Raw genomic sequence first — 56,892 nt, forward strand, 5'->3', positions numbered from 1 at the left:
TGATGCCGGTGGCGCTCGTGCTGTACCTGCTGAGCGCGGGCGGCAAGTCCGCGCTGCGGCGGCTCGGCCTCACGGGGCCCGGCCGCGCGTGGTTCAAGGACCTCGGGGCGGGGTTGCTTCTCGCCGCGTGCATCGGCATCCCTGGGTTGGTGCTGTATGCCGTGGGCCGAGCGATCGGGCAGACGGTTCGCGTCGACACCTCCGGCCTGCCGGACCTGTGGTGGACGGCCACGATCCTGCTGTTCTCCGCCGCCGTCGCGGGCGTGCTCGAGGAGACCATCGCCGTCGGATACCTCATGACGCGGCTGAAGGATCTGCGGTGGGCGCCCTGGGCGGCGATCGCCGCATCGGCCCTGCTGCGCGGCTGCTACCACCTCTATCAGGGGTGGCCGATGGCGCTCGGCAACGTCGTCATGGGCGTGGTCTTCGCATGGTGGTACCACCGCAGCGGTCGGCTCGGGCCGCTGATCCTCGCGCACTGGACGCTCGACGCCGTCGCCTTCATCGGTCCCGAGGTCGTCGGACAGGAGACGCTCGAGTCGTGGGGGATCTCGTGACCGCCTCGCAGGGCCGATGCGCGGGCTGGGTCGCGCTCCCGGCGTCTGTGAGCACTTCCTCCTAGACTCGCCTCATGGCCGGCGACCGCTCCGTGAATGACGCGCGCGCGGACGAGCCTGTCGAGGCCGAGGTCGTGGAGGCGGAGGTCGTCGAGGCAGACGAGCCGGACGAGGAGCCCGTCGAGGCCGAGTCCATCTGGACAGTGCGGGACGAAGCCGAGCCCCTCGAGGCCGAGCCCGTCGATGCGGACGAGCCGGAACCCGATCCGCTGCGCGGCGTGACCGTGATCGATCAGCCATCATCGCGCGTCCACCGCGTCACCGACCTGCTGGCAGCGGCCGGCACGCTCATCGGCATCGTGCTCGTCATCCTGCTGGGCGCGTACGGCCACGGCACCACACAGGGCTTCGCGGAGGACGTCGAGGGCATCGCGCGCCTGCTGCAGCGGCTGCTGGTGTTCCCCGTGAACATCTTCTCCGGCATCGTGACGCTGGTCGTGCCGTCCGCCGTGATCATCGACCTCGCCGCACGACGGGAGCCGCGCAGGATCCTCGAGGTGCTGGGGGCGGCCGTGCTCGCCTTCATCGTCACCGTGATCGCCGCGTTCACCACGCTCGAGTGGGGCTCGGACGAGCTCATCGCGAGCCTGTCGGTCCGTGGCTCCGAGGGCGCCATGGTCGTGCAGCTCCCCGCCTACCTCGCCGCCGTCGCGGCCATGCTGACCGCCGCCGGTCTGCGCACCACGCGCCGGGTGCTGTCCGTCTCGTGGACGCTGCTGTGGATCGCCGCGGCGGTCGCGTTCGTGTCGGGCATCGTGACCCTGCCGGCGGTCATCACGGTCGTGCTGATCGGCCGCACGTCAGGGCTGGTGCTGCGATGGATGCTGGGATCGACCGCCGACCGGGCCTACGGCGCGGCGCTCGTGGACGGGATCCGTCGCGCGGGCTTCGAGCCGCGTCGCGTGGTCCGGGCGGACACCCACGACGGCTACGATCCGGGCGACATCGATGCCGTCTCCGCCGCGCTGGGGCGCACCCGATCGGGCAGGGTCTACGACGTCACGACCGTCGAAGGCCATCGGCTCATCACCATCGCGCTCGACGGCGATCGTCACGCTGCAGGATTCCTGACCAAGTGGTGGAGCACCATCCGCTTCCGGGGCATCGACGCCCGTGCCGAGGTCAGCCTGCGCCATTCCGCCGAGTCGACCGCGCTCGCCTCCCACGCCTCACGCACCGCTGGCGTGCGCACCGCGCGGGTGCTCGGCATGAGCCAGTCGCGCGACACCATGATCACCGTCTACCAGCGGCCGCTCGCGACGCGCGCGCTCAGCGACATCCCCGCTGACGAGGTCTCCGACGAGCTGCTCGACGCCGTCTGGACGGAGGTCGCTCGCGCGGGCGAGGCTGGCATCGCTCACCGGACGCTGAGCGCTGACACGGTGCTGGTGGGAGAGGACGACGCGACGGGCCAGCCCGTGGTGTGGCTGACGACGTGGGAGATGGGCGAGGTCGCATCGTCGACGCTCTCGCGGCGCCTGGACGCCGTGCAGGTGATGGCCGCGACCGCCGCGATCGTGGGATCCGACCGCGCCGTCGACGCGGCGTTCCGCGCGCTCGGCGAGGACGTGGTCGAGCAGATCGCGCCGCTGCTGCAGGCCATCGTCCTTCCCCGGACGACGCGTCAAGCCGTCAAGAAGGGCAAGCTCCTCCCGCAGATGCGCGCCCGCATCGTCCAGCGCCTGCCCGACGCGGAGATCGAGCAGCAGAACATCGTGCGGTTCGGCTGGCGCACGGTGATGTTCATCGCCGTCGGCATCGTCGCGGCCTCGATCGTCATCGGCTTCTTCAATGCGCAGGACGTGCTGACCGCTCTGCAGGAGGCCAACCTGTGGTGGCTGCTCGCCGCCGCCGTCTGGTCGTCGTTCACGTTCGTGGGCGCCGCGCTCGCGATGATCGCCTTCTCGCCCATCCGGCTCCCGTGGATGCGGGTGCTGCTCGTGCAGGTCGCTGCGGCGTACATCGCTCTCGCCGTGCCGGCGGGCATCGGGCCGGCGGCGCTGAACCTGCGGCTGCTCACCAGGCGCCGGGTGCCCAGCCCGCTCGCGGTGGCGACCGTCGCCCTCGTCCAGGTCAGCGCCATCGTCGTCACCGTGGGCGGCCTGCTGATCCTCGGGCTCGTCGGAGGCTCCGAGGGCACGCTCGCCGCACTGCCGTCAGGCACGGTGCTGCTGGGCGTCGGAATCGTGGTCGCCGTGGTGGTCGCGGCGATGCTGGTCCCCAGGATCCGCCGTTGGGCCCTCGCGAAGATCATGCCGCCGCTGCGCCAGACCTGGCCGCGACTCGCGCAGGTGCTGGGACAGCCGCTGCGCCTGCTGCTGGGGCTCACCGGCAACTTCGTGCAGACCATCGCCTACGTAGGCGCCTTCTACTGCACGCTCGAGGCCTTCGGACAGCAGCTCGCGATCATCGATGTCGCGGTGCTGTTCTTCCTATCGAACGCGGTGGGCGCCGTGGTGCCGACCCCTGGCGGCATGGGCGCGGTCGAGGTAGCGCTCATCACCGGCCTCACGACCTCCGCCGGGCTCTCCCTCCCCCTCGCGACCTCCGTCGTGATCCTCTACCGCTTCATCACCTACTGGGCGCGCATCCCGCTGGGCTACATCGCCATGCAGTACCTGCAGCGCAAGGGCGAGATCTAGGTGTAGTGCCCAGGGACGTTGTTTGATTTCTGGGCGATGGGGAGAACCTCCGGGCAGAGTGGAGTTGCTACCACTTCACGCTGACCCCGGAGGTTCTCGTGCTCCACGCTAATGCTGCTTTGACGCCTGTCCAACGTGCTCGTATCGGTCGTCTCGTCGTCGACGAGGGCTGGACCATTGCCGACGCCGCCCGGTTCCACCACGTGTCGTGGCCCACAGCTGCGAAATGGGCCAGGCGCTATGCGCTGATGGGTCGAGCCGGGATGACCGATCGGACCTCGAGGCCGGTGTCGTCACCTACGAGGACACCCCGGCGCCTCGAGTCGAAGATCGTCCACGCTCGTATCAAACGCCGGGTTGGTCCGGTGGAGATCTCCTCGATCGTGGGAGTGCCACCCTCGACCGTGCACGCCGTGCTGAAGCGTCGGGGACTGAACCGGCTGTCCCACGTCGACGTGGTGACCGGTGAACCAGCCAGGCGCTATGAGCGTCCCTATCCGGGTTCGATGATCCACGTCGACGTCAAGAAACTGGGGAACATCCCCGACGGTGAGGGCTGGCGCTATGTGGGTCGAGCTCAGGGGCGCAAGAATCGCTTCGCCACTGCTACCGCAGCCACCAACGCCTACCGCAATCCCAAACTCGGTCACGCGTTCGTGCACACCGTCATCGACGACCACTCCCGTGTCGCCTATGCAGAGATCCACGACGACGAGAAGGCCGTCACCGCCATCGGGGTCCTGACCCGCGCGGTCGCCTGGTTCGCCCAGCGTGGTGTTCGTGTCGAGTCGGTGCTGTCCGACAACGGCGCCTGCTATCGCTCGAACGCCTGGCGCGACACCTGCCGGACTCTAGGTATCAAGCATCGCCGCACCCGGCCGTATCGGCCCCAGACCAACGGCAAGATCGAACGCTACCACCGCACCCTCGCGGGCGGCTGGGCCTACTCCCGCCACTACAACACCGAGAAAGCCCGCCGAGCCGAACTAGAGTCATGGATGCACTACTACAACCACCACCGCAACCACTCAGCCATCGGCAAGGTTCCACCCATCACGAGGTTGAACAACCTCCCTGGGCACTACATCTAGGTCTCGATCCGCGACCGGCGATCGCGCGTCACTGCCGCGCGACGCACTCGATGAGGTGCCATCGCTTGAGGCCCATGTACGACTCTCCTTCAAAGGTGGAGGCAGACCAGTGCAGGATCTCGAGGCCATCGAACAGCGCGCGAGCCTCGGTCTCGGTCAGGCAGGTGAGTTCGGGGCGCGACGCCCACTCGTCTCGATTGCCGAAGATGTTGACGGCGACGACGCCGCCCTCCCGAAGGCTGAGTCGCATGGCACGCCAGACCGTTCCGAACGCGCTGGGCGCTAACCACGACAGCGTGTACCCCGAGTAGACGAGGTCCGCGTCGGGCAGGGCGGGTGCGGACTCCAGATCCGCTGCCACGGTGGTGAGGCGCGACGACCTCGCGCCGCCGAGGCGATCGCGCAGCCCAGCCAGAGCAGTCTCATCGGCGTCGTAGGCGTAGACGCTCCACCCTGCATCGAGCAACGCGGCCGTCTCGATTCCGGCTCCCGCACCCAGGTCGAGCGCCACGCGTCCGGCCCCTGGCCCTGCATGCTCGAGAGCCGTCGCGAGCAGGGGCCGCACGCCCGAGCGCGAAGCCTGTGACCGGTTGTACTCCGCCCACAGGTCGGCGTCGAAGGTCATGCGCGACACGGTACTCGGCGCGGGACCTGGGTGGAGGTGCTCGGCTCACGAGGCGGCGACGAGCCGGCAGGCGAAGAGGCCCGGCCCCGCGACTGGCGATCCGCGGAACCGGGCCTCTCCTGAGAGAAGGAGGCGAACGTCAGCCGGTGACGCCCACGACCTCGTTGAACTCGACTCCCGCGTCGGCGGTCTCGAAGACCTCGCCTCCCACGTAGTCGACGCTCGTGATGGTGCCGGTGTTGGGGTCCGTCACGTACGCCATGCCCTCGACCACGGCGAGAGCCGGGTGAGCGGTCTGCCACTCCTCGGGGACCTCCCACGGGTCGATGACCGGGATGGTGGTGGTGACGTCGCCCGTCGCGGGGTCGATCACGCGCAGCGCGCCGTCCGTACCGAGCACCAGCACCTCGCCGTCGTCGCCGCGGCGCAGGCCGCGCCACGTGTACGTCGCGTCGTCGCCCGCGAACGGGTCGACTACGGTGATGGTCTCGCCCTCGGGGTCGATCAGCGAGATCTCGGACAGGCCCAGGCCGCCCTCGGGGTCGGACTTGTAGTCGCCCGCGACGATGTCGTTGCCGTCGGTCGCGAAGAGGTTGCCGATGCGCCCGAACGCGGTGGGCGAGCTCAGCTTGTGGACGTGGTCGCCGTGGAAGACTGCGACCCCGTCCTCGCACCCGAAGGCCACGATTTCCTCGTCCTCCGACGTGTGGAAAGCGGTCTCGCCGTGAACGCCGGGGCACTCGTCGGTCGATGCGACGACCTCGCCGTCCAGCAGCGCCTGCGCGCCAGACCGGGACTCCTCGGTGCCGACGGTGGTGTACAGCACGCCGGCCTCGTCGACCACGGCGACGCCGTGGTGCGGCGCCTCGGCCGTCCACTCGTCGATCGCGTCCACGTGGCCCTCCTCGACCATGTGCGACCACTCGCTCACCTCGACGACGGTGACGTTGCCCGTCCCGTCGTCCCACAGCGCCGCGAGCTCTCCGTGGGGCACGACGTGCCCGGGTACCTCGGCGTCGACGAGGACGTCCGTGAGCGTAGGCTCGGCGGTGTAGTAGTGGAAGTGGTCACCGTGCGGCTGCGACCAGGTGCCGGCGTCGAGCACGGCCCAGCCGCCGGTGGTGGAGACGGCGACGTGGCGGCCATCGCCAGCGTCGCTCAGCCGGTTGAAGCCGTCGAGCGGGATGTCAGCCACCTGCTCGAGCGAGAGGGCGTCGAACACGACGATGCCGCCGTCGTAGGTCGCGACGATGCGCGGGGTCTTCGACTCGTTCTCGGTGGCATCGGTCGCGGCCTCGTCGTGACCCTCCTCGCCGTGGTCGTGGTCCTCGTGGTCGTCGTGGCCTTCCTCGGCTCCGGCCGTCGAGTCCTCGACGGGCTCGTCCGCGGCGGCGCAAGCGGTCAGTCCCAGCGCGAGCGCCGCGGCTGCGGCGATCGACGCCGTGCGGGCAGGTCGGGCGGTGAGAGACATGGTCTACCTAGCCCCGGGGCGGGGCGTCCTTTCCTTTGGGGGTCGTCGGTTCACTCCGACATGCGCCACGCTACACGATACTGGGAACGGTTATCACTCGCGTTTCGCGCTCAGGCGCGGTGCCGCCCATCCACACGCGCCTCAGCCCCGAATGCCCATCGGCTGGGCGACGCGTGGCTGCGCCTAGACTCGGGCCAGGAGAGGACTTCCGTGATCGATCCGACCGCCGCCGCCTACGCGTTGCTGCTCGGCGCCGTCGCCGCCTTCAACCCATGCGGCTTCGCGCTGCTGCCGGCCTACATCACGGTTCTCGTCACCGGCAGCGCCGAGCGCCATGTCACCCGCGCTGCGGCGCTCCGCCGCGCCGTGGGCTTCGGCCTCGCGATGACGCTGGGCTTCATGGCGGTGTTCACCGCGTTCGGGCTCCTGTTCGGAGCGGTCAACGCGGGCCTGCAGGGGTCGATCCTGCCGTATCTGTCGTACGTGACCGTGGCGATCGGCGTAGTGCTGGTGTGGCTGGGCATAGTGCTCCTGCGAGGCGGCGAGCTGCGCGGCCCAGGTCTGCGCATGCGCGGCGCGGCGCCCGGCAGAGCGTTCTGGTCCCAGGTCATCTACGGCGCGACGTACGCGATCGCGTCCATGAGCTGCACCATCGGGTTGTTCTTGACGGTGGTCGCCCAGGCGCTCGCCGCGACGGGACCCGTGGGGGCCATCTCGCCGTTCCTCGTGTACGCCGCAGGCATGGGGGCGTCGATTCTCGCGGTCTCGATCCTCGCCGCCGTCGCGGGGTCGTCCGCGGCCGCGGCCCTGCGCGCCAGGACGCCGCTGCTGATGCGCATCGGCGGCGCCCTCATGATTCTCGCGGGGCTCTACGTGTTCGTGTTCGGACTCGCCGAGGTGCTGCCGCGCCACGGCATCGACACGCTCAACCCCGTGCTCACCACGACCGCCGCGTGGCAGGGCTCGGTGGCGCTGTGGATCGACTCGTGGGGCACGGTCGCGCTCGTCGTCTTCGTCGCCGTCATCGCGGCGCTCACCGTGTGGATCCTGATGGCGGCCCGCCGCGAGCGGTCGACCCAGGTCCAGGCGCCTCACCCTGGCGGGGACGACGCCACGAGCACGTCCGACGGCGAGCCGCCTCGTGCCTCGAGGATCCGCATCGCCCCTGCGGCGACGCTCGACGCCGTCCGGGACGCGGCCCGGTCGGACTAGCTCGACGCGAGCCGCTCCGCCTGGGCGAGGATGTCCTCGGCCGTGAGGCCGGAGCCACCCTTCTCGAAGGTGCCGTCGTCGTTCACGAAGTAGAACGCGGGCTGGAGGGCGACGCCGAACGATTCCCAGATCGCACCGTCGCTGTCGAGCACGTGAGTGGCGTCACCGGTCCCGGTGAACTCGAGGAACTGCGCCACCTCAGTGTCGTCGGTGATGCGACCGGCGACCCCCACGAGCTCCACCCCCTCAGGCAGTTGCGCCATCGCGGCGGACACATGGTCCTTGCCCTCGACCAGGCAGGTGGGGCACCACGGCGCCCAGAACCACAGGATGACGTCGCGGTGCTTGAGCGACTCCCCGGCCAGGGTGTCTCCCGCCACCGTCTGAGCCGTGAAGTCGAATGGTCCGGGGCGCGCGGCCGGCGCGGTCGACGTCGCGCTCTCCTCAACCTGACCGACCGGGTCTGCTGACGCGCAGCCCGACAGCGCGAGCGCGCCCACCACCGACGCCGCGAGCGCGGCGGTCAAGCGTCCTGGCATCACCTTCTCCTTGCTGCGCCGCTCGCCCGTGCGCGAGTCGAGGCCCGTTCGGATCGTCGCATGGGCACGCGAGCCACGGTCGAGCGTCACGACTGGGCCAGCTGCTCTGCAGCGTCGAGGATGCCCTCCTCGTTGAGCGAGCCGGGAATGGTGTCGATGGTGCCGTCGTCGTTGATCAGCACGAAGGCCGGCTGGTACGAGACGCCGAAGGTGGCCCAGATCGACGCCTGCTCGTCGAAGATGTGCTCGAAGCCCTCGAGTCCGTAGGTGGCGACGAACGCCTCAGCCGCCTCCGGATCCGACCGGCCCGCGAGGCCGTACAACGCCACGCCTTCCGGGAGCTGGGTGAACGCCGCCGCGACCTCGGGAGCCTCCGCCTGACACACCGGGCACCAGGATGCCCACACCCACAGGATCGCGTCCGTCCCGGCGAGGTCCTTGCCGGCGATCTCGCCGCCCGAGACGGTGGCTGCGGCCCACTCCAGCTCTGCTGGGACCGGCGCCTCCAGCATCGACTCTTCGCCGCCGGACGCGGTCGGCTCGGCCGTGGCGTCCGCCGTGTGCTGCTGATCCGTCGGCGCGGCGGTCTCCAAGGTGGGAGGCGGCTCGACGGCTGCCTCGTCGCTGGTCTCGCTGGCGCAGGCCGCCAGCAGCAGGGCCGATGCGCCCGCGAGGGCCGCGGTTCTCAGGACAGGGAAGCGGGTCATGGCGGTCTCCAGAAGGTGCGGAACGGCGATGCGCGCGGCGAATGCCAGACAACGAGGGTACGCCGCACTCGCGAGGCGTTCGGAGCCGCCGTCACGCCGGTTGGGTCGATCTAGAGGTCCGGCGCCATGTCGGCGAAGTGCGCATAGTCCTTCTTGAAGGCCACGGCGATGGTGTCGGTGGGTCCGGCGCGGTGCTTGGCGACGATGAAGTCCGCCTCGCCCGGCCGGTTGTCCCGGTCGTACGCGTCATCGCGGTGCAGCAGGATCACGATGTCCGCGTCCTGCTCGATCGCGCCGGACTCGCGCATGTCGGACAGCATGGGCTTCTTCTCGGTGCGCTGCTCAGGACCGCGATTCAGCTGCGAGATCGCGATCACGGGGACCTCGATCTCCTTGGCGAGGAGCTTGAGGGCACGGGAGAACTCCGAGACCTCCTGCTGACGGGACTCGACCTTGCGACCCGAGCTCATGAGCTGGAGGTAGTCGACCACGACGAGCTTGAGGTCGTGCTGCTGCTTGAGGCGGCGGCACTTGGCGCGGATCTCCATGAGCGACATGTTGGGGGAGTCATCGATGAACAGCGGTGCGGCCGAGACGCGTGCGGCGGTCTGGGCGAGGCGCTCCCAGTCGTTCGGCCCCATGGGCCCCTTGGTGAGGCGGGACAGCTTGACGTTGCCCTCAGCGGCGAGCATGCGCTTGGTGATCTCCTCACGGCCCATCTCGAGCGAGAAGATGACCGACGCGTGGCCGTGCTTGATCGACGCCGCACGCGCGATGTCGAGACCGAGCGTGGACTTGCCGATCGCGGGGCGGGCGGCGATGACGACCATCTGACCGCCCTGGAGCCCACCGGTGAGGTCGTCGAGCTCGCGGAACCCGGTGGGGATGCCGAGCATCTGGCCGTCGCGACTCGAGGACGCCTCGACCTGCTCGAGCGTCTTCTCCATGACGTCGCCGATGGACAGGTAGTCCGCGGAGTTGCGCCGTTCCGTCACGGCGAAGATCTCGGCCTGGGCGCCGTCGACCACCATGTCGACCTCGCGTCCGTCCGAGTCGTAGCCCATCCCAGCGATCCGGGTGCCCGCCTCGACCAGGCGGCGCAGGATGGACTGCTCCCGCACCAGTCGCGCGTAGTATCCCGCCGACGCGGCCGACGGCACGATCGCGATGAGCGTGTGCAGGTACTCGGCGCCGCCGATGCGACCCAGCTGGTTGGTGCGCTGAAGTTCGGCGCTGACAGTCAGCGCGTCGACGGGGTCGCCCGCGTTGTACAGCTTCACCGCCACGTCGAAGATGGTCTCGTGGGCCGGCTTGTAGAAGTCGTCCGCGCGCACGGACTCGATGACGTCCGCCATCGCGTCCTTGCTCAGCAGCATCGAACCGAGCACCGACTGCTCAGCCTCAAGGTTCTGGGGAGGGAGGCGGTCATAGGTGCTCGACTCGGGTCCGTACGAGTCAGGGCCGTATGAGGCCTCGAGCTCCTCCACTGACATGCGCGTTCCCTCTCCTCATCGCGTCGACGACGTCCGCAACGGTCGACCCCGGCTGACGCCAGTGTCTCTCCGGGGACTGACACGCCAACGTAGGGCCGCGGGCGCGTCCGCACAAGTCGGGTGTCCGACCGTCCGTGGACAACCCGTGGAGAACTGCCCTGTCCACAGTGGACGACCTGTGAACAACCCTCTCCCTATCATGTGGACAGAAGTGTGGATGACGTGCACCTCTTGTCAGCGGTTGCCTGTTTACCTGGTGTTACGCCGAAACTACACCTGTGGAAGAAGCGCGGGAAAAATCTCTCGGCGTGTCGCGCGTAGGCGTGTCGCAACGATCCGAGCCGACCGGCGCATCAGCCCCTCGCAAGACCCCTGGCATCGGACGCTCGACGACGTGCGAGCGCCCGCGCCGTACCGCTCAGCACACACCTGGGACGCACGGGGCGAGAGGGACGCGTGTGCTCGCACATCAGCACCAGAGGTCCCACCCGCATCAGCCGTGTGTTGGGCGGTCCACATCCCACAGCGAGCACGGCAAAGGCCCCGGCTCGCGGCCCCCCTCAGGCGAGGAAGCCGCGGGCCGGGGCCCCGGTGCGCGCTACTTCGCGGCGACGACCTGGACGGTCACCGTGGCGGCGACGTCGTCGTGCAGGGTCACCGACACGTCGTACGTGCCGAGCGCCTTGATGGGCTGCGCGATGTGGATGCGACGCTTGTCGACCTTGGCGCGGTTGCCAATCGCGTCCGCGATCTCCGCCGGGGTGACGGCGCCGAACAGGCGACCGGAGTCGCCCGCCTTCGCCTCCACCTTGACGGGGTTCGCCTGCAGCGAGTCGCGGGCCGCCTGGGCGTCCTCGACGCTGGCGATCTCCTTGTCGCGGCGCGCCTTGCGCATCGACTCGATCTGCTTCTCCGCGCCTGCCGACCACGGGGTCGCCAGCTTGCGGGGAACCAGGTAGTTGCGCGCGTAGCCGTTCTTGACGTCGACCACGTCGCCTGCGACGCCGAGGCCTGCGACCTCGTGGGTCAGGATGAGCTTGGCCATCTTCGTACCCCCGGGATCAGCGGCCGGAGCCGGCGTAGGGGAGAAGGGCCATCTCGCGGGCGACCTTGATCGCGCGCGCGATCTCGCGCTGCTCCTGGACGGACACGCCCGTGACGCGACGCGAGCGGATCTTGCCGCGGTCCGAGATGAACTTGCGCAGAAGAGCGGTGTCCTTGTAGTCGACCGTGGTGACCTTGGCCGCCTTGAGCGGGTTCACCTTCTTCCGCGGCTTGCGGATGTCGTGCTTAGCCATTGATTGAACTCCTGTGTGGAAAAGTGCTTAGAACGGGGGCTCGTCCGACGCCGGGGCGGATGCCCACGGGTCGTTCGAGGAGCCGCCTGCCGGCGCGGAGGAACCGCCGCCACCGAAACCGCCCTGGCCACCGGAGCCGCCCTGACGCTGCGTGCGGTTCACCTTGGCGGTGGCGTAGCGCAGCGACGGGCCGACCTCGTCGACCTGGATCTCGTTGACGGAGCGCTTCTCTCCGTTCGCCTCCCACGAGCGCGACACGAGGCGACCGGTCACGATGACCCGCATGCCCTTGGTGAGGGACTCGGCCACGTTCTCAGCGGCCTCGCGCCACAGGGAGCAGCGCAGGAAGAGGGTCTCGCCATCCTTGAACTCGTTCGTCTGACGATCGAACGTGCGCGGCGTCGAGGCAACGGTGAAGTTGACCACGGCCGCTCCGGACTGGATGAATCGCAGCTCCGGGTCGCCGGTCAGGTTGCCGACGATGGTGATGGGAGTCTCGCCTGCCATGTGTGTTCCCCTTGGTTTCGTGTCGTGTGTGGGTTGCAGTCGGGAGCGATCGGCTACTTGGCGTCGGGACGCAGCAGCTTGGTGCGAAGAATCGACTCGTTGAGACCCAGCTGACGCTCGAGCTCCTTGGCCGTGGCGGACTCCGAGGTGAAGTTGATCACCGCGTAGATGCCGTCGTTCTTCTTCTTGATCGGGTAGGCCAGGCGGCGACGGCCCCAGATGTCGACGTTGTCGACGGTGCCCTTGTCGCTGGTGACCACGTTCAGGTACTTGTCGAGCGACGGCTGAACCGTGCGCTCGTCCACCTCAGGGTCGAGGATGACCATCATTTCGTACTGACGCATCGAATACCCACCTCCTCTGGACTCATGCGGCCACGGACGTTCCGTGGCAGGAGGGTTGATGCTGGCCTGTGCGCCATGGGGCGACAGGCCATCGACAAGGATACCTTGCGGGGCGCGCGTGCGTCATCCCTGTCCACAGGTAGCCTCGGACACGTGAGCGACAGACGGCCGCTGCGCGTGCAGCAGATCTCGGACGACCGGTTCCTCGCGCTGGCACGCACGTCCGGCCAGCCGGTGCCCATCGAGCAGTCGCCCGCGTGGGATGCGTACGACGGGGCGGTCGACGCGCGCGACTTCTGGCGGCGCCTCGTGATCCTCGACCACGACGAGCCGGTCGCCGTGATCGCCCTCACCGCGTACGCCGGACGCGGGTTCCGCTACCTGTGGGCCAAGCACGGGCCGCTGTGGCTCGCTGAGCAGACACCCGAGGCCGAACACGCGGCCAGGGACGCGCTCCGCTCCTACGTGCGCGCCGAGGCCCCCCACATCCCCTTCATCCGCATGCACGCCAGGCACGCGGCGCCCGATCTGCACGAGCTGCTGCAGACCGTGACCTATGACCGCACCGTCGTCATCGACCTCACCCCCGAGGAGGACGACATCTTCGCGTCCTTCGGCAAGCGTCGCCGCTCGGGCATCCGCAAGGCCCTGCGCGACGAGTCCTGGGATCTCACGGACGAGTCGGGGCTCACGCGCGAGGAGTTCGACGAGCTGTACCGGATCTACGAGGAGACGGCCGAGCGCGACGAGTTCGGCATCTACGAGGCGGACACGTACTACGCGATGATCGCCGCGCTGGGCGAGCACGCCAGGGTGTTCGTCGCGCGTCGCACGGACAGCGGAACGGCCGATGCGCCCGCTGAGCCCGGTCGCGCCGTCGCCTGGGTGATCGTCACCGTGTACGACGGCAAGGCGATGAGCTACTACGCGGGCGCCAACCACGAGGCGCGCGGCACCAACGCCGTGATGCTGCTGCGCTGGCACGTGATGCGGGTGCTCAAGGCGGAGGGCGTCTCCCAGTACGACCTCATGGGCGTCGATTCGGCGCGCGCGCCGCAGCTCAAGGGCGTGGGCGACTTCAAGCGCCAGTTCGCCGGGGAGACCGAGGTCGACGGCGCGTGGGACGTGGCCGTCAGGCCACTGCGGTACCGGATGCTCGTGCTCGCCCTCAGGCTCAAGCGCGCGGTGCGGCGGATCCGGTAGTCCCGCAGCCGGCCGCGCAGCGTGCCTCGCTCTCGCTGGTGGGGGCCGTCGGGCCTGCTAGGGCAGGGTGACCGTGATGGTCGGCGCCGGGGTCGGCGTCGGCTGCGGCGGGTCGGGCGGCTCGGTCGTCTCGCTCGGCTCGGGCTCGGGCTCGGGCTCCGGCGGGTCCGTGGTCTCGGTGGGCTCGGGCTCGGGCTCGGGCTCGGTCGTCGTCTCCTCGGGCGTGGGAGAGGGCGTGGGGCTCGGCGGAGCCGACGGCTCGATCGAGGTCGCCGAGCCCACGTTCGCGCGCGGCGGGAAGTCGACGACCTCCATGTCGGCGAGGATCGGCTCCATCATCCACGTCCACACTCGGGTGGGGATGGTCGAGCCGGTGATCTGGTCGAAGCCGCCGAAGGGCGTGATCTGCTCCGCGGAGCCGTCCTCGCCCACCTGGTACAGCGACACGGCGCCCACGATCTGGGGCGAGAAGCCCACGAACCACGCCGAGCGGTTCTCGTTGGAGGTTCCGGTCTTGCCCGCGAGCGGACGGTCGATGCTCTCGCCGGCGTACGAGCCGGATCCAAAGCGCACCACCTGCTGCATCGCGTAGGTGGTGTCAGCCATGACGTCCTCGGCGAACACTCGCTCCGAGGTGTCCTCGTGCTCGAACACCACCTCGCCCTGCGCATCGGTGACGGAAGCCACCATGTAGGGATCGGTCCTGATGCCGCCCGCCGCGAGGGTCGCGTAGGCGGAGGCCATGTCGATGGCGTGGGGCGAGGCTGAGCCCAGCACGTTCGACGGGTTGGAGTCCAGGCCGAGGGTGTCCTCGGGGACTCCCGCCGCGATCGCCGTCTCCATGGTGGCCTGCGGCGTGACGTCCTCGTTGAGGCCCACGTACGCGGTGTTGACGGAGCTCTGGGTCGCCTTCACCAGGTCGATGACGCCGTAGCTCACGCCGCCGAAGTTGCGCACTGGGCGGTCGAAGCCCTCGAACTCCATGTCGTTGTTGCCCAGGTACTGCGACTCGAGCCCGATGCCGCGCTCGAGCCCCGCGATCAGCGCGAAGGGCTTGAACGTGGATCCGGCCTGCGCGACGTCCTGGGTCACGGCGTTGCGCTGGATCTCAAGGTAGTCCTCGCCGCCATACATCGACGTGATCGCGCCCGTGGCGGAGTCCACGGTGACGGCGGCGACGCGCAGGTTGTCCGCGTGGTCGTCTGGCATCTCGGCTACTGCCGCCTCGGCGGCGTCCTGGTGCTCGGGGACGATGGTGGTGGTCACGCGATAGCCCAGGGACTCGATCTCCTCCTGGGACACTCCGGTCACGCGTTCGACCTCGAGCAGCGCCTCGCGCAGCAAGTAGCCCTCGGGGCCCGCGTACACGTCCTCGTTCTGATACTCGATGGGCTCGGGGAACTCGGTGATGTCCGCCCGCTCCTCGGCGCTCAGGAAGCCCGCGTCGACCATCCCGTCCAGCACGTAGTTCCACCGCTCCTCGGCCTTGTCGTGGTCCACGCGGGGGTCCCACGCGCTCGGTGCGGGGATGAGGCCGGCGATCATGGCCGACTCGGAGACGGTGAGGTCCGCGGCATCCTTGCCGTAGTACTGCTCAGCGGCGGCCTGGATGCCATAGGCGCCGCGCCCGAAGTAGATGGTGTTCATGTAGTTCTCGAGCACCTCCTCCTTGGGCTGCTGCTGGTCGATCTTGAGCGCCATGAGGGTCTCGTCGATCTTGCCCTTGATGGAGGTGGTGGTCTCGCCCACGTAGTAGCGCTCGACGTACTGCTGCGTGATCGAGGACCCGCCACGCGGGTTGTCGAGCACCACGGTGTCCCACAGCGCCTTGACCATGCCAGGGATGTTGATGCCGGGGTTGGTCCAGAAGCTGCGGTCCTCGGCGGCCACGATGGCGTTGCCCACGTGCTCGGGCAGGTCCTCGTAGGCCACGACCTCGCGGTCGGCCACGCCCAAGCGGCCGAGCTCCGTCTCGCCGTCCGCGTAGTAGAAGATCGACGACTGCGCCTGAGCGAAGTCGTTGGGCTCCGGAATCTCGAGCATGAAGTAGCGGACCGTCAGCAGGATGATCCCGACCAGGGACACCACCAGCAGCGCGATGAGCGACCAGATGCCGATGCGCCACAGCCACCGCCGCCACGCCGGCCAGTCGTCGCGCTTGCTCGTCCGGCCCCCGCCGTCGCCGCTGCCGCTTCCCTTGCCTGCCTGCTTGGCGGCAGCGGTCCTCTTGGGGGCCGCGCCTGTCGCGCTCCACGCTGGCAGGCCGCTCGCGGGCTTGCCATCCTTGGTGCGCTGCACTCCTGGCGCGGGCTGGCCGGTCTGACGCCCGGCCGGGACGCGGGTGCTCCGGCGCTGCGGAGTGGTGCGGGAATCGCTCATGGTGTTCTCACCCTAGAAGTCGGTGCGGCGGACGGGAGGCATCCCGCCCGGGGCGTCGGGCGGCCGCGCAGGACGCCGGCCCGAGCCTGGCTGTACCGCTTAACGCGCGACGGGCCCCGAATGTCCCGCCAGCCACTGCATCGGCCCCTCCTTCCCCGCGCCGGCCCCACGGCGTACCGCTCAACACACGCTGGTGACAGGTGCGTCCCGTGCGTCGCATGTGCCGGCACATCATCCCCACCCGTCACTCGTGTCCCTGCCGTGTGTTGAGCGGTACAGGAACGGCGAACCCCACGTGCGCATCGTCCCTCCCCGATGTATCGTGGCGATACAACGCTCTGCTAGTGTTGCCCGTTGACCCGAACCGCCGAGAGAGCGCGAGAGGAGCACCCGTGGCCAAGACCGACGTCCTGTCGCTGGCGATCCTCGGCATGCTCGCCGAGCAGCCGCTCCACGGCTACCAGATCCGCAAGCGGCTGGGGGCCGAGCTCGGCCCATTCCGCGCGCTCAGCTACGGGTCGCTGTACCCGTGCCTCAAGCGCATGGTCGGGGACGGCCTCATCGCCGCCGACGACTCCGACCCTGGCCGGGCCTCGGGCTCGAAGCGCTCGCGCATCGCGTACGCGCTCACGGAGGACGGAGAGCGTCGGCTCGCCGACGAGCTCGCCAGCTCGGGCGCGTCCTCGTGGGAGGACGACACCTTCGACGTGCGCTTCTCCCTCTTCACCAAGACCGACTCGGCGACCCGGCTGCGCATCCTCGAGGGCCGCCGCTCCCGCCTGTCCGAGCGCATCGAGGAGATCAACGACGGGCTCGCCCGTGTCCGCGAGCGCCACGATGCCTACACCACCGAGCTGCAGCGTCACGGACTCGAGCGCGTCGAGCGCGAGGTCGAGTGGCTGGACCGGCTCATCGAGAACGAACGATCCGCGCCCCGCGGAGACAACCCCAACACCGCTTCCGCGGGCTGAAAACTAAGGAGAAATCATGGCTGCCCTTCGCGTCGCCATCGTCGGCGTCGGCAACTGCGCCACGTCGCTCATCCAGGGCGTGGAGTTCTACAAGGACCGCGCCGCGGACGAGTCCGTGCCCGGCCTCATGCACGTCCAGTTCGGCGACTATCACATCTCCGACATCGAGTTCGTGGCAGCGTTCGACGTCGACTCGCTCAAGGTGGGCAAGGAGCTCGTCGAGGCGACGGAGTGCTCCGAGAACAACACCATCAAGATCTGCGACGTCCCCAAGACGGACATCCAGGTCCAGCGCGGCCACACCCTCGATGGCCTGGGCAAGTACTACCGCCAGACCATCGTCGAGTCCGACGAGTCGCCCGTCGACGTCGTCCAGGTGCTGCGCGAGACCGAGGCCGACGTCCTGGTCTGCTACCTGCCCGTGGGCTCCGAAGAGGCCGCGAAGTTCTACGCCCAGTGCGCGATCGACGCCGGCGTCGCGTTCGTCAACGCCCTCCCCGTCTTCATCGCCTCCGACCCCGTGTGGGCCAAGAAGTTCGAGGACGCCGGCGTGCCCATCGTGGGCGACGACATCAAGTCGCAGGTGGGCGCGACCATCACCCACCGCGTGATGGCGAAGCTGTTCGAGGACCGCGGCGTGGTGCTGGACCGCACCTACCAGCTCAACGTGGGCGGCAACATGGACTTCAAGAACATGCTCGAGCGCGACCGTCTCGAGTCCAAGAAGATCTCGAAGACGCAGGCCGTCACGTCCAACCTCGAGGGGCCGCTCGCAGGCCTCAAGGACTCGCGCGACGTGCACATCGGCCCCTCGGACTACGTCGCCTGGCTCGACGACCGCAAGTGGGCGTACGTGCGCCTCGAGGGCCGCGCCTTCGGCGAGGTGCCCCTCAACCTCGAGTACAAGCTCGAGGTGTGGGACTCGCCCAACTCGGCTGGCATCATCATCGACGCGATCCGCGCCGCGAAGATCGCGAAGGACCGCGGCGTGGGCGGCCCCATCCTGTCGGCCTCGACCTACTTCATGAAGTCGCCGCCGGTGCAGATGGAGGACACCAAGGGCCGTGCCCAGCTCGAGGCGTTCATCGCCGGCGAGGTCGAGCGGTAGAGCTCGCTCTGATCGGCGCCGAGCGCTGAGCCAGCCGCCGCATCGGCGTTGCCGGAAGCGCGACGAGGCCGGGTCACCCGCTGAGGGGTGACCCGGCCTCGTCGCATCGCGGCACTGGTGCACGGCGCCGATGCGCCGGCACGGCTGAGACTGTCAGGCGGCTTCGAGCGCCATGGGGATGGGCGTCTCGCCGCCCACGAGCTCCCACTGGTGACCCGCGGTGGCGGGCCGGTCGAGGGCATCCGCGATCACATGGGCGACGTCGGCGCGAGCGATCTGGCCCCGCTCGACCTCGGACGCCAGGGTCACCTTGCCCGTCGCCGCCTCGTCGGTGAGCCCGCCGGGGCGGAGGATGGTCCACTCGAGACCCGACTCGCGCAGCGCGGAATCCGCGTCGCGCTTGGCCTCCACGTAGGCCTTCCACACCGGCTCGACGTCCTCAGGCAGCGGCTGGTCGACGCCGATGGCGCTGACCTGGACGAACCGGCCGATGCCCTGCGCCTTCGCGCCGGCGATCGCCTTGAGCGAGCCCTCGAGGTCGACGGTGCGCTTGCGGTCGATGTTGCCGTCAGGGCCGCCGCCCGCGGCGAACACCACCGCGTCACAGCCCTCGAGGACGGCAGCGAAGTCCTCCTCGCTCGCCGTCTCGATGTCGAGTTCGCGCGGCTCGGTGCCCATCGCCGCGAGGTCGATCAGCTGGTCCTGCTTGCGCGCGAGAGGGACCACCTGCTTGCCTCGGCCCACGAGGATGGGAATGAGCTGGCGGGCCACCTTGCCGTGGCCGCCGACGATCGCGATGCGCTGTGGAGTAGTCATGCCTCCACCATGCCGCGCTAACGCGTCAAACGCACGTCCGTTCGCGCCGAGCGAGAACGGGAATGGCCGCCTGCCCGCGCGGGCGCCGCAGACAGGCCCCCGAGTCAGGCCCGCGAGTCAGGCTTGGGCGGCTGCTGCGGCGTCGCCCACGGGTTGTCGGGGTCGACCTGCGGGGCGTCCGATGCTGGAGCAGCGGGAGCCTGCGGGGCTGGCGGCGCCGCCGATGCGGGCGGGGCGGGAGACGCGGGTGCCGGGTAGCCGGGTGCCGCATAGCCGGGCGCGGCGCTTCCAGGCGCGCCGCCGTAGGCCCCGGGCGCCGGGTATCCGGACGCCGGATAGCCGGGCGCCGGGTAGCCGGGCACCTGCGGCCGCTCGGCCTCCTTGGGGTCCGCCCCCCAGCGGTTGGCTCCGCGCTCAGAGTCGAGGAACGCCATGATCAGCGGAACGATCCCGAGGCTGACGAGGTTCAGCCACAGCCAGTGACCCGATTGGCCCATGTCATGGAGGCGTCGCGCCCACACCGCGTAGGTGGGGATCGCGAGGGCGAGCCAGGCGGCGAACATGACGACGCCTCCGATCACGATGAGCACCCAGTTGACGTCCTCGATCGCGTCGTCCGGGACCGTGCCGTCGGGGCCTGCCTGGGACCACACCGGCACGAACGCCGCGAACACCAGAACGTAGAAGACGATCACCAAGGGGATCGTGACCAGCACGGTGAAGAGGTACCACCACCAGAACTCGGAGCGCCGCGCGCGCCCGGAGAAGTCTGCGTACTTGCCGAAGCAGGTCTTGATCGCAGTTCCGAATCCCATGTCAGACGTCCGCCTCTCGCTCGAGCTCCTTGGGGTCAGGTCCGTACCGGTTCGGGCCCACGGTGCCGTCGAGGCATGCGAGGACCAGGATGACGATGGGAAGGAAGAACCAGAACAGCAGCCACCATGCCGACTTCTCCTGGTCGTGGAGCCGGCGCACTGTCACGGCCCAGGTGGGCACGATCAGGAACGCGCCCACGGCCAAGGTGAGCCCGATCATGATCCAGCCGCTCAGGCGCACGTCCTCGGGATCGAAGGTCCAGCCCTCGTACGCGTCGCCGAGCGTCACCGCTGTGAAGGACAGCAGGGCGAGGATGACGAGGTAGCCCACGACCATGAACCACCAGTACTCGCGCCGTCGCGCGCGCTGATGGAAGTCCGCGTACTGCGTGAGGCCCTTCAGGAACCAACCGACCGTCATATGTCTTCCCTCCTGCGCGCCACTGTAGTGGGCGCGGGCGCTGGCCGCGCTGGCACCACCCGACACGCGCATCGGCCCTGCGGTCCGCCCCTAGGCTGGCGCCATGTCGTTCGTGCGCGACCTGAGACGCCTCTGGCGGACGGCGGGCTTCCGGCACCTCACCTACGTGCGCCTGCTGTCGCAGGGCGGCGACGGCATGTTCCAGGTGGGCATCGCGGCCGCGTTCTTCTTCGACCCGACCACCGCGACCACTCCCGGCGCGATCGCTGCGGGCTTCGCCGTGCTGCTGGCACCCTTCACCATCGTCGGCCCGTTCGTGGGTCCCCTCATCGACCGCTGGCAGCGGCAGCGCATCCTCGTGGTGGGCAACGTGGTGCGGCTCGCTCTCGTCGGCGCGCTGCTGGTGCTGCTCGCCACGGACGCACCGCGCTGGAGCCTCTACGTGGTGGCGCTGCTGACCCTGTCCGTCAACCGCTTCCTGCTCGCTGCCATGACGGCCGGACTGCCTCGCGTGGTCGATGCCGAGGATCTGCTCGCAGCCAACGCGGTGCTGCCCACGCTCGGCACGGTGGCGGCGGCCGTCGGCGGCGCCGTGGGCGGCATCGTGACCTTCGTGGCGCCCGACGCCTCGGACGCCGGGCTCGCGAGCGCGGCGCTCGTGTGCGCCGGTGCGGCGTTCGGCCTCGCCGCGTGGGCGACCGTCCTCATTGGCCGCCGCGCGCTGGGGCCCGAGCACCCGCTCGAGCGCCTCCGCCTGGTGGCCCAGGTTCGCGAGCTGGGCGCCGAGCTCGCCGACGCCGTTCGCTACCTCCGCGCACGCGTGACCCCCTTCCACGCGCTCGCCGTGATGGCGGCGCAGCGGCTGCTGTACGGCCTGATGTTCGTGGCCTCGATCCTGATCTCGCGGCACGTCCTGGGCGACCCTGACAGGCCCGAGGAGGCCCTCGGCCGGTTCACCGTGGTGGTCGGCTTCGCGGCAGTGGGGTTCGGCCTCGCCGCGGTCCTGACGCCGGTCTTCAAGGAGCGCTTCTCGCGTCACTCGTGGATCGTGCTGTGCCTGTGCGTGGGCGCCACCGGCCAGGCGCTGCTCGCCATCTCCTCCGCGCCCTGGGCGCTGCTCGGCGCTGCGGTCGTCGTGTCGTTCGCGGTCCAGGGCGGCAAGATCGCGGTCGACACGATCGTCCAGCACGACACCGAGGACCGGATGCGCGGGCGCGCCTTCACGCTCTACGACATGGCCTACAACGTCGCCTTCATCGCGAGCGCGGTGATCGGTGGGCTGGTCCTGCCGGGCGACGGCTACTCGCGCCCGCTCATGGCCGCGCTGGTCGCGGTCTACCTCGTGGCGGCGGCGGTGTTCTCACGAGCGCCGCGCCACCCGTCTCCCCCCGTCGCGACCACGCCACCCACGCCGCCCTCCGCCGCGAACTAGGGAGCTCACGAACACGCACAGGTCCTACCGAGCCATACGAGGCAACTCACGCATACACGTGTCTCGCTGCCAGCACCTCTAGTGCCACTCCGCGGCACCACGCCGGCCGCGTGGTGACGTCCGAGTAGTCGAAGCGCACGGTGGCGATCCCCAGTGTGCTCAACAGGGCATCGCGGCGCACGTCCCTGACTCGCTGTTCGTTGCCGCCGTGGTATGTCTTCGAGTCGAACTCGAAGGCGGTGCGCGTCACAGGGTCGTAGGCGTCTACCCGGTAGCGCTCACCCCGGACGGCAAGGCGGTGCTGGCGTACCACGGTCGAGAACTCGATCCCGACAAGAACGTCATCTGCACCGCACTCCTCAAGAAAGCTCTCGACACCCGCTTGCGCGCGCTCGAGTCTGCGCAGCAACGACGCCCGCCCTCGCAGGCGCGGCAACCTGTCCAGATGTTCGCGGACTCGCGTGAGACTGAGCGCCCCGCGGCGCGTGAGGCCGTACAGCAACTCGGCTCGATCCGCCTCGCGCGCTCGGGAGTAGGCATGGACGAGGGCGAGCTCAGGATCGACCACGCGTGCCTCGTCCGCGCGCACATGCAGCGTCGGTCGATAGGTTGAGCTGGTGATGGCAAGCCACGCGGGCGAAGGTCGGTGGCGCCAGTGCGGCACCAGCAGCTGCACCTCCTCTGGCTCCCTCGGGCGCAGTCCCGCGTCGAGCAGCACACCCAATCCAGTGAGTGCACATCCGGCAGGTCCCCACTTCGCGGCCGCGTGGGAGCGCACCAGCCACGAGTCCGCGTGCAGGGTCGACGCGTAGCGGTCGGGCAGCACACGCGTGATGTCACCGCGCGCCACCGCCGCGGCTACGCCGCCGCGGCTCGCGTGCTCGCACAGCTGCGTGAGGCTGAAGGTGGTCGGGCGGGATTCGAGCAGCTCGATCGCTTCGACGAGGGACATGACCACGGGTCTACGCGCCGAGTTCGCGGGCCGCGGCGAGACGACCGTAGCGCTGTGGACGCGTGCGAGTTCGGGTGGTCCTGGGGCAGGCGGCCACACCGGCCTGTGCCTCAGTTGCCTCGCGAGCGCATGTGCGCCGGATCCATGCACACAAGCTGCCTATTTTCGTGGGCAGGAGCGGGACGAGCGCCGGTCATCAGGCGCCCTGCCCCTCCCACCACGCGACGAGCTCCTCGCGCGCACGCTCGGGAGACAGCGGCCCGTGCTCCATGCGCAGCTCGAGCATGTGCTTGTAGGCCATGCCCACCTCGCGACCCGGCCCGATCCCCAGGATCTCCATGATCTGGTTGCCGTCGAGGTCGGGCCGGATGGCGTCGATCTCCTCCTTCTCGCGCAGCTCGGCGATGCGCTGCTCGAGGTCGTCGTAGGCGAAGGACAGTCGATCGGCCTTGCGACGGTTGCGGGTGGTGACGTCCGCCCGCGTGAGCCTGTGCAGACGCTCGAGCTCCGGCCCTGCGTCGGTCACGTAGCGGCGCACCGCGGAGTCCGACCATCGGGCGTCGACATACCCGTGGAAGCGCAGGTGCAGCTCGACCAGGTGGGCCACCGCCTTGATGGTGTCCTTGTCGAACTTGAGCTCCTTCATGCGCTTGCGCGTCATCTTGGCGCCGACCACCTCGTGGTGGTGGAACGAGACGCCACCGCCAGGCTCGTGCCGTTTGGTGGGCGGCTTGCCGATGTCGTGCAGCAGCGCGGCGAGCCTCAGGACCAGGTCCGGTCCTGGCACCGCGCCGTCGGGGCCGGTCTCGAGGTCGATCGCCTGCTCGAGGACCGTCAGCGAGTGCTCGTACTGGTCCTTGTGCTGGTGATGCTCGTCGATCTCGAGGCGCAGCGCGGGCAGCTCGGGCAGCACATGGCCGGCGATCCCCGACTCGACGAGCGCCTCCAGCCCCGCCCGCACCCGGGATCCGAGCAGCAGCTTGCACAGCTCGTCCCGCACGCGCTCCGCGGAGACGATCGCGATCCGGTCCGCGAGACGCGACATCGCCGCGAAGGTGCCGGGCTCGATCTCGAAGCCGAGCTGCGACGAGAACCGCGCCGCGCGCATCATGCGCAAGGGATCGTCGCCAAAGGACACGTCCGGCTCGACCGGCGTGCGCAGCAGTCCCCCCGCCAGGTCGCTCAGCCCGCCGTGGAGGTCGACGAACTCGCGCGATGGCAGTCGCACCGCCATGGCGTTCACCGTGAAGTCGCGGCGAGCCAGGTCGCCATCCAAGGAGTGGCCGAAGGCGACGACGGGCTTGCGGGTGACGCCGTCGTACTCGTCCGCCCGGTACGTGGTGATCTCGACCACCAGGTCGCCCCGGCGCCCGCCGATGGTTCCGAACTCGCGGCCCATGTCCCACGTCGCGCGCGTCCATCGCCCCAGCAGCCGCTCGGTGTCGTCCGGCCTGGCCGAGGTCGCGAAGTCGAGGTCGGAGCTCGAGCGCCCCAGGAACGCGTCGCGCACGGGGCCACCGACGAGCGCGAACTCGTGCCCCGCGGCGTCGAACAGGTCGGCGAGCTCGAGGATCTCGGGAGGCAGCGCATCCCACAGCAGCGCGGCGCGCTGGCGCAGGACGTCCATCGATGGAGGGGTGACGTTCACACGCACCATGGTTCCAGATGGGCCGTGCGCAGCAGGCATGAGGTGCCTAGGACGGGACGATGCGCGGGAGGCGTGAGCGCCACGTGCCTCGTTTCGGGGTGGTGGAGGAGCGGGCGGGGGGGGCGCGGCGCGGCGGCGCTGCCTCGGCTCGGGCCCCGGCTCGTTAGAGTGAGCGCATGCCCCGTCCGTCCGATCCGCGCCCTCAGGCGACCCCGCGGCCCCCCGCGGGCCACGCCCTGCGGCAGCGGCGCGAGGCGGCTGCCAGGCGCGCGGCGCAGCTGCCGGTGTCGAACGAGACGTCGGCGGGCGGCATCGCGATCCGGGTCGAGGGCGGCATCGCGCTGGCGGCGTGCATCGGGCGCCGCAACCGCGCCGGCCGGCTCGAATGGTGCCTGCCCAAGGGCCATATCGAGGCGGGCGAGACCCCGGAGCAGGCAGCGACCCGCGAGGTGGCCGAGGAGACCGGGATCGATGCGGAGATCCTGCGTCCCATCGGGGTCATCGACTACTGGTTCACCGGCGACGACCGGCGGGTTCACAAGGTGGTGCACCACTTCCTCATGGAGGCCAGGGGCGGCACCATCACCACGGAGAACGACCCGGATCAGGAGGCCGAGGTCGCCGAGTGGATTCCCGTGAGCGAGCTGGCCTCGCGCCTCGCGTTCCCGAACGAGCGCAAGATGGCGCACGTCGCCGCCGAGCTGCTCGCGATCGCGACGTGAGGCGTCCGCTCGCGGCGGCTTGCGCCGCCGCCCTGGCTCTGGTGCCCGCCTCGGCGAGCGTCGGAGCAGGCCCAGGACTCGTCGGCACCGAGTCCGGCTCCGTCGTGACGGGACAGCTCGAGGGGTTCGGCCCCGAGGTCGTCGCGCCAGGACGCGCGCTGTCAGCCTCGGTGACCGTGAGCAATTCCGCCGCCACCCCGGCGAACGACATCTGGGTGGAGCTGTGGGCGACGTCCCAGCCGCTGGCGAGCGCCGATGCACTGGCTGACTTCCTCGACAGCCCTCACGAGGAGTCCTTGCGACTGGTGGGGCAGTCGCCCGAGGTGGTCGAGGACGAGACAGGCGGCCCCGGTCAGGACGACAGCGACGGCGAGCCCAGCGCGACCGACCAGGAGGCTCAGGAGCAGGACGAGGAGCCGCCCGACCCCACCGGGCTGACGATCCCGGCAGACTCGTCGTCCCCCGTGATGGTGACGGCTGCCGCTGCCGACCTCGATCTGCCGGCCGATGAGTGGGGCATCTACGGCGTCGTCGTCCAGGTCAGGGCGGGCGACGAGGTCATTCCTGTGGACGCGCTGCCCTTCACCTGGACGGGTGACGGGGTCCCTCCGCTCGAGGTGGCGATCCTCGCCCAGGCGACGGGCTCACCGACCCGTGTCGAGTCCGTCCTGACGGCATCGGCGGTCGATGGCGTCGCCGTCGCCGTGGATCCGACCACCCTCACCAACGCCACCGTGATCGACCAGGGCCTCGTCACGCGCGAGGTGCTCCGCGTCGCGGCGGGCACGCCGGACGTCACCTCCTTGGCCCACGCCGGGGACGAGCAGATTCTCGCTCAGGCGCTCGCGATGCCCGCCGGCGCCTCCGTCGGAGGGTTGGACAGGGCGCCGTGGGTGTCCTTCCCGGCCGCGGTCGACCGGTCCACCGTCGCGTTCACCGCGAACCACGGCGCCGCGGGTGCCGTCGCCATGCCCTCCGCCGCCGGATTCGAGGAGGCGGCGGAGCCGGGAGTCGCGGTGGTCGACGATGGATCCGGCCCGGTCCTCGTGGCCGACCCGACGCTGAGCGAGACGCTCGAGGAGTACCGCCCCGGCACGCCGGCCGCGAGCGCGACCCTGGTCGCCCTGTCCGCACTGGCGGCCGCCGCGTCCGACGGCGAGCCCCTGCTGATCGCTCCTGGCACGGGCTGGCAGCTGGGGCCGGGGTGGCAGCAGGACGACGGCTCACCGTCCGCCTCGCTGCGCGCCCTGGTGCGCGCCCCGTGGGTGACCGTCGTAGCGGTAGCGGACCTGCTCGACTCCGCCGCATCGCCCGCGGAGCTCGCCCCCACGCTCGCGGCAGACACGGATCTGCCGCCCTCAGCGATCTCGGCACTCGGTGACCGGATGGAGTCCCTGCGGACGCTCGCGACGGCGGCTGAGCGCCCCGAGGCCGCGCTCGCCGAGTGGGCAGACCCCGTGGTGCGGGCGGTGCCGCAGGCCATGCGTGACCTGCCGGACGCTCGACAGCTCCAGGTCGACGAGGCGATCGCCGAGGCCGACGCGACGCTGTCAGCGCTGCGCATTGCAGAGAGCTCCGACCTGAACCTGCTCGCGGACTCCGGCGATGTCCCCATCACCGTGGTCAACGACCTCGACTGGGCGATGACGACCACGGTCGACCTGTCGAGCCTGTCGCCCAGCCTGGTGGTCCAGGACCGTCCCGTGGTGACGGTGCCGGCGCGCCAGGAGCTCGCGGTGCCGGTGACGGTCGAGGCGGTCTCCTCGGGCAACGTCAGCGTCACCGCGGTGCTCAGGACCACGAGCGGCAGCCCGCTGTCCGAGGCCCAGCAGTTCGACGTCAGGGTGCGGGCGGACTGGGGCACGGCCGCGACCGCCGTGTTCTCCGTCCTGCTGGTGCTGCTGCTCATCGCCGGCCTGGTTCGTACCATTCGTCGCGGTCGCGCCGACACCCGCACCAGTCCCCGGCCGGCGCCGGCGACAGCGCCCTCATCGGTGGACGAGGTGGACAGCGAGCAGACGCCCGCCGAGCAGGACGCTGAAGGCGCCGCATCACCGACGCCTGGGGAGGCTCGCGATGGCTGACACGCCGCTGTCCGACGGCGGGACGGTGGAGCCGGCGAGGATCGAGGAAGGCGGCGACAGAACGCTCGCTGGTCGCCGCCGGCCGTCGCTCGGGCGATCGTCGGCGATCATGGCGTCGGGCACCGCGGTGTCACGGCTGCTGGGCGTCGCTCGCGGCGCGCTGCTCGTGGCGGCGATCGGCGTAAACGCCCCGGCCGCGAACGCCTACGACATCGCCAACAAGCTGCCCAATGCGATGTTCGCGATCCTCGCGGCCGGAGTGCTCAATGCTGCGCTCGTCCCTCAGATCGTCAAGGCCTTCCACGGCGGCGGCGGCAAGCCCGTCGTGGACCGCATCCTCACCCTCGGTGGCGTGCTGTCGCTCGCGGCGACCGCCGTGCTGACGCTGTCCGCACCGGTGTGGGTCGCCGTCTACACGCATGACTGGTCCCCCGAGATGATGGCGCTGGGCACGGCCTTCGCCTACTGGTGCATCCCGCAGCTGTTCTTCTACGGGCTCTACACGCTGCTGGGCCAGGTGCTCAACGCTCGCGAGCAGTTCGGGCCCTTCATGTGGGCGCCCGTGCTCAACAACGTGGTCGCGATCGCCGGCCTCGTGGCATTCCTGCTCACCTTCGGGCCCTTCGACGAGGCGAACGTGCTCGCTCCCGAGCAGTGGACGCCCGACATGGTCGCGCTCATCGGCGGGGTCGCCACCCTGGGCGTCGCCTCCCAGGCGCTCATCCTGATCGTCCCCCTGGTGCGCGGCGGCTACCGGTGGCGGTGGCGCTGGCGCGGCGAGAAGGGCGAGCTCAGCACGATCGGGAAGATCGCAGGCTGGGGCCTCGCCGCCGTGGGAGTCGAGCAGGTCGCCGTGCTGGTGGGCACCATGGTGTCCTCGTCGGCCGATCCCACGGGCGCTGAGGATGCGGTCGCCGGCAACGCGGCATACTTCTACGCCCTGTCGCTCTACCTCCTCCCGCACTCGCTGGTGACGGTCTCGATCGCCACGGCCCTGTTCACGTCGATGGCGCGTCACGCCTCTGCGGCGGACACCCCTGGGCTGCGAGCGGACCTCTCGCGGGGGCTGCGCAACGTGGGCGTCTTCACGGTCTTCGCCACGGTGGGCATGGCCGTGCTAGCCCCGTACCTGGTCCGGCTGGTGCTGCCAACCGCGAAGCCGGGCGAGGTGACCTCGATCGCGATGGTGCTCGTGGCCATGCTGCTGGGCCTGGTGCCACTCGGCGCCACAGTACTGTTCAAGCGGCTGTACTTCGTCCTCGAGGACGCTCGCGCGATCTTCTTCATGCACATCCCCATGGCTCTCGTGTGGATGGGCGTCGCCTGGGCCTTCATGTCCTTCGCGGATGCACGCTGGTGGACGGTGGGCGTGGGGCTGGGGCTCGCGGCGTCGAACTGGACCGGCGTGATCCTGAGGGCTGGAGGGCTGCGGCGCCGCCTGGGAGGGCTCGATGGCCGCCGGGTGCTCACCGTGCACGCGAAGGCACTGCTCGCAGCCGTGGTGGCGGGCGTCGCCGGATGGCTCCTTCTCCGCCTCGCGCCTCCGGCGGACGAGCTCACCGGATGGGGCGGGTGGGGCGTCGCGGCAGCAGTGGTGGGCGCGGCCGGCGCCACGATGGTCGGCCTCTACGCTGCGGGACTCTGGGCCCTGCGCGTGCAGGAGGCGAGCGACGCGGCGCGGCCACTACTGCGGCGCCTCAAGCGTCGTTAGCATGGTTATCCGACGCGAGAACGAGTGAAGGGGGTCGAGGTGCAGGCAGGAGCGACGCTGGGTCGTCGCTTCACCGTCCTTCGCACCGCGCCCCACGACGTGCCCGGCGTGGACCGCTGGGTCGCGCAGGACGCGCGCCGGGCCGTCGAGGTGAACCTCGACGTCGTGACCTCGCTCGCACCTGGCGCCGTCAGGCGGGCGGCCGTCCGCGCGGCCCAGGTGCGCGACGCCCGGTTCGCGCGCGTGATCGCGTCAGGCAGGGAGACGCTCGACGGCGAACGCATCACCTACGTGGTGACGGAGCGTCCGCGCGGGGTGTCTCTCGCCGCGCTCGCGGGAGAGCGCATCGTCCCCGCGACCGTGGTCGCGAGCATCGTGGGCGAGTCCGCCCGCGCCCTGCAGGTCGCCGCGTCCCAAGGCATCCACCACGGGTACCTCCGACCTTCGTGCATCACCGTCACCGACGCGGGCAGGGTGATCGTCGCTGGCCTGGATGCCGACGGCGAGCTCGCGACTCAGGCGAGCCTGGGCCGCGGACGCACGGAGGCCGCAGACGCCGGCGCGCTCGGCCGCATCATGCTCACCCTGATCACCGGCATGGACTCCTCGCAGGTGACGGTGCGCGACCTGCCTGCGGACCTGCCGCCCGCGATGGCGGACCTCGCCCGGGCGGCGGTGGCGGGGACCGGGCCGTCCACTCTCCACCAGGTCGCCGAGGCGCTGGGGCCCGCCGACGTCGCACGTCTGCGCGGCCTGCGCCACGCCATCGGCGAACTGCCAGAGGTCGAGCACGAGGAGCCCGAGCCCGTCGCTGCCATGACGGTCGACCTCGGCACGCTCGCCGCCGCCGAGCGCGAGGCAGCCGCAGCACGGTCGGCCGGTCTCACGGATCCGTCGGTGCTGGCCGCACTGTCACAGGGTCAGCTCTCGTCCGAGGCGCTCGAGCAACGGGCGCGCGCGCCGCGCGAGCGCGCCGCCGGGGAGCGCCGCTCGCGCGATCCGCGCGCCCAGTACGCGACCCCTTCGCAGGCGGCGCAGTTCTCCCCGCGCACGCGGCGCGCGGTGGAGCGCACCCAGGACGAGCCCCTCGGCCTCGACACGTTCGAGGACATGAACCTCGAGCAGAACGCGGGCGAGGATCGCTCGATCTGGCAGGCGATGCTCGAGTTCGCGCAGCGCCACCTGCCGGAGAACGCCCCTCTCGACACGGCCGTCGAGTGGTCGCGGGAGCGGGCGCGCCGGTCGGGGCCGCTCAACTCCGGGCCGCTGCTCGTCGGCCTGGTCCTCACCGGCCTGGTGATCATCGGCCTCGTCGCGTTCGAGAGCCTCGTGACCCCTGTCGAACCGGGCACCGAGGTGAGCGTGGACCCCGTCCCCGCGTACCCCGACTTCACCTACAGCCCCGAGCCTCTCCCCAGCCCCTCGCCGGCAGAGGAGTGAGCGTGCATCGGCTGGCTTGGACGGGGAAGAACGTAGCCCTACCATCTGTTACCAAGCCGGGCGCGCCAGCGCCCGACACACGTACGTAAGGACCACCCGTGAGCGACACTCGCACCCTCATCATCGTGGGCTCCGGCCCCGCCGGCTACACCGCCGCCATCTACGCCGCACGCGCGGGCCTCAAGCCCCTGGTCGTCGCGGGCTCCATCACCGCAGGCGGCGCGCTCATGAACACGACCGAGGTCGAGAACTTCCCCGGCTTCGTCGAGGGCATCCAGGGCCCGGAGCTCATGGAGACCCTCCAGGGCCAGGCCGAGCGGTTCGGTGCCGAGATCCTCTTCGACGACGTCACCGAGATGTCGCTCGAGGGCACCGTCAAGACGGTCACGACCGGCATGGGCAAGACGTTCGAGTCCAAGGCCGTGATCCTCGCCACGGGCTCCGCCTACCGCGAGCTGGGTCTCGAGGACGAGAAGCGACTGTCCGGCAAGGGCGTGTCATGGTGCGCGACATGCGACGGGTTCTTCTTCCGCGACCAGGAGGTCGTGGTCGTGGGCGGCGGCGACTCCGCCATGGAGGAGGCGACCTTCCTCACGCGCTTCGCCTCGAAGGTGACGGTCGTCCACCGCCGCGACGAGCTGCGGGCCTCCAAGATCATGGCCGACCGCGCGAAGAACGACCCCAAGATCGAGTTCGCGTGGAACTCCGAGGTTGCGGGACTCGACGGCGACGACAAGCTCGCGGGCGTGCGACTGCGCGACGTGAACTCCGGTGAGGAGCGCGTCGTCCCTGCCACCGGCCTCTTCGTGGCGATCGGCCACATCCCGCGGTCCGAGCTGGTGGCCGGCGTGGTCGACACCGACGCCGAGGGATACGTGCAGGTGGTCGGACGAACCACCGCGACCAACGTCGACGGTGTCTTCGCATGCGGCGACCTGGTCGACAACCGCTACCGCCAGGCGATCACGGCGGCCGGCTCTGGCTGCGCCGCCGCACTCGATGCTCAGCACTTCCTCGACGGCCTGGCCGACGCGGAGGCAGCTGAGACCGTTGCGGCCGCGCCGGTGCCTCAGGAGGCACCTGCCGCGGCCGCTCCTGCGAGCCCCGTGCCCGCGACCGAGGACTCCTTCCAGGACGAGGTCATCAAGTCGGACATCCCCGTGGTGGTGGACTTCTGGGCGACGTGGTGCGGCCCTTGCCGCGCCGTCGCGCCGCTGCTCGATGAGCTGGCGGAGGAGTACTCGGGCCGCATCAAGGTCGTGAAGGTGGACACCGACGCCAACCCGCAGCTCGCGGCGGCCTACGGCGTCACGTCGATCCCGACCATGAACTTCTACAAGGGTGGCGAGGTTGTGAAGTCGGTCGTGGGAGCCAAGCCCAAGCCCGCTCTCGCCGCGCTGTTCGACGAGGTCATCGCCTAGCCGACGCGCCAGGCAGCCAAGGGGCCGGGGCCACCGCAGGTGGCACCGGCCTCTTCGCTTCCTCTCCGAGTCCGCCTCCGCAGCCCGACGAGCATGGGAGACTTGCCCGCATGAGCACGCCTGAGAGCCCCGGCACGCGACTGGACCCCTGGTTCGACTCGTATGCCGCACGCGCTCACGCCATGCGCGCATCGGAGATCCGGGCCCTGTTCTCCGTCGCGAACCGGCCTGAGGTCGTCTCCCTCGCGGGCGGCATGCCCTACATCGGCGGGCTTCCGCTCGAGGAGCTCGCGGAGATGACCAAGCGGCTCGTGCTCGAGCAGGGCGAGGTGGCGCTGCAGTACGGTTCCGGCCAGGGTGACGAGGGCCTGCGCGAGCACATCACGCAGGTGATGGCGCTCGAGGGCATCGACGCCCACGCCGACGACGTCGTGGTGACGACAGGCTCGCAGCAGGCGCTCGACCTCGTCACCAAGATCTTCATCGATCCGGGTGACGTCATCGTGGCGGAGGCGCCGTCCTACGTGGGCGCGCTCGGCGTGTTCCGCGCGCACGAGGCCGAGGTGGTCCACGTGCCCATGGACGCGCACGGGCTGGTGCCCTCAGCCCTCGACAGCACCCTCACACGCCTGCGCAGCGAGGGGCGGCGCGTGAAGTTCCTCTACAGCGTGCCGAACTTCCACAACCCAGGCGGCGTCACGCTATCCCTTGAGCGCCGACCGCAGGTGGTCGAGATCTGCCGGCGCCATGGCGTGCTCATCCTCGAGGACAACCCGTACGGTCTGCTGGGATTCGACTCCGAGCCCTTGCCGGCGATGCGCTCCATGAGCGAGGAGGGCGTGATCTACCTGGGGTCATTCTCGAAGACCTTCGCGCCGGGGTACCGCGTGGGATGGGCCGTGGCGCCCCATGCCGTGCGCGAGAAGCTGGTCCTCGCGTCGGAGGCGGCAATCCTGTGCCCGTCGAACGCCTCCCAGCTGGCCATACGCACCTATCTGGATCATGCCGACTGGAAGGGTCAGATCAAGAAGTTCCGCGAGCAGTACCGCGAACGGCGGGACGCGATGATCGGCGCTCTCGAGGAGCACATCCCCGAGGCCTCGTGGAACGTCCCCGACGGGGGCTTCTACGTGTGGGTGCAGCTGCCCGACGGTCTCGACTCCAAGTCGATGCTGCCGCGCGCCATCACGGCCCGTGTCGCCTACGTCGCCGGCACGGCCTTCTACATGGACGGCTCAGGTGCTTCGCACATGAGACTGTCGTACTGCTACCCGACCCCCGAACGCATCAGGGAGGGCGTGAGGCGCCTGGCGAGCGTGGTGGACGCCGAGCTCGAGGCCGTGCGCATCTTCGGCAACGAGTACCGGCCGGGGCACGGCACCGTCGACTTCCCATCACCCGACCTGGCATGACGGAGTGCCACCAACCCTGGGAGAGCTGACATGGACGTGATCATCCTGGCCGGCGGCCTGTCCCACGAGCGGGACGTCTCCGTCCGCTCGGGTCGCCGGGTGGCGGAGGAGCTGCGGAACCGAGGCATGACCGTCTCCGTCCACGACGTTGACACGAACTTGATACCGACTTTGCGCGAGCATGACGATGCGGTCGTGTGGCCACTGCTGCACGGCGCCTCAGGAGAGGACGGATCGCTCCAGGCACTGCTCGAGCTCACCGGTTCACGATACGTCGGGACACGCTCGCGCGAGGCCCGCGTCGCGTGGGTGAAATCGGTGGCGAAGGCAGTGGTGGCGCGAGACGGCGTGGCGACTCCTGACTACGTCACGCTGCCGCAGTCGCTCTTCCGAGAGGTGGGCGCGGAGCAGGTGCTCGACGCCATCGTCGACCGCTTCAGCCTGCCGCTGGTGGTGAAGCCGGCTCGCGGAGGCTCTGCGCTGGGCGTGACGCTGGTCGAACAGCGTCAGGACCTCGCCCGAGCCATGGTCCACTGCTTCGCCTACGGCGACACCGCGATGATCGAGACGGCCGTGCAAGGCACGGAGGTCGCCGTGTCGGTCATCGGCACCGGAGACGAGGCGCATGCCCTCCCTCCCGTCGAGATCGTGTGCGACGGTCCCTACGACTACGACGCGCGCTACAACCCCGGCCGAGTCGAGTACTTCACGCCCGCACGCCTGGACGAGGACGCCACCCGGGCGGTGACCGAGGCAGCCGTCACCGTCCACCGCCGCCTCGGCCTGCGCGACCTGTCGCGCATCGACATCATCCTCGACGGTGATCGGGCCGCTCACGTGCTCGACATCAACATCGCGCCAGGCCTCACCGAGACATCCCTCTTCCCGCAGGCAGCGCTCGCGCACCACGAGGACCTGGGCGCGCTCTACGAACGCATCGTCCTCGGCGCCGCGAGTTGAGGCGTCAAGCCTGGCAGATGGGCGATCGGTAGCCCGGCCTCCGGGCCGGCTCGCCGGGTCGTCGCCTTCTAGGGCGCCTGCCGGAGACCTCACGACTGCAGGACGCCGGGATCCTCCGGATCGATGATGCCGATGATGCGGTTGAGGTCCTCGACGGACGCGAACTCGATGGTGACCTTGCCGCGCGACCGCCCCAGCTGGACCTTGACGCGTGTATCGAGGCGGTCGCCGAGCCGCGCACCCAGGTCATCCAACGCCGCAGTGCGGCCCCCCGCTCGAACCGTTCCCGCCGTCGGCTTCTTGGGCCCGTCGACACCGAGCGTGACCGCCTCCTCGGTCGCCCGCACCGACAGTCCCTCGGCGACGATGCGCTGGGCGAGGACCTCCATGTCCGCGGCATCCGCCAGCCCCAGCAGGGCCCGCGCATGGCCAGCGCTCAGCACCCCGGCAGCGACACGCTTCTGCACCGGCGCCGGCAACCGCAGCAGGCGCAGCGTGTTGGAGATCTGGGGGCGTGACCGGCTGATGCGATCGGCCAGCTGCTCGTGCGTGATGCCGAAGTCCTCGAGAAGCTGCTGGTACGCGGCCGCCTCCTCAAGTGGGTTCAGCTGACTGCGGTGCAGGTTCTCCACCAGCGCATCGCGCAGCATGTCGGTGTCGTCGGTGTCGCGCACGATGGCCGGGATGAGCTCGAGCCCGGCCTCCTTCGATGCCCGCAGGCGGCGCTCGCCCATGATGAGCTCGTAGCCGTGCCCGTCCGGGTGCGGGCGCACCACGATGGGCTGCAGGACGCCGATCTCCTTGATGGATCCGACGAGCTCGGCGAGCGCCTCGGGATCGAAGACGTCGCGCGGCTGCCGGGGGTTGGGCGTCACTGCATGGGGGTCGATGCTCGCGAAACGCGCGCCTGGCACCGGCACGAGCTCGACGTCGTCAGCGGGCTCCGAGCCCGCGAAGAACACATCCCGCGGTCGTGGTCGTTCGGCCGTCGCCACGGCCGTCGGAGCAGGTTCCACCGTCGTGCCGGGATCCTGGTCCTCGGGCTCGCTCGGGATGAGTGCTCCCAGCCCCCGTCCGAGGCCTCGCTTGGGCTTGCTCACTTGCGCTCTCCTTCAGCCCGTGCGGCGCCGCCGCGCAGAGCGATCTCGCGAGCGACGGCCGCGTACGCGACGGCACCGCTCGAATGGGGGTCGTGGGTGATGACCGTCTGGCCGAAGGACGGGGCCTCCGAGACGCGCACGCTGCGCGGAATGGTCTGATCCAGGGTCTGGTCGGGGAAGTGGGACCGGACCTCGCTCGCCACTTCGCGCGCCAGGTTGGTTCGGGCGTCGAACATCGTGAGGACGATGGTCGAGACCTCCAGATCACGGTTGAGGTGCTTGCGCACCATCTCGACCGTACGGATCAACTGCGTGAGGCCCTCGAGCGCGTAGTACTCGCACTGAATGGGGATGAGGATCTCCTGCGCCACCACCATCGCGTTGAGCGTCAGCAGACCAAGGCTGGGGGGACAGTCGATGAACACATAGTCGAGCTCCTTGCCCGGACCCGCGAGCAGATCGGTCACGGCGGTGTGGAGGCGGAACTCGCGCCTCACCACCGAGACCATCTCGATGTCGGCTCCGGCGAGATCGATGGTCGCTGGCACGCACCACAGTGTGGGGATGTCGGGGCACCGCTGTGCCACCTTCGCCATGGGAACGTCGTCGAGGAGGACATCGTAGATGGAAGGCGTGCCTGAACGGTGGTCGACGCCGAGCGCCGTCGAAGCGTTGCCCTGGGGGTCGGAGTCGATCACGAGCACGTTCGCGCCACGCTTGGCCAGCGCGGCAGCGATGTTCACCGTCGTGGTGGTCTTGCCGACGCCGCCCTTCTGGTTCGAGACGGCGAAGATCCGTGTCTGGGCCGGCCGCGGGAAGTCCGATTCCTCAAGCTCACGCCGCAGGCGTTCGGTCGCGATGAGCTCGTTCGCCAGGGGGCTCCCGTCGTCGTGGCTCAGGCCCCCGTAAACATCGCTCGTTTCACGTGAAACCTTCGAGTCGAGCGCCTCCATCTCTGGGACGGACGCCCGCGACATCGGGGGGACGCGAGCGGTGACTGCAGGCGCACCGGCGTTCTGTTCCATCGCGTCGCTCACTCGAATTCCTTCCATGTTTCACGTGAAACGTCCCGCCCCTGGCCTGACCGAGAGCGGCACTTCGCACGACTCTACCGCGATGCCCCACGCCGGACATCCTGTGGAGAACTCACGGGGAGAACGCCGTTTTCATGCGTGAAGTGGCTGTGGACAAGGCTGGGGACAACCCGTCGCGTCGTGGCGCCGCGATCAGGAGATGCGACTCAGGCGAACCACCGTGGTCGGCTCGACCGACGCGATGGTCGGTGCCGCGTGGACCGTGCCGGTGAGCCCATACCGGCGCAGGACGTACTTCGCGCGCTCGAGTTCGTCGGGCGCGCTGCGACCCTTCAGCAGCACCATCTGACCGCCCGGCGCCAGGAGGGGAGCGCTCCACTTGACCAGCTTGTCGATCGACGCGACGGCTCGCGCGGTGATGACATCGGCCTCGACGACGTCGGACACCTCCTCCGCACGCCCGCGAACCACCGTGACGTTCTCGATCCCACAGCGCTCGCTGGCCTCAGCGAGCCAGGTGGTGCGTCGCTCCATCGGCTCGACGAGCACGATCCGGCGGTCGGGGAGCATGGCAGCGATCACCATGCCCGGCAGCCCGGCTCCAGATCCTATGTCCACGATCACTCCGCTGTCCCTCGCGGAGGTTCCGCTCACCCTGGGCATGGGAGACGGTGAGGAAAGGAACGGCACCACGGCGGCGGAGTTCAGGATGTGCCGTTCCCACAGTCGAGGGACCTCACGGGGCCCGATGAGCCCGCGCAGGACGCCCTGGTCGGCCAACAGCTCCGCGAAGGCCTCGACCCGCTCGTACGCCTCACCAAAGTACTCACAGACAGTCGCCGAGCGGTGCAGAGGGCCGTCAGCTAGCGAGGGCTCCCCGGCGGGTCCGGCGTGCCCTGTCGGCGCAGAGTCGGGACGAGCGCCTCTCCGGGATGAATCGTGGCTCAACGGAACGACCCTTGTTTCACGTGAAACGTCTGTCAGGAGCTTGGGAGGACGACCACGTGGCGGTGCGGATCCTCGCCCTCCGACTCCGATCGCAGGCCCGCCTCCAGCACCACGTCGTGGACGACCTTGCGCTCGAACGCATTCATGGGGGACAGGGAGACGGCATCGCCCGACTCCTGGACTCTGGCGATGGCCTCCCGCGCCTGCTCTGCGAGACGCTCGCGTCGGCCGGCGCGGAAGTCGGCGATGTCGAGCATGAGGCGGCTGAGCTCGCCAGTCTCGGACTGCACCGCGAGTCGGGCGAGGTCCTGGAGCGCGTCGAGCACCTCGCCCTCCGGTCCGACCAGGCGCTTGAGGTCCTGCGACGGACCATCCGCGACGATGGCGACCTTCGCGCGACCGGCCTCGACGGAGATGTCGATGTCTCCATCCATGTCGAGGATGTCCAGCAGCTCCTCGAGGAAGTCCGCGGCGACGTCGCCCTCGGCCTCGAGGCTCTTGACGTTCTCAGAGTCACTCATCACTTGTCCTTGCTGGTAGTCGAGTCGCCGGTGGTGGAATCGTCTGCGCGGCCGTCGCCGTCGCTGTCAGGCAGCTCGACGGTGCTCTCGCTGGGAGCTCCTGCCTTCGCCTGACCCTTCTTGCGTTGGGACCGAGACCCGCCCTTCTTAGGCTGCTGCCGCTGTCCCGTCTTGGGCGCCTCGATGGCCGTGGTGTCCGTGGCCGTGCCCTCGATCACCTGGCCATTGCGCTTGGCCTTCTCCGCCTGGCGCTGCTTGAGGAGCCGTTCGGCCTCCGAGCCGGGAGTGGGGTTGCGCCGGATCACATAGAACTGCTGGCCCATGGTCCAGAGGTTGGTGGTGGTCCAATAGATGAGGACTCCGACCGGGAAGTTCGGGCCGGTGACGACGAAGATGAAGGGCAGCGCGTACATGAGGATCTTCTGCTGCTGCGCCATGGGACCCTCGAGGGCCGCGGCCGGCATGTTCTTCTGCGTGAGCTGGCGCTGCGTGAGGAAGGTCGTCGCGACCATGGCGACGATCAGCACCGCGGAGACGATCTTCGCGGCCGCTCCCTGGGAACTGATGAACGTCTCCGACAGCTGCGCACCAAAGATCGTCGCGTCGTGTCCCTGCTCGGCGAGCTCGGGCGTCAGCCAACCGATGCCCTCGTAGCTGCCGTCCGGCTGGGGGTTCATCTTGTAGTTGAGCACCCGGAAGAGAGCGAAGAAGATCGGTGCCTGGACGAGGATCGGCAGACAGGAGGCGAAGGGGTTGGTCTTGTGCTTGGAGTACAGCTCCATCGTCTCGCGGCTCATCGCCTCCCGCGATGCCTGATCCTTCTTGCCCTTGTACTTGTTCTGGATCGCCTTCAGCTCCGGCGCGATCACCTGCATCGCACGAGACGCCTTGATCTGCTTCACGAAGAGCGGGATCAGGAGGATGCGGATCGTCACCACCAGGCCGACGATCGACAGGGTCCAGGCCCAGCCCGACCCGCTGTCCAGGCCCAGCCAGGTGAAGAGGGTGTGCCAGGCCACCATGATGTTGGCGACCACCCATTCAAGAGGGAAGAGGATCGTATCGAGCACAGCGGTCCTTAGATCGAGGTGAGCGACGCGTCAGCGTCAGGAGAAGTGTGAGTGTGGCGACGGAACAGGGGTTCGCCGGCGTGTGGAACATCGTCGACTCCGCCGTGGCTCCATGGGTTGCATCGCAGCACGCGCCAGGCGGCGAGCACGACCCCCGTGACGGCGCCGTGTCTGCGCACCGCTTCGAGCCCATAGTGCGAGCAGGACGGGTAGTACTTGCAACGGGGACCTAGCAGGGGCGACACCGTCACCTGGTACGCACGGATCAGCCCGATGAGCACAAGGCGGGGCACCGCGGCGACGGCGCTGACCGCGCGAGCACCGCTCATGCCAGGGCCGCCTTGCGAACAGCCGTGGCGAGCGCGTCGCTCACGTCGCTCGCGAGCTGCACGAACCCGACCTCGGCTGCGCGGGGGAGCGCCCGCACCACCACCGCTGACCCGCGCGGGAGCTGGGGCAGCTCATCGCGCATGACGGCGCGGAGGCGCCGCTTCACACGATTGCGTACCACCGCACCTCCCACGGCCTTGGATACAGCGAAACCGGCCACGCTGTCAGCCTGGCCGGTTTGCCTCACGTACACGACGATGGTTCGCCGGCCGCTCCTGGAGCCCTGGCGCATCGCGGCTGTGAAGTCCGCGGCGTCCGTCATCCGGGAACGGGCCGGCAGCACCTTACGCCGAGAGCTTGTCGCGACCCTTGCGACGGCGCGATGCGAGGATCGAGCGTCCGGCGCGGGTGCGCATGCGAAGGCGGAAGCCGTGCGTCTTGGCACGCTTGCGGTTGTTCGGCTGGAAAGTCCGCTTGCTCACGGGTCACTCCACAATAAGTCTGGTCAGGTACGGGTAGAACAGCGCACTAACGTTACGCGCGCACAGCGCTGCGGTCAAATCACCTCGAGCGCATTGGACGCGCGCCCCGAACAGGATAGGCTCCACCATCACGGGGCCGCGACCTGTGAGCGACACGCCGTGGTGCCGGTAACGAACAGGTGACATTGTCTCAACCGCCTGTGCACAACCATGTGGAGAACGCCGCAGAAGAGGAGCGTCGATGGCTGTTCAGCCCGGCACCGAGTCGATGGACGAGGTGTGGACCCGAACGCTCGCCATCCTCCAGGACAGTTCCGAGGTGACGGCGCAGCACCGCAGCTTCATCCGCCTCATCAAGCCGCTCGCGATCGTCGAGACCAATGTCTTCCTGGCCGTCCGCGAGGAGTTCACCAAGACCTACGTCGAGAACACCATCCGCGACCTGGTCACCAGGGCCCTGTCGGAGGCGCTGGGCCGAGACGTCAGGATCGCGGTGACGGTCGACGCCTCGGTCAGCCCGCCCGAGCCGACCGCGCTCGAGGACGACCACGAGCCGGTGCCACCGCGCCAGCAGCGCCGGGAGGTCACGCCGCCGCCTGCGGCCATCGAGGACCCCCATCTCAACCCTCGGTACACCTTCGACACGTTCGTCATCGGCTCCTCGAACCGGTTCGCCCACGCGGCTGCACTCGCCGTCGCTGAGTCGCCTGGCAAGACCTACAACCCGCTGTTCATCTACGGCGACTCCGGGCTGGGCAAGACCCACCTCCTGCACGCCATCGGCCACTACACCAGGCATCTCAAGCCGCAGACGCGCGTGCGATACGTGAACTCCGAGGAGTTCACCAACGACTTCATCAACTCGATCCGTGACGATCAGTCGCTCAGCTTCAAGCGCACCTATCGGGAGGTGGACGTCCTCCTCATCGACGATATCCAGTTCCTGCAGGGCAAGGAGCAGACGCTCGAGGAGTTCTTCCACACGTTCAATGCGCTGCACAACGCGGGCAAGCACGTGGTCATCACCTCTGATGTCAGCCCACGCAACCTCGACGGCATCGAGGAGCGCATGCGCACCCGCTTCGAGTGGGGCCTGATGACGGACGTCCAGCCTCCCGACCTCGAGACGCGCATCGCGATCCTGCGCAAGAAGGCCGCCGCGGATGACGTGCAGGCGCCGCCAGACGTGCTCGAGTACATCGCCTCCAACATCACCAGCAACATTCGCGAGCTCGAGGGTGCGCTGATCCGCGTCACCGCGTTCGCCGCGCTCAACAAGCAGCCTGTCGACCTGTCGCTCGCGCAGGTGGTCCTGAAGGATCTGATCTCCGACGATGACTCCGAGATCACCGCCTCCTCGATCATCGGCACCACGGCGGACTACTTCGGCATCTCGATGGAGGAGCTGACGGGCACGTCGCGCAGCCGCGTCTACGTGACGGCACGTCAGATCGCCATGTACCTGTGCCGGCAGCTCACCGACCTGTCGCTGCCCAAGATCGGCGAGCACTTTGGCGGCAAGGACCACACCACCGTGATGTACGCGGTCAAGAAGGTCGAGGACCAGATCGCCCAGCGCCGTCAGATGTACAACCAGGTCAACGAGATCCACGCGCGCATCAAGCAGCAGTCCCGCGCCTGACCTGGCAGCCGCCGCGTCGCACCCGCAAGGAGCTGCCGCGAACTTCACACCTGTGGAAAAACCTGTGAATGGCCGTGGACAACACGGTCGATCCACAGGGAGGAATCTGTGGACCATTCATCGTCACCTGTGAATGACACATCCGCATCCACGCCCTGCACGGCGCGATCCCGCGCTCGCTCCCCAGGATTCTCACATCGGAGAGTGAGCGAATACCAGGGATGCGAAGAGTTCTCCCCAGATTCCACCGGACCTATGACGACTACTCACTCTTGTCATTCACCATTCATCCCGATCGACCTTCATGACGCTCAGCGCCTCGTTCGCGGCGACCGCCGCGAATGCCCTTCGGATGTGGGAGCGTTGGCGTAGTCTGTGCGACAGCAAACGAGGAGCGCATCAATGAAATTCTCTGTCGACCGCGACGTGCTGGCCGATGCCGTCGCGTGGGTATCGCGTGCCGTGCCGGCACGCCCGCCCGTGCCGGTGCTCGCAGGCGTGCGCATCACGGCCGATGCGTCGGGCGAGGTGTCGCTCGCGAGCTTCGACTACGAGGTCTCGGCTCGCGGTTCCTTCGCCGCTGACGTCGACCAGGCCGGCGAGGTGCTCGTGTCTGGTCGACTCCTGAAGGAGATCGCCAACGCCCTGCCGCACAAGCCGGTCGAGTTCTCGCTCGCCGGCTCGAAGGTCTCCGTCACCTGCGGCGCCTCTCGCTTCACGCTCGCGACCATGCCGGTCGATCAATACCCCGCTCTGCCCGAGCTGCCCGATCACTCCGGGACGATCGACGGCGCCGAGTTCCAGCGCGCTGTCTCCCAGGTCACGGTCGCGGCGTCCCGAGATGAGACGCTGCCGATCCTCACCGGTGTGCGCATGGAGATCGAGGGGTCCCACATCTCCCTTCTCGCCACCGACCGCTACCGGCTGGCGCTGCGCGAGCTGACGTGGAAGCCGTCGAGCTCCGACGCATCCTCCGTCGCCCTCGTGCGAGCGCGCACGCTGGGCGACACGGCGAAGGCGCTCGGCGCGGGCGAGGTCACGGTCGCGCTGAGCTCGGGCCAGGGCGTCGACCTGGTGGGCTTCGAGGCCGCAGGGCTGACCACCACGTCGCTGCTCATGGACGGCGACTATCCCCAGGTTCGTCGGCTCTTCCCCGACGAGAGCCCCATCAAGGCGGTGGTGAAGACCACCGACCTGATCGAGGCGACCCGACGCGTGTCCTTGGTCGCCGAGCGCAACTCGTCGGTGCGCCTGGCCTTCGCGGAGGGCGAGGTCACCCTCGATGCGGGGCAGAGCGACGACGCGCAGGCGTCGGAGGCTCTCGAATGCGAGCTCGACGGTGACGCGATCACGGTGGCATTCAACCCGCAGTACCTCCTCGACGGGCTGGGTGCTCTCAACGCCGAGTACGTGCAGCTGGGCTTCACGCAGGAGACCAAGCCCGTCGAGTTCGTGGGGCTCGACAAGCCAGGCGGCGACACCCAGACCGAGTTCCGCTATCTGCTGGTGCCCATCCGCATCCAGTCGTAGCGCCCATGCGCGTCACGCACCTGCACCTGGTCGACTTCCGCTCGTACGCGGATGAGGAGATCGAGTTCGGGCCGCGCGTCACCACGCTGGTGGGCCGCAACGGGCAGGGCAAGACCAACGTGGTCGAGGCGGTCCGCTACCTGTCGACGCTGTCCTCGCACCGGGTCGCGGCCGATGCACCGCTCATCAGGGCTGGCACTGAAAGGGCCGTGGTGAGGGCGCGTGTCGAGAAGTCGGGTCGGTCGCTCGCGCTCGAGGTGACGCTGAACCCGGGCAAGGCCAACACCGCCCGCATCGGTCGCGCCGCAGCGAAGCCCCGCGATCTGCTGGGCGTGCTGCGCACGGTGGTCTTCGCGCCCGAGGATCTCGCGCTCGTCAAGGGTGACCCCGCCGGCCGGCGCGCCTTCATGGACGAGCTGTGCGTCGCGCTGCAGCCCGCGCTCGCGGGCGACCTCTCGGACTACGACAGAGTGCTCCGTCAGCGTTCGAGCATGCTGAAGACCGCGAAGAACGCTCGCGGAGATCTCACGATGCTCGACATCTGGGACGAGAAGCTGGCACACCTGGGAGGCCGCATCCTCGCCGCCCGGCTGCGAGCCGTCCGGGCGCTCGCGCCGCACGTCGTCGACGCCTATGCCGCAGTCGCACCCGAGGGTGGAGAGTGTGCGATCTCCTACTCGACCAGCCTTGCCGACCACGAGGCATGGGAGGCGGACGCGCCTGCCGCCACCCTCGCATCGGCCCTGCTGTCGCGGCTCCAGGACGTGAGGGACAAGGAGATCGAGCGCGGCGTGACCCTCGCCGGACCGCATCGGGACGATCTCGAGGTCCGGCTCGGCGACCTGCCTGCCAAGGGGTATGCGAGCCACGGGGAGTCGTGGTCGTGCGCGCTCGCGCTACGCCTCGGCACCTATGCGCTGCTCACCGCGGACGGCGGTCCGGACGACCAGGACGACGGCGAGCCGGTGCTCATCCTCGACGACGTCTTCGCCGAGCTCGACACCGGCCGGCGGGACGCGCTCGCGGCTCGGCTGTCCGACGCGAGCCAGGTGCTCATCACGGCCGCAGTCGCCTCAGACGTTCCCGAGGCGATGAAGGGTCAGGTGCTCACCGTCGCAGACGGCGCCGTGACCGGCGACTCGTCGCAGACGACGGCCGATGCGCTGGCTGAGGACCATGCCTGACGCGCCCGACGCGCCCGACGCGCCCGACGCGCGGGACGCAGCCGCCGATGCCAAGGCGGGTGCCGACCTGGCGCGGCAGGCGATGGAGCGAACCCGCGCATCGGCCCGCGAGAGAGGTGCCTATCGCACCGCCCCCAAGGCCGCGCGCAGGCAGCGCGATCAGAAGAGGCGCGAGTCGCAGCCGTTCAGCGCAGGGCGCGACCCTGCGCCGATGTCCGACGCCGTCGATGCGCTGCTGCGCCGCATGGGCTGGACCGAGCAGGTCGAGGTGTCCGGCGTGACGGGCAGGTGGCGCGAGGTCGTGGGCGACCAGATCGCCGACCATTGCGAGCCTCTCAGCTTCGACGAGGGTGTGCTCACGGTGAAGGCGAGCTCGACCGCATGGGCGACCCAGCTGGGCATCATGTCCGGCCAGATTCGCCACCGCATCAATGAGGAGTTCGGCCGCGACATCGTGCGCGAGCTCAAGGTGCTGGGGCCTACGGCACGGTCGTGGGTCCGCGGCCAGCGCCGCGTTCCCGGCCGCGGCCCGCGGGATACGTACGGGTGACCGCGTGGACGGAGGGCGAGGAGGTCGCGCGCGGCGCGACCGCCGTGGTGCGCCGCGGACGGCCGGGCACGGTCGTGAAGACCTTCGAGCCGTCGATTCCTGCGATGGTCGCCGGCCTCGAGGACCGCTCCACGCGGATCGCGATGGCAGCGGGACTGCCGGTCGCGCCGCTGCTCGAGTCGGATCTCGCAGCCGAGCCGCCCACTCTCACCTTCGCGTACGTCGAGGGCGAGCACCTCGATGAGCGTGCCGGCATCATCGGTCCGGCCGGCGTGGGGGCCGCGCTCGCCGACCTCCATGACCTGATCCACCGCTGCGATCCTGCAGATGCGGTGCGCGTCGAGGACTTCCTCGGTCACCAGATCCGGGCCGTCGACCTCCCTGAGAGGGTCCGCGCCGCGGTGCTCGGCGAGCTCGATCGGCTCGCGGCGAGCGAGGTCAGGGTCCTCTGCCACATGGACCTGCACCCCCACAATGTGCTGTGGGCCGCCGGGCCGGTCATCATCGACTGGACGGATGGGATGGCGGCGCCACGCACGGCAGACGTCGCTCGAACGCGCCTGCTGCTGGCGAGCGAGGTCCACTACGACCCTCCCGAGACACCGCAGGAGCTTGCCGCGACGCTCGCCGGGTACGAGACGAGGATCGAGGAGCTGTCGCCGGGGATCGTCCACCGCTCCCGAGCGTGGGACGCTGTCGTGGCGGCCGCGCGGCTCGACGAGAGACCCCCGGCATCCGAGCGAGCCGAGCTGCTCGCCCGGTTGGGCGTCACCGCGTGACCCAAGGGCGCATCGGCGGCAGGAAAGGGGAGCACCCGAGGCACCTCGAAAAGTCAAGCCCTGCCGATGTCCACAAAGGGCCTCCAGTAGCCCCAGATCGGCCCTAGAACCGTCTAGAATGGTCTGCAGTACACCGCGTCCCGTCTGAGGCCGCGAGAGTCCCGTGAAAGGCGAAATCTGTGGCCGACACTGACGCGCAGGCGGCTCAGCCTGCCTACGGCGCTGAGAACATCACCGTCCTGGAGGGCCTCGAGGCCGTCCGCAAGCGCCCCGGCATGTACATCGGTTCGACGGGCGAGCGCGGCCTGCACCACCTGGTCTACGAGGTCGTCGACAACTCGGTCGACGAGGCCCTCGCCGGACACTGCGACACCATCACCGTCACCCTGCAACAGGATGGCGGCGTGCGCGTGACCGACAACGGTCGCGGCATCCCTGTGGACATCCACCCCACCGAGGGCAAGCCCACCGTCGAGGTCGTCATGACGATCCTGCACGCGGGCGGCAAGTTCGGCGGCGGCGGCTACGCCGTCTCGGGCGGCCTGCACGGCGTGGGCATCTCCGTGGTCAACGCGCTGTCGTCGCGAGTGGAGACGGTCGTCAAGCGCCAGGGCCACGTGTGGTCGCAGACCTTCGCCGACGGCGGCAAGCCTCAGGGCACCCTCGAGAAGGGAGAGGCGACCGACGAGACCGGCACGCAGCAGACCTTCTGGGCCGACGACTCGATCTTCGAGACCACCGTCTACGACTTCGAGACGCTGCGCGCGCGCTTCCAGCAGATGGCGTTCCTCAACAAGGGCCTGTCCATCACGCTGACCGATGAGCGCCCCGAGCACATCTCGCCCTCCGAGGACCTCGACGAGGAGGGAGACGAGGACGCCCCCACGTCGCGCTCGGTGACCTACCGCTACGACGGCGGACTGGTCGACTACGTCTCCCACCTCAACGACACCAAGAAGGCGGAGCTCGTGCACGCCGAGGTGATCTCTCTCGAGGCCGAGGACACCGAGAAGAAGGTGTCGCTCGAGATGGCGATGCAGTGGACCAATGCGTACTCCGAGTCCGTGTTCACGTATGCGAACACCATCGCCACCACCGAGGGCGGCACCCACGAGGAGGGCTTCCGCGCCGCGCTGACCTCGCTCATCAACCGCTACGCCCGTGACAAGGCGATCCTCAAGGACAAGGACGACAACCTCACGGGCGACGACGTCCGCGAGGGCCTGACCGCCGTCATCTCGGTCAAGCTCGGAGAGCCGCAGTTCGAGGGCCAGACCAAGACCAAGCTGGGCAACACCGAGGCCAAGACGTTCGTGCAGAAGGTCGTGGGCGAGCAGCTCACCGACTGGTTCGACGCCCACCCGAACGAGGCCAAGGAGGTCATCCGCAAGGCGATGCAGGCCTCGCAGGCGCGCATCGCCGCCCGCAAGGCCCGCGAGGCCACCCGCCGCAAGGGCCTGCTCGAGTCCGGGGGCATGCCGGGCAAGCTGCGCGACTGCTCCTCGAAGGACCCGTCGATCTCGGAGATCTTCCTGGTCGAGGGCGACTCGGCCGGAGGCTCGGCGGTGCGTGGCCGCAACCCCGCGACCCAGGCGATCCTGCCGCTGCGCGGCAAGGTCCTCAACGTCGAGCGCGCCCGGCTCGACAAGGCGTTGGCCAACACCGAGATCCAGGCGCTGTTCACCGCTTTCGGATCGGGCATCGGCGACGAGTTCGACATCGAGAAGTCGCGGTACCACAAGATCGTGCTGATGGCCGATGCCGACGTCGACGGCCAGCACATCCGCACCCTGCTGCTCACGGTGCTGTTCCGCTACATGCGCCCGCTCATCGAGGCCGGTTACGTGTACCTCGCGCAGCCACCGCTGTACAAGATCAAGTGGTCCAACGCGGACCACGACTACGTCTTCACTGACCGGGAGCGCGACGCAGTCCTGAAGGATGGCCTGGCCAACGGGAAGAAGATCCCCAAGGACAACGGCATCCAGCGCTACAAGGGCCTGGGCGAGATGGACTACTCCGAGCTGTGGGAGACCACCATGGACCCGGAGACCCGCACCCTCATGCAGATCACCATGGACGACGCCGCCCTCGCGGACGAGACCTTCTCGATCCTCATGGGCGAGGACGTCGAGTCCCGCCGCAACTTCATTCAGCGCAACGCGAAGGACGTGAGGTTCCTTGACATCTGAGATCCACAACCATGGCCGGATCGATCAGGTCGATCTCAATGTCGAGATGCAGCAGTCGTACCTCGACTACGCGATGTCGGTCATCGTCGGCCGCGCGCTGCCGGACGTGCGCGACGGCCTGAAGCCGGTGCACCGCCGCGTCATCTATGCGATGTACGACGGCGGCTACCGACCCGACCGCGCGTTCTCCAAGTGCACGCGCATCATCGGCGAGGTGATGGGCAACTATCACCCGCACGGAGACGGTGCGGTGTACGACACCCTCGTGCGCATGGTGCAGGACTGGTCGCTGCGCTACCCGCTCGCTGACGGCCAGGGCAACTTCGGATCGCCGGGCAACGACCCCGCGGCCGCACACCGCTACACCGAGTCGCGCATGGCGCAGATCGCCATGGAGATGGTGCGCGACATCGACGAGGACACGGTCGACTTCCAGGACAACTACGACGGCCGCACCCAGGAGCCGTCCGTCCTGCCGTCGCGCTTCCCCAACCTGCTCGTCAATGGCTCGGCCGGCATCGCGGTCGGCATGGCGACCAACATCCCTCCCCACAACCTGCGCGAGGTCGCCGACGGCGTGCAGTGGGCGCTCAGCCACCCCGAGGCCTCGAAGGAGGAGCTGCAGGACGCGCTGATCGAGCGCATCCAGGGCCCGGACTTCCCCACGGGAGCGATGATCCTGGGCCGCAAGGGCATCGAGGAGGCGTACCGGACGGGACGCGGCTCGATCACCATGCGCTCGATCGTCAACGTCGAGGAGATCCAGGGCCGCCAGTGCCTGGTGGTCACGGAGCTGCCGTACCAGGTCAACCCCGACAACCTCGCTCTGAAGATCGCCGAGCTCGTCAAGGACGGCAAGATCGCCGGCATCGCCGACATCCGCGACGAGACCTCCGGCCGTACCGGCCAGCGCCTGGTCATCGTGCTCAAGCGCGACGCGGTCGCCAAGGTGGTGCTCAACAACCTCTACAAGCACACCCAGCTGCAGGACACCTTCGGGGCGAACATGGTGGCGCTCGTGGACGGCGTCCCCAGGACGCTCCCGATCGACGCGTTCGTGCGCCACTGGATCACGCACCAGATCGAGGTCATCCAGCGCCGCACCGCGTTCCGTCTGGCCAAGGCCGAGCGCGAGGCCCACATCCTGCGCGGCTACGTGAAGGCGCTCGACCAGCTCGACGAGGTCATCGCGCTCATCCGTCGCTCGCCCACGGTCGACGAGGCTCGCGAGGGCCTCATGGAGCTGCTCGACGTCGACGAGGTGCAGGCCAACGCGATCCTCAACCTCCAGCTGCGCCGCCTCGCTGCCCTCGAGCGCCAGAAGATCGAGGCCGAGTACGCCGAGCTGATGGAGAAGATCGAGGACCTCAAGGACATCCTCGCGAGCGTTCCGCGTCAGCGGACCATCGTGTCCGACGAGCTCGCGGCCATCGTCACGAAGTTCGGCGACGAGCGGCGCACCGAGATCTCCCCGTTCGACGGCTCCGTCGACATCGAGGACCTCATCGCCGAGGAGGAGGTGGTCGTCACCATCACGCGTGGCGGCTACGCCAAGCGCACGCGTTCCGATCAGTACCGGGCGCAGAAGCGCGGCGGCAAGGGCGTGCGCGGCGCGACCCTGCGCACCGACGACATGGTGGACCACTTCTTCGTCACCACCACGCACCATTGGCTGCTGTTCTTCACCAACCTGGGACGCGTGTACCGCGCGAAGGGCTACGAGCTGCCTGAGGGCGGCCGCGACTCGAAGGGGCAGCACGTCGCCAACCTGCTCGCATTCCAGCCGGGCGAGGAGATCGCGCAGGTGCTCGACCTCAAGAGCTACGAGGACAAGCCCTATCTGGTGCTCGCCACCAAGCGTGGCCTCGTCAAGAAGACCGACCTCACCGCCTATGACTCGAACCGCACCGGCGGCCTGATCGCGATCAATCTTCGTGACGTCGAGGACGAGGACGGCGAGGTCCACCCCGACGAGCTCGTCTCCGCGCGGCTGGTCGGCCCCGAGGACGACCTCATGCTCGTGTCGCGCAAGGGCCAGTCGCTGCGCTTCCACGCCACCGAAACCGAGATCCGCTCGACCGGGCGCGCGACGTCAGGCGTCAAGGGCATGAGCTTCCGCGGTGACGATGAGCTGCTCGCGCTGGACGTCATCGACGCGTCCGTCCCCGACGCCGAGGACCTGGGAGTCTCGGAGGCGTCCGACGAGGCCGCGGCAGAGGTGGCGGCCGATGCGGGTGGTCCGTTCTCGTTCGTCGTCACCCAGAACGGGTTCGCCAAGCGCACGGCCGTCTCCGCATGGACGCCCAAGCACCGCGGCGGTCTGGGCGTGAAGGTCGCCAAGCTGACCGAGGAGCGCGGCGACCTCGTGGGCGCGATGCTCGTGGACGAGTCCGACGAGGTGCTGGTCATCATGGCGTCGGGCAAGGTCATGCGCTCTCCCGTGTCCGAGGTGCCCGCCAAGGGCAAGGACACGATGGGCGTCACCTTCGCCAAGCCCGCCAAGGGGGACACCATCATCGGCATCGCCCGCAACGTCGAGCGCAAGCTCGACGACGAGGACGAGGCCGAAGAGGGCGAGTCACCGGACGGCGAGGCGGGCGCTCAGCCTGTCGCCACCACCGAGGCGACACCGGAGACTCCCGACTCCCCCGCATCTGCCGACTGACCGCATCGCGGAACCACTGCTGTTCCGGCCCGCCACCATCTCCGCCTGAGCGCGCAGATGGTGGCGGGCCGTCGGTCTTCCGCGCCCCGCTTCGCCACGGGGCAAGCAACGCTCGCGTGGACGCGCGCGCCGGGATGGCGTCTCAGAACCGCTCGGGCGCTGGCGCGCCCCGATCGGCAGGCGTCCGAACGAACAGCAGCAGCACCAGACCCGCGGCGACCACCGCGATGATCCCTAGTGTCCCCCAGATGGTCGCCCCGAAGATCGTGATGGTCAGTGCCCACATCGCGGGCGCCATGAAGGACGCCGCGCGACCGGTGGTCGCGTAGAGCCCGAACATCTCCGCCTCCCGCCCGGCGGGCGAGACCCGCGCAAGGAGCGATCGCGACGCGGCCTGAGCTGGACCCACCATGCCGGACAGGAGCAGCCCGCACACCCAGAACACCGTCGCGCCCGTGCCGTGGAACACCACGATGACGATGCCGGCCCCCACGATCACGGACAGCGCGAGAATGATGACGCGCCTCGGACCCCACACGTCGTCGAAGCGGCCGAAGATCATGGTCGACACCCCAGCGATCAGGTTGGCCGCGATGCCGAACATGATGACCTGCTGGTCCGAGAACCCGAATGCGACGGCCGCGATGATCGCGCCGAACGTGAAGACCCCGGCGAGGCCGTCCCTGTACACCGCCGAGGCGAGGAGGAACCACAAGGTCGAGCGCGCATCGGCCCACAGCGCGCGGAGGTCCCTCCACAGGATGGCGTAGCCCCGCAGCAGCCCGACGGTGGGTCGGCTCGAGCCCTTCGCCTCGGGCACGAACAGGAACAGCGGCCATGCGAAGGCGAGCGTCCACACCGCGCACCCGACCGCGATCAGGCGGTACGCCATGCCGTTCGAGGTGTCCATCCCGAACCACTCGAAGGCGTCGAGCAGCACCACCAGCACCAGCGCGGCGATGCCGCCCATGTATCCCAGGCCCCAGCCCAACCCGGACACGCGGCCCATCGTGCGGGGCGTCGAGACCTGCACCATCATCGCGTAGTAGTTGACGTTGGCGATCTCCGCGATGATCGACCCGAGAGCGATGAGCCCCGCACCCAGCCAGAACGCATCCGGCGTGGCCTCCACGAAGTACAGGCCGCCCACGCAGCCCACGAGGAGCAGCGTGGTGACCCCTAGCCACGACTTGCGGCGTCCGGCCGCATCGGCACGCTGGCCGAGCACGGGTGCGAGCAGTGCGACCAGCACCCCGGCCGCCGTGATGCCCCAGCCCAAGGAGGACGTGAGTCCGTCGATGGCGGCGTCGTACTCGGGGTCGCCCTCGCCCAGCGCCGCGATGGCCGGATCGATGAAGCTGTCCGAGGTGAGGTACAGCGCGGTGAACACGAACGTGATGATGACGGAGTTGAACGGCTGCGTGGCCCAGTCCCAGAGCGCCCAGGACCACACCTGCTTGCGAGGGACGCGATCGGCATCGGGATAGCCGGGCGCATCCGAGACAGAGGGCAGCACGTCGTCGTGGTCGCTCATGGTCACAGCGTGCCCTAGGACCATGAACGGCAGGTGGCGGGCGCGCCCTGCGCGTCCCGACCGCACGGGGATAGCATCGGATCATGGAACCGATCAGCGCCGATGCGGTGGCCGAGGAGCAGGTCGAACCCGCTGGTTTGGCGTGGGTCGACGACGTGCTCGCCGGCTATGAGGCAGCGGACCTCGGGCCTCCGACGGTCTTTCCCCCTCGCGCTGACGGCGAGCTCACCCGCACGCTCGTGCGCCGGACGGAGCTTCCCGGGCAGCCGCGAGGCGCGGCCCTGATCGTCCATGGCTACAACGACTACTTCTTCGCCACCCACCTCGCCGACGCGCTCGGCGCGGCCGGTTGCGTGCCCTACGCCGTCGACATGCGCCGCGCCGGCCGCTCCCTGCGTGCGCGCAACCAGGCACACCACCTCGACCACATCGACGAGCTGGTCGAGGACCTCGCTGACGCGAGCGCCGCAGCCGTGGCGGACGCGAGCGCACGCACCGGTGAGGAGCTGCCGCTCGTGGTTCACGCCCATTCGACCGGCGCGCTCGCGGCGAGCATCTGGGCCAACGACCGCCCCGACCCCGCCCTGGCCGGGCTCGTGCTCGACGGTCCCCTCTTCGGTCTTCCGATGACGGCATGGCAGGCCGCGGCCATGCGAGCCGTGCCGACGCTGGCGCGCGTGCGTCCCCGGCAGGTCGTGGTCCCGGCGCCGTCTCCCTACACGACCGGCCTCGTCTCTCGAGGCTGGGAGTTCGACACCGCGTGGAAGAGTCCGCGCGGCGTGGGCGCGACCGCGGGCTGGCTGGCCGCGACCCAGGCTGCGCGGCGCCGCGTGGCCGCCGGCCTCGACATCGCGGTGCCGGTGCTGGTCGGCAGCGCCGACTCGACAGGCCCCGATCGCCTCGACAATCCCCGCCACGGCAGCCAGGACACGGTGGTGGACGTCGCCGCGATCGAGGCTTACGCTCCAGGGATCGGCGCCGGCGTCGAGCTGCTCGTCGTGCCGGGCGCGATCCATGATCTCGCGCTGTCGGACGAGCAGCCCAGGAGGGTGTACCTCGACGCGGTCGCCGGCTTCGTCGAGAGGGTGCTGCCGTGACCATCCTCCTCGCCTACGGCGGCCACGCCTACGCCGACGCGTGGCACGACTTCGCAGGGGTGGCCGATGCGCTTGCGCATGTGCTCGAGGCGTACGGCGCGGTGGAGGTCGTCGACGAGGTGGAGCGCGCCCTCCTCTCGCTCCAGCACGACGCGCCAGACCTGCTCGTCCTGTGCTCAGGCGTCGGACCCGACGGAGGGCCGTCGCGCGAGGCGCGCGGGACGCTCGTGCACTACGTCGAAGGCGGGGGGCGTCTGCTCGCGCTGCACTCGGCCGCCACATCGTTCCCGGGGTGGCACGACTGGGAGCGCCTGCTCGGCGGCCGGTGGGTGCGAGACGTCTCCTTCCATCCGCCGTTCGGACCGGGCACGGTCGACGTGGCCGGCGCACCGCAGCGCAGCTTCGAGATCGAGGACGAGTTCTATGCAGACCTGCGCGTGGGAGACGTCGAGGTGCTCGCCACCCACGAGGGACGCCCGATCGCGTGGGCGCACGCCGTGTCGGGCCATGGCGTCCGTGCCAACGGCAGCGGCGGCCGCGTGGTCTACGACGCTCTCGGGCACACTGCCGCGACCTACGCGAACGCGGGGAGGCGTGCGCTGCTGCACGACGAGCTGGTGTGGCTCGGGCTGCGACCGCGGTCGCTCGACGCTGGCGAGGCTGCCGTGGATAGGGTGAAGGAGTGAGCCCACGCCACGCGTACTTCGACAACGGCGGCAAGCCGGTTGCGCTCGCTCACCGCGGCTTCTCGCGTGAGGGGCTCGAGAACTCGATGAAGGCGTTCCAGGCCGCGGTCGACCTGGGCTTCCGCTACCTGGAGACCGACGCGCATGGCTCGCGCGACGGCGTGGCCGTCGCTCTCCACGATGCGACGCTCGACCGCACCACGGACGCCACGGGCGCCGTCTCCGACCATGACTGGGCGACCGTGAGGCGGGCGCGCATCGGCGGCGTGGAACCGGTGCCGAAGCTCGAGGACGTGCTGGGCACGTGGCCTGACGTCAAGGTCAACATCGACGTCAAGGAGAGCTCCGGCATCGAGCCGGTCGCCTCCGTGATCGAGAGGACCAAGGCGCACGATCGGGTGTGCGTGGGATCGTTCTCCGCGGCCAGGCGCCGAGCCACCCTCAAGCTGCTGTCGAAGCCGGTCGCGACGCCGGCAGCTGAACGGGAGGCGATCGCGTGGTGGCTCGGGACGTGGGTGGGAGCGGACCCGGAGAAGACCATCGGCGATGTCGATGCGCTGCAGATCCCCTGGCGGAACGGCCCGGTGCCGTTCATCCTTCGCCGCCACGTCGAGGCGGCGCACCGTGCCGGCCGCGAGGTGCACATCTGGACCGTCAACCGGCGCGACCACATGCAGCATCTGCTCGACATCGGAGTCGATGGGCTCGTCTCGGATCGCGCGGACATCCTCAAGGACGTGCTGGTCTCCCGCGGCCAGTGGTGACGGTTCAGCGCGCCTGAGCCCGCGCCCGCTCGATCGCGACCCCGATGCCGTCGAGCACGAGCTCGAGGCCGTACGCCGCATCGTCCTCATCTGCGGTCTCGGGCTCCGAAGACGCCATGACAGCGGCGAAGTGGGGCAGGTTGTGCGGGCCGATCAGATGGGCCACCCTCGCCATCGCGTCGCCCTCGACGGCGCGTGAACCGTCCTCCCACCGGCGCAGCAGAGTCGCGTGCCAGCGTGCCTGGGCGTCCACTGCGAGCACGGCTCCCAGGCGCTGAGACACGGTCAGCCCTGAGCCGGCGAGCAGCCCGAGCGCGGCGTCGCCCCACGCGAGGGCCCGCGGCGTGTCCGGGGCTCCCTTGATCGGGATGTCGAGAGCCCAGGGGTGACGCCCCAGGGCCGCGACCTGCGCGTCGAACCACTGCTTGAAGCCGTCGCGCCAGCCGAGCCCGCCGAGGTCCGGCGCGTCGCCGAGCGCGCCTTCTGACATGAGCAGCACCAGGTCGTCCTTGGAGCTCACGTAGCGGTACAGCGCCATGGTGGTGACGCCGCACGCGCGCGCGACGTTTCCCATCGACACCGCGGCGAGCCCATCGCGGTCCGCGATCGCGATCGCCTCCGACACGATGCGCTGGACGCTCAGCTCTCGCTTGGGTCCGCGGGTGGGCTCGGGGGCGACGCCCCAGGCGAGCGCGAGTCCGTGCGGAAGCTCGGGAGCGTCATCGGGCATGCGACCACTGTAACTGTGTGCGCTTGACACAGTAAGTGTACGGCGCATACGGTATGCGACATACACAGAAAGGGGCTCGCGTCCATGACTGCCGCCATCCACGCCACCGGTCTCGTCAAGGCCTTCGGCGACCACACCGTGCTCGCAGGTGTCGACCTCACTGCGCGCCGCGGCCACGTCACGGCCCTGCTCGGATCGAACGGGGCGGGCAAGACCACGACGCTGAACATCCTGACCACGGCGATGCGCGCCGATGGCGGCACCGCCCTCGTCGCAGGGCACGACGTCGCGACCGACCGCCGCGAGGTCCGCCGCGCGATCGCCGTCACGGGGCAGGCCGCGACGGTTGACGGCCTGCTCACGGCCGCCGAGAACCTCGAGCTGATCGGGCGGCTGCGCGGCTTGTCGCGCGCGGCCGCGCGCGCGAAGGCAGCCGAGCTCGTCGCTGCGAGCGGCCTCGAGGATGCGGCGCGACGTCAGGTCTCGACGTACTCGGGCGGCATGCGTCGGCGCCTCGACCTCGCGCTGTCGATGGTGACGCCCGCGCAGGTGGTGTTCCTCGACGAGCCGACGACCGGGCTCGACACCCGTGCGCGCAACGCGCTGTGGGGGCAGGTTCGCGGCCTCGCGCGCGACGGCGCGGCGGTGCTGCTCACCACCCAGTACCTCGAGGAGGCCGACGCGCTCGCTGATCAGGTGCACGTGCTTCACCAGGGACGCGTGGTGGCCACGGGGACGCCGCGACAGCTCAAGGAGCGCATCGGCGCCGCGGAGGTGGTCGTCATGACGGACGGCGGCGTCGAGCTCGCCCGTGAGGCGACGGACGGCTCCGCCGATGGCGTTCGGCGCGCCCTGGACGCTCTCGAAGCACGCGGCGCCGTTGCGGCCGGCGCACGCATCGACGTGCGTCGCCCCACTCTCGACGACGCCTTCCTCGCGCTGACCGAGGAGGCCGCATGACCGCCACGCTCGCTCTCACCCGCCGCAGCATGCTGCACTCGGTCCGCGACGTCGAGACGCTGCTGATGTCCATCATGCTTCCGGTGGCGCTGCTGCTGATCTTCACGTACGTGTTCGGCGGGGCGCTCGCGGGAAGCACCACCGAGTATCTCGACTACGTGGTGCCCGGCATCATCGTCGTGTGCGCGGGGTTCGGTGCAGCGCAGACGGCGGTGGCCGTCGCGCGCGACATGAACGAGGGCCTCATGGATCGCTTCCGGACCATGGACATGCCGGCCAGCGCGGCGGTCACGGGGCACGTCGTGGCATCCGTGGCCCGCAATCTCGTCGCGAGCACGCTGGTGCTGGTGGTCGCGGTAGCGCTGGGCTTCCGTCCTGCGGCGTCGCCGGCGCAGTGGGTGGCGGTCGGGGGCATCGTCGCGCTGTACGTGCTGGCGATCACCTCGCTGTTCGCGGCGATCGGAGTGGTGTCGCGGTCGGTCGAGGCCGCCAGCGGCTACGGCTTCGGGCTGCTGTTCCTGCCCTATCTGTCCAGCGCCTTCGCTCCCGTGGAGACCATGCCGGGTTGGCTGCAGGCCTTCGCCGCGCATCAGCCGCTCACGCCGGTGAACGACGCGTTGCGCTCGCTCCTCCACGGCACGGATCCGGGCACCGACGCGCTGGTCGCGACCGTCTGGTGCGTGGGCCTCACGGCGCTTGGCCTCGCGGCTGCGGGCTGGGCGTTCACGCGCCGCGCCCAGCGGCCCTGACGCCCATGTCGCCACCAAGGTTGGTCACCTGTCCGGCCCACGGGGCCGTGCACGGGACCAACCACGGAGGGACGCGCTGGAGGCGGCTACTTTTGACACGGTAAAAAGAAGTGACTACCGTCGGGGCCGTGACCGAGACCGAGATCGTGGACGCCGCGGCCATGCTGCGCGCCGCCGGCCTGCGCGTCACCGACACCCGGGTCGCCGTGGTGGAGACGCTCGCCGACATGCCGCACTCGGGCGCCGACACGATCGTCGCCAGCGTGGCGCGGCGCCTGTCCACGACCTCGCGCCAGGCGGTGTA

Annotated in this window: 53 protein-coding genes (2 of these 53 running past the window's edge); 28 read left to right on the forward strand and 25 right to left on the reverse strand. The window is 69.5% G+C overall.

All coding sequences use genetic code 11. The features are described from left to right. The 3 genes from B7K22_RS05585 to B7K22_RS05600 form a co-directional block, all read left to right on the forward strand. Positions 1-557: the 3' portion of a CPBP family intramembrane glutamic endopeptidase gene (locus tag B7K22_RS05585; RefSeq protein WP_084039807.1), read on the forward strand. Its footprint begins 292 nt before the window's first position; 557 of the gene's 849 nt are visible here — the last part of the coding sequence; its start codon lies beyond the left edge, outside the window; the stop codon is at positions 555-557. 74 nt (positions 558-631) lie between these two features. Continuing rightward, positions 632-3,259, forward strand: a complete 2,628-nt coding sequence (locus B7K22_RS05595) for a lysylphosphatidylglycerol synthase transmembrane domain-containing protein (protein ID WP_144276253.1) — start codon at positions 632-634, stop codon at positions 3,257-3,259. A 98-nt stretch (positions 3,260-3,357) separates the two neighbouring features. Further along, on the forward strand, positions 3,358-4,350 hold the full coding sequence (locus B7K22_RS05600; RefSeq protein ID WP_084038987.1) for an IS481 family transposase: 993 nt from the start codon (positions 3,358-3,360) through the stop codon (positions 4,348-4,350). Positions 4,351-4,378: 28 nt separating this feature from the next. Here the strand turns inward: B7K22_RS05600 and B7K22_RS05605 are convergent, their stop codons facing one another. Both B7K22_RS05605 and B7K22_RS11835 read right to left on the reverse strand, forming a co-directional pair. Next, on the reverse strand, positions 4,379-4,975 hold the full coding sequence (locus tag B7K22_RS05605; protein WP_084038988.1) for a trans-aconitate 2-methyltransferase: 597 nt from the start codon (positions 4,973-4,975) through the stop codon (positions 4,379-4,381). Positions 4,976-5,114: 139 nt separating this feature from the next. Then, positions 5,115-6,446 carry a hypothetical protein gene (locus B7K22_RS11835; RefSeq protein ID WP_144276254.1) on the reverse strand — a complete coding sequence of 444 codons (1,332 nt, stop codon included), beginning with the start codon at positions 6,444-6,446 and terminating at the stop codon, positions 5,115-5,117. 210 nt (positions 6,447-6,656) lie between these two features. Between B7K22_RS11835 and B7K22_RS11840 the strand changes: the two genes are divergently transcribed. After that, a complete protein-coding gene (locus B7K22_RS11840; RefSeq protein WP_159448774.1) occupies positions 6,657-7,658 on the forward strand; it encodes a cytochrome c biogenesis CcdA family protein in 1,002 nt (333 codons plus the stop codon). Here B7K22_RS11840 and B7K22_RS05615 read toward each other — a convergent pair. The 7 genes from B7K22_RS05615 to rpsF form a co-directional block, all read right to left on the reverse strand. After that, positions 7,655-8,197 carry a redoxin domain-containing protein gene (locus B7K22_RS05615; protein WP_144276256.1) on the reverse strand — a complete coding sequence of 181 codons (543 nt, stop codon included), beginning with the start codon at positions 8,195-8,197 and terminating at the stop codon, positions 7,655-7,657. The genes B7K22_RS11840 and B7K22_RS05615 overlap by 4 nt on opposite strands. Positions 8,198-8,283: 86 nt before the next feature. Continuing rightward, entirely contained in the window at positions 8,284-8,904 is a 621-nt protein-coding gene (locus B7K22_RS05620; RefSeq protein ID WP_084038990.1) for a TlpA disulfide reductase family protein, read from the reverse strand. 110 nt (positions 8,905-9,014) lie between these two features. After that, positions 9,015-10,397 carry a replicative DNA helicase gene (gene dnaB / locus B7K22_RS05625; RefSeq protein ID WP_084038991.1) on the reverse strand — a complete coding sequence of 461 codons (1,383 nt, stop codon included), beginning with the start codon at positions 10,395-10,397 and terminating at the stop codon, positions 9,015-9,017. A gap of 598 nt (positions 10,398-10,995) precedes the next feature. Then, on the reverse strand, positions 10,996-11,442 hold the full coding sequence (gene rplI, locus B7K22_RS05630) for a 50S ribosomal protein L9 (RefSeq protein WP_084038992.1): 447 nt from the start codon (positions 11,440-11,442) through the stop codon (positions 10,996-10,998). Between the two features lie 16 nt (positions 11,443-11,458). Beyond that, positions 11,459-11,695 carry a 30S ribosomal protein S18 gene (gene rpsR / locus B7K22_RS05635; RefSeq protein ID WP_084038993.1) on the reverse strand — a complete coding sequence of 79 codons (237 nt, stop codon included), beginning with the start codon at positions 11,693-11,695 and terminating at the stop codon, positions 11,459-11,461. A gap of 27 nt (positions 11,696-11,722) precedes the next feature. Then, positions 11,723-12,202 (reverse strand): single-stranded DNA-binding protein, encoded by a 480-nt coding sequence (locus B7K22_RS05640; RefSeq protein WP_084038994.1) that lies wholly within the window; start codon positions 12,200-12,202, stop codon positions 11,723-11,725. Positions 12,203-12,255: 53 nt separating this feature from the next. Continuing rightward, the gene (gene rpsF / locus B7K22_RS05645; RefSeq protein ID WP_084038995.1) at positions 12,256-12,546 is read right to left on the reverse strand and encodes a 30S ribosomal protein S6; all 291 of its coding nucleotides are present in this window, start codon (positions 12,544-12,546) and stop codon (positions 12,256-12,258) included. 153 nt (positions 12,547-12,699) lie between these two features. Between rpsF and B7K22_RS05650 the strand changes: the two genes are divergently transcribed. Next, a complete protein-coding gene (locus tag B7K22_RS05650; RefSeq protein WP_159448775.1) occupies positions 12,700-13,749 on the forward strand; it encodes a peptidoglycan bridge formation glycyltransferase FemA/FemB family protein in 1,050 nt (349 codons plus the stop codon). A gap of 57 nt (positions 13,750-13,806) precedes the next feature. Here B7K22_RS05650 and B7K22_RS05655 read toward each other — a convergent pair whose 3' ends face one another. Further along, the gene (locus tag B7K22_RS05655; RefSeq protein ID WP_084038997.1) at positions 13,807-16,128 is read right to left on the reverse strand and encodes a transglycosylase domain-containing protein; all 2,322 of its coding nucleotides are present in this window, start codon (positions 16,126-16,128) and stop codon (positions 13,807-13,809) included. 392 nt (positions 16,129-16,520) lie between these two features. Between B7K22_RS05655 and B7K22_RS05660 the strand changes: the two genes are divergently transcribed. Together B7K22_RS05660 and B7K22_RS05665 are read left to right on the forward strand one after the other, a co-directional pair. Then, positions 16,521-17,099, forward strand: a complete 579-nt coding sequence (locus B7K22_RS05660; protein ID WP_234983325.1) for a PadR family transcriptional regulator — start codon at positions 16,521-16,523, stop codon at positions 17,097-17,099. A 16-nt stretch (positions 17,100-17,115) separates the two neighbouring features. Beyond that, entirely contained in the window at positions 17,116-18,207 is a 1,092-nt protein-coding gene (locus tag B7K22_RS05665) for an inositol-3-phosphate synthase (RefSeq protein ID WP_084038998.1), read from the forward strand. A gap of 153 nt (positions 18,208-18,360) precedes the next feature. Here B7K22_RS05665 and B7K22_RS05670 read toward each other — a convergent pair whose 3' ends face one another. From B7K22_RS05670 to B7K22_RS05680, 3 genes are all read right to left on the reverse strand, one after another. Continuing rightward, complete coding sequence (locus B7K22_RS05670; RefSeq protein WP_084038999.1) at positions 18,361-19,023, reverse strand: SDR family oxidoreductase; 663 nt, start codon at positions 19,021-19,023, stop codon at positions 18,361-18,363. Between the two features lie 104 nt (positions 19,024-19,127). Continuing rightward, on the reverse strand, positions 19,128-19,838 hold the full coding sequence (locus B7K22_RS12330) for a DUF805 domain-containing protein (RefSeq protein ID WP_234983326.1): 711 nt from the start codon (positions 19,836-19,838) through the stop codon (positions 19,128-19,130). A gap of 1 nt (position 19,839) precedes the next feature. Beyond that, on the reverse strand, positions 19,840-20,259 hold the full coding sequence (locus tag B7K22_RS05680; RefSeq protein WP_084039000.1) for a DUF805 domain-containing protein: 420 nt from the start codon (positions 20,257-20,259) through the stop codon (positions 19,840-19,842). A gap of 103 nt (positions 20,260-20,362) precedes the next feature. Between B7K22_RS05680 and B7K22_RS05685 the strand changes: the two genes are divergently transcribed. Beyond that, entirely contained in the window at positions 20,363-21,691 is a 1,329-nt protein-coding gene (locus tag B7K22_RS05685; protein WP_084039001.1) for an MFS transporter, read from the forward strand. Positions 21,692-21,737: 46 nt separating this feature from the next. Here B7K22_RS05685 and B7K22_RS05690 read toward each other — a convergent pair whose 3' ends face one another. Both B7K22_RS05690 and B7K22_RS05695 read right to left on the reverse strand, forming a co-directional pair. Then, positions 21,738-22,643: a hypothetical protein gene (locus B7K22_RS05690; RefSeq protein ID WP_144276257.1), complete on the reverse strand. Its 906-nt coding sequence runs from the start codon at positions 22,641-22,643 to the stop codon at positions 21,738-21,740. A gap of 196 nt (positions 22,644-22,839) precedes the next feature. After that, positions 22,840-24,300, reverse strand: a complete 1,461-nt coding sequence (locus B7K22_RS05695; RefSeq protein WP_084039003.1) for a CCA tRNA nucleotidyltransferase — start codon at positions 24,298-24,300, stop codon at positions 22,840-22,842. 167 nt (positions 24,301-24,467) lie between these two features. Here B7K22_RS05695 and B7K22_RS05700 point away from each other — a divergent pair, with 167 nt between their 5' ends. The 7 genes from B7K22_RS05700 (at position 24,468) to B7K22_RS05730 (ending at position 34,041) form a co-directional block, all read left to right on the forward strand. Next, positions 24,468-25,013 (forward strand): NUDIX hydrolase, encoded by a 546-nt coding sequence (locus tag B7K22_RS05700; protein WP_084039004.1) that lies wholly within the window; start codon positions 24,468-24,470, stop codon positions 25,011-25,013. Next, positions 25,010-27,097 (forward strand): DUF6049 family protein, encoded by a 2,088-nt coding sequence (locus tag B7K22_RS05705; RefSeq protein ID WP_084039005.1) that lies wholly within the window; start codon positions 25,010-25,012, stop codon positions 27,095-27,097. The genes B7K22_RS05700 and B7K22_RS05705 overlap by 4 nt, the downstream gene beginning before the upstream one ends. Further along, positions 27,090-28,808: a murein biosynthesis integral membrane protein MurJ gene (gene murJ / locus B7K22_RS05710; RefSeq protein ID WP_084039006.1), complete on the forward strand. Its 1,719-nt coding sequence runs from the start codon at positions 27,090-27,092 to the stop codon at positions 28,806-28,808. The genes B7K22_RS05705 and murJ overlap by 8 nt, the downstream gene beginning before the upstream one ends. A 24-nt stretch (positions 28,809-28,832) precedes the next feature. Continuing rightward, positions 28,833-30,248, forward strand: coding sequence for a hypothetical protein (locus B7K22_RS05715; protein ID WP_084039007.1), 1,416 nt, complete (start codon positions 28,833-28,835; stop codon positions 30,246-30,248). A 98-nt stretch (positions 30,249-30,346) separates the two neighbouring features. Then, positions 30,347-31,669 carry a thioredoxin-disulfide reductase gene (trxB, locus tag B7K22_RS05720; protein WP_084039008.1) on the forward strand — a complete coding sequence of 441 codons (1,323 nt, stop codon included), beginning with the start codon at positions 30,347-30,349 and terminating at the stop codon, positions 31,667-31,669. A gap of 110 nt (positions 31,670-31,779) precedes the next feature. After that, entirely contained in the window at positions 31,780-33,081 is a 1,302-nt protein-coding gene (locus B7K22_RS05725; RefSeq protein WP_084039009.1) for a PLP-dependent aminotransferase family protein, read from the forward strand. Positions 33,082-33,111: 30 nt separating this feature from the next. Next, positions 33,112-34,041 (forward strand): ATP-grasp domain-containing protein, encoded by a 930-nt coding sequence (locus tag B7K22_RS05730; protein WP_084039010.1) that lies wholly within the window; start codon positions 33,112-33,114, stop codon positions 34,039-34,041. An 89-nt stretch (positions 34,042-34,130) separates the two neighbouring features. Here B7K22_RS05730 and B7K22_RS05735 read toward each other — a convergent pair whose 3' ends face one another. The 8 genes from B7K22_RS05735 to rpmH all read right to left on the reverse strand — a co-directional run bounded on the left by B7K22_RS05735 (position 34,131) and on the right by rpmH (position 39,526). Continuing rightward, positions 34,131-35,141 (reverse strand): ParB/RepB/Spo0J family partition protein, encoded by a 1,011-nt coding sequence (locus tag B7K22_RS05735; RefSeq protein ID WP_084039011.1) that lies wholly within the window; start codon positions 35,139-35,141, stop codon positions 34,131-34,133. Then, the gene (locus tag B7K22_RS05740) at positions 35,138-36,118 is read right to left on the reverse strand and encodes a ParA family protein (protein WP_200807405.1); all 981 of its coding nucleotides are present in this window, start codon (positions 36,116-36,118) and stop codon (positions 35,138-35,140) included. The genes B7K22_RS05735 and B7K22_RS05740 overlap by 4 nt, the downstream gene beginning before the upstream one ends. 249 nt (positions 36,119-36,367) lie before the next feature. Continuing rightward, entirely contained in the window at positions 36,368-37,123 is a 756-nt protein-coding gene (rsmG, locus tag B7K22_RS05745; RefSeq protein ID WP_084039013.1) for a 16S rRNA (guanine(527)-N(7))-methyltransferase RsmG, read from the reverse strand. 32 nt (positions 37,124-37,155) lie between these two features. Then, entirely contained in the window at positions 37,156-37,644 is a 489-nt protein-coding gene (locus B7K22_RS05750; RefSeq protein ID WP_084039014.1) for a R3H domain-containing nucleic acid-binding protein, read from the reverse strand. After that, positions 37,644-38,714, reverse strand: coding sequence for a membrane protein insertase YidC (yidC, locus tag B7K22_RS05755; RefSeq protein ID WP_084039015.1), 1,071 nt, complete (start codon positions 38,712-38,714; stop codon positions 37,644-37,646). The genes B7K22_RS05750 and yidC overlap by 1 nt, the downstream gene beginning before the upstream one ends. Positions 38,715-38,722: 8 nt before the next feature. Next, complete coding sequence (gene yidD / locus B7K22_RS05760) at positions 38,723-39,043, reverse strand: membrane protein insertion efficiency factor YidD (RefSeq protein WP_084039016.1); 321 nt, start codon at positions 39,041-39,043, stop codon at positions 38,723-38,725. Continuing rightward, positions 39,040-39,366, reverse strand: a complete 327-nt coding sequence (gene rnpA, locus B7K22_RS05765; protein ID WP_371327655.1) for a ribonuclease P protein component — start codon at positions 39,364-39,366, stop codon at positions 39,040-39,042. Before rnpA ends, yidD begins: the two co-directional genes overlap by 4 nt. Positions 39,367-39,388: 22 nt before the next feature. Further along, the gene (gene rpmH, locus B7K22_RS05770; protein WP_084039018.1) at positions 39,389-39,526 is read right to left on the reverse strand and encodes a 50S ribosomal protein L34; all 138 of its coding nucleotides are present in this window, start codon (positions 39,524-39,526) and stop codon (positions 39,389-39,391) included. Between the two features lie 241 nt (positions 39,527-39,767). Between rpmH and dnaA the strand changes: the two genes are divergently transcribed. From dnaA to gyrA, 7 genes are all read left to right on the forward strand, one after another. Then, positions 39,768-41,168 carry a chromosomal replication initiator protein DnaA gene (gene dnaA / locus B7K22_RS05775; RefSeq protein ID WP_234983327.1) on the forward strand — a complete coding sequence of 467 codons (1,401 nt, stop codon included), beginning with the start codon at positions 39,768-39,770 and terminating at the stop codon, positions 41,166-41,168. A gap of 402 nt (positions 41,169-41,570) precedes the next feature. After that, positions 41,571-42,698 carry a DNA polymerase III subunit beta gene (gene dnaN / locus B7K22_RS05780; RefSeq protein ID WP_084039019.1) on the forward strand — a complete coding sequence of 376 codons (1,128 nt, stop codon included), beginning with the start codon at positions 41,571-41,573 and terminating at the stop codon, positions 42,696-42,698. Between the two features lie 5 nt (positions 42,699-42,703). After that, positions 42,704-43,882, forward strand: a complete 1,179-nt coding sequence (gene recF / locus B7K22_RS05785) for a DNA replication/repair protein RecF (RefSeq protein ID WP_084039020.1) — start codon at positions 42,704-42,706, stop codon at positions 43,880-43,882. Beyond that, positions 43,875-44,432, forward strand: coding sequence for a DUF721 domain-containing protein (locus B7K22_RS05790; protein ID WP_084039021.1), 558 nt, complete (start codon positions 43,875-43,877; stop codon positions 44,430-44,432). The genes recF and B7K22_RS05790 overlap by 8 nt, the downstream gene beginning before the upstream one ends. Further along, positions 44,429-45,211, forward strand: a complete 783-nt coding sequence (locus B7K22_RS05795) for an aminoglycoside phosphotransferase family protein (RefSeq protein ID WP_159448776.1) — start codon at positions 44,429-44,431, stop codon at positions 45,209-45,211. The genes B7K22_RS05790 and B7K22_RS05795 overlap by 4 nt, the downstream gene beginning before the upstream one ends. 179 nt (positions 45,212-45,390) lie before the next feature. After that, a complete protein-coding gene (gene gyrB / locus B7K22_RS05800; RefSeq protein ID WP_084039023.1) occupies positions 45,391-47,403 on the forward strand; it encodes a DNA topoisomerase (ATP-hydrolyzing) subunit B in 2,013 nt (670 codons plus the stop codon). A 46-nt stretch (positions 47,404-47,449) separates the two neighbouring features. After that, positions 47,450-50,068: a DNA gyrase subunit A gene (gene gyrA / locus B7K22_RS05805; RefSeq protein ID WP_084039814.1), complete on the forward strand. Its 2,619-nt coding sequence runs from the start codon at positions 47,450-47,452 to the stop codon at positions 50,066-50,068. 142 nt (positions 50,069-50,210) lie between these two features. On the opposite strand, the gene B7K22_RS05810 is transcribed toward gyrA, so the two are convergent. Further along, entirely contained in the window at positions 50,211-51,602 is a 1,392-nt protein-coding gene (locus tag B7K22_RS05810; RefSeq protein WP_084039816.1) for an MFS transporter, read from the reverse strand. Between the two features lie 83 nt (positions 51,603-51,685). Here B7K22_RS05810 and B7K22_RS05815 point away from each other — a divergent pair, with 83 nt between their 5' ends. From B7K22_RS05815 to B7K22_RS05825, 3 genes are read left to right on the forward strand one after another with little or no spacing between them, the layout of a single operon-like run. After that, on the forward strand, positions 51,686-52,699 hold the full coding sequence (locus tag B7K22_RS05815) for an alpha/beta hydrolase (protein ID WP_084039024.1): 1,014 nt from the start codon (positions 51,686-51,688) through the stop codon (positions 52,697-52,699). Continuing rightward, positions 52,696-53,385: a ThuA domain-containing protein gene (locus B7K22_RS05820; protein WP_084039025.1), complete on the forward strand. Its 690-nt coding sequence runs from the start codon at positions 52,696-52,698 to the stop codon at positions 53,383-53,385. The genes B7K22_RS05815 and B7K22_RS05820 overlap by 4 nt, the downstream gene beginning before the upstream one ends. After that, positions 53,382-54,149: a glycerophosphodiester phosphodiesterase gene (locus B7K22_RS05825; RefSeq protein WP_084039026.1), complete on the forward strand. Its 768-nt coding sequence runs from the start codon at positions 53,382-53,384 to the stop codon at positions 54,147-54,149. The genes B7K22_RS05820 and B7K22_RS05825 overlap by 4 nt, the downstream gene beginning before the upstream one ends. A 4-nt stretch (positions 54,150-54,153) precedes the next feature. On the opposite strand, the gene B7K22_RS05830 is transcribed toward B7K22_RS05825, so the two are convergent. Next, positions 54,154-54,879, reverse strand: a complete 726-nt coding sequence (locus B7K22_RS05830) for a TetR/AcrR family transcriptional regulator (RefSeq protein ID WP_159448777.1) — start codon at positions 54,877-54,879, stop codon at positions 54,154-54,156. Positions 54,880-54,963: 84 nt separating this feature from the next. Here B7K22_RS05830 and B7K22_RS05835 point away from each other — a divergent pair, with 84 nt between their 5' ends. The 3 genes from B7K22_RS05835 to B7K22_RS05845 form a co-directional block, all read left to right on the forward strand. Next, positions 54,964-55,839, forward strand: coding sequence for an ABC transporter ATP-binding protein (locus B7K22_RS05835; RefSeq protein ID WP_084039028.1), 876 nt, complete (start codon positions 54,964-54,966; stop codon positions 55,837-55,839). Continuing rightward, positions 55,836-56,588 (forward strand): ABC transporter permease, encoded by a 753-nt coding sequence (locus B7K22_RS05840; RefSeq protein WP_084039029.1) that lies wholly within the window; start codon positions 55,836-55,838, stop codon positions 56,586-56,588. Before B7K22_RS05835 ends, B7K22_RS05840 begins: the two co-directional genes overlap by 4 nt. 161 nt (positions 56,589-56,749) lie before the next feature. After that, positions 56,750-56,892 carry the 5' end (the start) of a Fur family transcriptional regulator gene (locus tag B7K22_RS05845; protein WP_084039818.1) on the forward strand. Its footprint extends 280 nt past the window's final position, so 143 of the gene's 423 nt are visible here — the first part of the coding sequence; its start codon is at positions 56,750-56,752; its stop codon lies beyond the right edge, outside the window.

Origin of the sequence: Demequina sp. NBRC 110053 (assembly GCF_002090095.1) — a bacterium.
In the GTDB taxonomy this organism is placed as follows: domain Bacteria; phylum Actinomycetota; class Actinomycetes; order Actinomycetales; family Demequinaceae; genus Demequina.

Excerpts from the sequence above, each read along its gene's own strand:
- B7K22_RS05640 (WP_084038994.1), bottom strand. The coding sequence starts at position 12,202 with ATGGCAGGCGAGACTCCCATCACCATCGTCGGCAACCTGACCGGCGAC.
- B7K22_RS05665 (WP_084038998.1), top strand. The coding sequence starts at position 17,116 with ATGGCTGCCCTTCGCGTCGCCATCGTCGGCGTCGGCAACTGCGCCACG.
- B7K22_RS05695 (WP_084039003.1), bottom strand. The coding sequence starts at position 24,300 with ATGGTGCGTGTGAACGTCACCCCTCCATCGATGGACGTCCTGCGCCAG.
- rpsR (WP_084038993.1), bottom strand. The coding sequence starts at position 11,695 with ATGGCTAAGCACGACATCCGCAAGCCGCGGAAGAAGGTGAACCCGCTC.
- B7K22_RS05810 (WP_084039816.1), bottom strand. The coding sequence starts at position 51,602 with ATGAGCGACCACGACGACGTGCTGCCCTCTGTCTCGGATGCGCCCGGC.
- B7K22_RS05690 (WP_144276257.1), bottom strand. The coding sequence starts at position 22,643 with ATGTCCCTCGTCGAAGCGATCGAGCTGCTCGAATCCCGCCCGACCACC.
- B7K22_RS05605 (WP_084038988.1), bottom strand. The coding sequence starts at position 4,975 with ATGACCTTCGACGCCGACCTGTGGGCGGAGTACAACCGGTCACAGGCT.
- B7K22_RS05595 (WP_144276253.1), top strand. The coding sequence starts at position 632 with ATGGCCGGCGACCGCTCCGTGAATGACGCGCGCGCGGACGAGCCTGTC.
- rnpA (WP_371327655.1), bottom strand. The coding sequence starts at position 39,366 with ATGACGGACGCCGCGGACTTCACAGCCGCGATGCGCCAGGGCTCCAGG.
- yidD (WP_084039016.1), bottom strand. The coding sequence starts at position 39,043 with ATGAGCGGTGCTCGCGCGGTCAGCGCCGTCGCCGCGGTGCCCCGCCTT.
- B7K22_RS05840 (WP_084039029.1), top strand. The coding sequence starts at position 55,836 with ATGACCGCCACGCTCGCTCTCACCCGCCGCAGCATGCTGCACTCGGTC.
- B7K22_RS12330 (WP_234983326.1), bottom strand. The coding sequence starts at position 19,838 with ATGGGATTCGGAACTGCGATCAAGACCTGCTTCGGCAAGTACGCAGAC.
- B7K22_RS05685 (WP_084039001.1), top strand. The coding sequence starts at position 20,363 with ATGTCGTTCGTGCGCGACCTGAGACGCCTCTGGCGGACGGCGGGCTTC.
- rpsF (WP_084038995.1), bottom strand. The coding sequence starts at position 12,546 with ATGCGTCAGTACGAAATGATGGTCATCCTCGACCCTGAGGTGGACGAG.
- B7K22_RS05620 (WP_084038990.1), bottom strand. The coding sequence starts at position 8,904 with ATGACCCGCTTCCCTGTCCTGAGAACCGCGGCCCTCGCGGGCGCATCG.
- B7K22_RS05725 (WP_084039009.1), top strand. The coding sequence starts at position 31,780 with ATGAGCACGCCTGAGAGCCCCGGCACGCGACTGGACCCCTGGTTCGAC.
- B7K22_RS05835 (WP_084039028.1), top strand. The coding sequence starts at position 54,964 with ATGACTGCCGCCATCCACGCCACCGGTCTCGTCAAGGCCTTCGGCGAC.
- rplI (WP_084038992.1), bottom strand. The coding sequence starts at position 11,442 with ATGGCCAAGCTCATCCTGACCCACGAGGTCGCAGGCCTCGGCGTCGCA.
- B7K22_RS05700 (WP_084039004.1), top strand. The coding sequence starts at position 24,468 with ATGCCCCGTCCGTCCGATCCGCGCCCTCAGGCGACCCCGCGGCCCCCC.
- dnaB (WP_084038991.1), bottom strand. The coding sequence starts at position 10,397 with ATGTCAGTGGAGGAGCTCGAGGCCTCATACGGCCCTGACTCGTACGGA.
- B7K22_RS05655 (WP_084038997.1), bottom strand. The coding sequence starts at position 16,128 with ATGAGCGATTCCCGCACCACTCCGCAGCGCCGGAGCACCCGCGTCCCG.
- dnaN (WP_084039019.1), top strand. The coding sequence starts at position 41,571 with ATGAAATTCTCTGTCGACCGCGACGTGCTGGCCGATGCCGTCGCGTGG.
- B7K22_RS05740 (WP_200807405.1), bottom strand. The coding sequence starts at position 36,118 with ATGTCGCGGGCGTCCGTCCCAGAGATGGAGGCGCTCGACTCGAAGGTT.
- B7K22_RS05670 (WP_084038999.1), bottom strand. The coding sequence starts at position 19,023 with ATGACTACTCCACAGCGCATCGCGATCGTCGGCGGCCACGGCAAGGTG.
- gyrA (WP_084039814.1), top strand. The coding sequence starts at position 47,450 with ATGCAGCAGTCGTACCTCGACTACGCGATGTCGGTCATCGTCGGCCGC.
- B7K22_RS05615 (WP_144276256.1), bottom strand. The coding sequence starts at position 8,197 with ATGCCAGGACGCTTGACCGCCGCGCTCGCGGCGTCGGTGGTGGGCGCG.
- recF (WP_084039020.1), top strand. The coding sequence starts at position 42,704 with ATGCGCGTCACGCACCTGCACCTGGTCGACTTCCGCTCGTACGCGGAT.
- B7K22_RS05790 (WP_084039021.1), top strand. The coding sequence starts at position 43,875 with ATGCCTGACGCGCCCGACGCGCCCGACGCGCCCGACGCGCGGGACGCA.
- dnaA (WP_234983327.1), top strand. The coding sequence starts at position 39,768 with ATGGCTGTTCAGCCCGGCACCGAGTCGATGGACGAGGTGTGGACCCGA.
- B7K22_RS05750 (WP_084039014.1), bottom strand. The coding sequence starts at position 37,644 with ATGAGTGACTCTGAGAACGTCAAGAGCCTCGAGGCCGAGGGCGACGTC.
- B7K22_RS05815 (WP_084039024.1), top strand. The coding sequence starts at position 51,686 with ATGGAACCGATCAGCGCCGATGCGGTGGCCGAGGAGCAGGTCGAACCC.
- B7K22_RS05730 (WP_084039010.1), top strand. The coding sequence starts at position 33,112 with ATGGACGTGATCATCCTGGCCGGCGGCCTGTCCCACGAGCGGGACGTC.
- murJ (WP_084039006.1), top strand. The coding sequence starts at position 27,090 with ATGGCTGACACGCCGCTGTCCGACGGCGGGACGGTGGAGCCGGCGAGG.
- B7K22_RS05830 (WP_159448777.1), bottom strand. The coding sequence starts at position 54,879 with ATGCCCGATGACGCTCCCGAGCTTCCGCACGGACTCGCGCTCGCCTGG.
- B7K22_RS11835 (WP_144276254.1), bottom strand. The coding sequence starts at position 6,446 with ATGTCTCTCACCGCCCGACCTGCCCGCACGGCGTCGATCGCCGCAGCC.
- B7K22_RS05680 (WP_084039000.1), bottom strand. The coding sequence starts at position 20,259 with ATGACGGTCGGTTGGTTCCTGAAGGGCCTCACGCAGTACGCGGACTTC.